Genomic DNA, 47,410 nt, shown 5'->3' on the forward strand with positions numbered 1-47,410 from the left:
TCCGCGACCAGGCGCATGACCTCGGAGTTGGCCGGGCGGATGCGCTGCTCGTCCTCCTTCACCAGGAGGTCGACGCCCATCAGCTTGCCGACCAGGGAGACCAGGTCGCCGACCGAGATCTCGCCGCCGGTGCCGGCGTTGAAGGTCCGGCCGACCACGGTCTCGGCGGGAGCGGTGCCGACCGTGCGGAACGCGTGCGCGGTGTCCTTGACGAACATGAAGTCGCGGGTCGGGCGCAGGTCGCCGAGGGTGATCTCGGTCTCGCCAGCGGCGACCTGGGCGATCACGGTCGGGATGACGGCGCGCATCGACTGGCGCGGGCCGAAGGTGTTGAACGGGCGCAGGGTGACGACCGGGGTCCCGAAGCTGGCGTGGTAGCTGTCGGCCAGCCGGTCCCCGCCGGCCTTGGAGGCGGCGTACGGGGACTGGGTGTTGATCGGGTGGTCCTCGGTGATCGGCACGGTCTGCGCGGTGCCGTACGTCTCGCTGGTGGAGGTGTGCACCAGGCGCGGGATCTCCTGGTGGCGCACCGCCTCCAGCACGTTCAGGGTGCCGGTGACGTTGGTGTCGACGTACGAGTGCGGGGCCAGGTAGGAGTACGGGATCGCTATCAGGGCGGCCAGGTGGTAGACCGCCTCGGTGCCCTTGACCAGGCCGTTGACCGAGCCCGGGTCCCGGACGTCGCCGAGGACGATCTCGACCGAGTCCAGCACCTCCTTGGACAGGGTCTCCAGCCAGCCGAAGGAGGAGAAGGAGTTGTACTGGACCATGGCCCGGACCTGGTGCCCGTCGGCAACCAGGGACTCGACGAGGTGGGAGCCGATGAAGCCCTCGGCTCCGGTGACCGCGACGCTGCTCATGCGTGATTCGCTCTCTCGATTTTGGGAACGGCCGGACTCCCGGTGGCGACCGGCCGGTGGTGGTTCAGTTGTGCCGTGAAGCGCGTTCAGGTGGAGCGTGTTCGGGTGAAGCGCGTTCAGGTGGAGCGGGTCGAGCGGTGCACGCGAATTGGGCGTGCGTGATTTCGGTGTTCAGCGGTGCTGGGTGGTGCGGCCGAGCGCAGGCCCGGCGATGGCGGTGAGGAGCAAGGCGGCCGCCCCGCAGCCGATCAGCTGCAGGACGATCGGATCCGCACCGGTCAGCAGCCCGGCGCTCTCGGCACCCGCGGCGGCCAGACAGATGAGGGCGGTGCTCCAGCTGAACCCGAAGGCGTTCAGCAGCAGCGCCAGCCAGAGCGAGCCGCCGAGGAGCAGCATCGCGCCGAGCTGCGGCACACCGAGCGCGGGGGCGCCGGGCCACAGCACGGTCGTGGCGGCGTCCAGCGCGGCCACGGTGGTGAGGTAGATGAACAGGCAGCCGAGCAGGATCCCGCCGGTGCGGCGGGTGAACTGCCCGCTGGTGTGACTGGTGCGCAGCGCGGCCACGGCCATCGCCCGGTAGCGGAAGAGCAGCCACTCGGCGAGTCCGAGGCTGAGCGTCAGCGCGATCATGGCCGGTCCGGTCGGGGTGGCCTTCGCGCCGTGCGCGGCGCCGGTCTGCACCGCCTGGTGGATGGTCTCGCCGAGGCCGGCGATCAGCGTGAGGGTGCCGCAGGCCAGGCCGAACAGCAGGTGCGGGACCTCCTGGCGGATCGGCAGCTTCAGCTCGACGGACTCCTTCTCGCCGCCGCGGATGCAGAACAGCAGCTCCCGGGCGGCCAGGCCGACCGCCAGCACCAGCGAGACGAGCAGCACGACCGTCCGCACGACCTGCGGGACGTCCACGGCCAGCACCACGCCCGCGCCCACCGAGGCCGGTACCAGGGCCAGCAGCAGGAACTTCTCCCGCCCCAGCACCAGCAGGACGGTGGCCGCGCCCAGGTACATCGACTGCCCGGCGGCGAAGAGGAGCGCGCCCAGCGGCCCGCCGACCACGTACGCCGCGGCGGACGCGACCAGTGCGCCCAGCGGCGCCCCGAGGGCCAGGCAGACCGCGGCCTCGCGGCGCCGCAGCCGGCCGAGCCAGCGGTACGAGCGGTGTGCCAGCGCCTGGTTGAAGCCCCAGCTGACCAGCGTCGCGACGGACAGCGCGAGCATGCCGGAGGGCAGGCCGAACCGCATCCGGGTGGCCGCGAACAGGTTGGCGCCGAGCAGGTAGCCGAGCCCGGGCAGGGCGAACACCAGGCCGCGCACGACGCAGCGCCAGGGGTCGGCCCGCCACGGGTTGGCGAACTCGGAGCTCGGGCCGGGGTAGCGGCGCTCGACCTTCTCGAACAGCTCCTCGGCGAGGGTGAACGAGTCGGGGCGGCCGTACAGCAGGGCGGCCTGCTCGTCGGAGAGGCCGTCGGACTCCAGGAACGCGGCGATCTCGTACGGGTGGACGGCATCGGCGCAGATGTCGTGCAGCCGCTCGGCGAGCTCGTCCAGCGGGTCAGCGGAGAGGTCGAGCTGCTCCTCGGGCTCGGGCTGGGCCGACGGGGCGGGGCGGCGGCGCTTGAGCGGCAGGGTGCGCAGCTGCATCGTCCGCTCGGAGCCGCCCTCGTCCTCCACGAGCCGCAGGGGCCCACTCATGCTTCCACCCCGCACACGTACCCGTTGATGGTTCTCTCGCTCAGCTCGTTCACGCGCCCACCTCGCTGTGCTGCGGCTGGGCGGCGGCGAGCTGCTGGTCCCAGTCGGTGGTGGGGGTCTGGTCGGTGACGGCCACCACGCCGTCCGGCATCCAGCGCGCGGTGCCGAGGAGTTCGGTGTAGATGCCCCGGAAGCCGTCGATGTTCTGGCGGAGCGTGAACTGTTCGATGACCCGCAGCCGGGCCTGTTCGCCCAGGCGGGCGCGCCGCTCGGCGTCGCGCAGCAGCTCGATCGCGGCGGCCGCCATCGGTTCGGGCTCGCGGGGAGGGACGACGAGTCCGGTGTCGCCGACGGCTTCGCGGACGCCGCCGACGTCGGTCGAGACGGTCGCCCGGCCGCAGGACATCGCCTCGATCAGGGTGAACGGGAAGCCCTCGCTGATGCTGGAGAGCATGACCACGTTGCCCGCCGCGTACGCGTCGGTGATGTCGGCGACGCGGCCCTCGAAGGCCACCGAGTCGGCGATGCCGAGTTCGGCGGCCAGGGCTATGCAGCCGTCCCGGTAGGCCTCGCCGCCCTTGGGAGTTCCGCCGAAGAGCCGCAGCCGCGCCTCGGGGATCTCACGGTGGACGATGGCGAAGGCCCGGATCAGCGTCTCCAGGTCCTTGATCGGGTCGACCCGGCCGGCCCAGCTGAGGGTCGGCGTCTCGGGTTCGGGCCCGGCGGGCGGGAAGGCCGCCGGGTCCACGCCGTTGTAGACGGTGCGGATGTGGGCGGACGGCGTGCCGCCGCGCTCCTCCCAGCGCCGGTTGTACCGGTTTCCGGGGGTGACCAGCGCGGCCTGCCGGTAGCTCTCCTCGGCGAGCATCCGGTAGAAGCCGAGCAGCAGCGCCTTGACCGGCCAGCGGTACGGGCCGGTGCGGTAGCCGAGGTAGCGCTCGCGCAGGTAGATGCCGTGCTCGGTGAGCAGAAACGGTACGCCGTACTGCTGGGCGGCGATCAGCCCCGGCAGGGTGGCCAGCCCGCCGCTGGCGGCGTGCGCGACGCCGCCGGTGGGCGGTTCGACCGAGAGCGGCCGCAGGGCGTGCTCCAGCAGGTCGGTGGCGTTCAGGGCGTCGTGCATGGTGGGCCGGGAGACGGCCGTGGGCAGGTAGTCACGGGTCCAGACGTGCTGGAGGGTGCGCAGGGCGCGCTCGCTGCGCAGCGCGGGGCTGAGCAGCCCGCGCCGGGCGAGGTCGGCGAAGCCGTACAGCTCGGTGCCGAAGTGGGTGGTGTAGACCGGATCGAGGATGGAGTGGAGGAAGCGCTCGTACGCGTTGAGGAAGCGCCGCATCTCCTTGCCGCGGGGCGGTCCGGCCTCGGAGGCCGGGCCCCACAGCGGTGCGGTCGTGACCGACCGCACGTTGGCGGGCAGTTCCCAGGCCAGCGGTTCCTGGCCGGTACCAGTGACGGCGATGACGTCGAAGTCGACGTCCGGCATGCCTTGAACGAGCTGGTCGCACCAGACACTCACACCGCCGTGCTGGTGCGGATACGTCCCCTCGGTGAGCAGGGTGACGCGCATCTCCTGTCCCCCCTCCTGTTCCTTGCTTCGGTGTCCGGTCTGGGTGGCCGGAACGGGACCCGAGGCAGGGCCGGACCGGGCGACCGGCCCGGCCCCGCCATCGGGTGCTGCGGGCTACCGGTTGCCGGAGCGTCCGGTGGTGCTGGTGCCGAGCGAGGCCGTCCCCCCGGTGGCCTTACCGCTCTCGGCGGCAGCGGCGGTGCCGCCGTTGCCGCCGGTGGCGACGTCCTTGCCGGGCACCGGGTTTCCGCTACCGGGGACCAGGGTCGGGGCGCTGGTACGACCGGTGTCGCTCGGGCCCACCGGGACGGGAGTGGCGACGCCCTGCGGGACGACCTTCTTGTCCGCCGGGGCCGGGGCCGGGACGGACTTGGCCGCGACGCCGGGTGCGACGGCGGCCGGGGCGGCCGGGGTGCCGGCCGAGGGGAGCTGCAGGGAGACGCTGCTCTGCAGGGTGCCCGGGGACACCCAACCGGAGATCGTACCGGCGTAGGACGAACCGAAGGCGGTCGATCCGATGACCAGCTTCTGAGAAGTTCCGGTCGGCATGGTGGCCTGGACCTGAACACCGGCCGGAGCGTTGACCGTGACGGTGTTGCCGACCCGGTAGCCGGTGACCTGGCCGGCCGCGACGGCCGAGTTCCAGGCGGCACGGCGCTGGAACTCCTGGCCGATCTCGCGCTCGCCGAGGTTCACGATCGGGGTGTTGTCGGCGTGCAGCGACCGGTAGGTGCCGAGGATCTTCTCCAGCACCGGGTAGAGGATCCGGTCCTCGGACAGGTTCGACTGGTGGATGAAGTGCGGCCGCGGGTCGTTGCTCAGCACGTGCCCGAGGTCGATCCGGGCCTCCAGCGGCACGATGTACGACTGGAATCCGGTGTTGACGTCCAGCGGCTGCGTCAGGCAGGTGGAGTTGGCGTTGTTCTCACAGACGCCGCTGCCGCCGTTGGCCTTGCTGGTGTAGATCCAGTTGTACTCGTCGGCCTCCTCCTTCGCCGTGCCGGCGTTGTAGAAGACGTTCATCGGGTAGCGCGGCACGGTCAGCGTGGACGAGCCGACGGCCCGCTGGGCGGGCTCGCGGGAGGCGTCGCTGCCGGTGAACTTGATGCCGTTGGCGGCCAGCGCCGGCGCCAGGTTCGGGTTGTCGCTGGTCTCCTGCGGGGCGGTCAGCAGGCCGGAGTGCTCGCCGGTGACCAGGGCCTGCGGGTCGACCTTCAGGCCGTTCTTGGCGGCCCAGTCGAAGTTGTCCTTGATCTGGCCCGAGATGGTGTTCTGGTCGGTCCAGACGGTCTTGCCCGAGGAGTCCTTGGAGCAGCGCCACGGCACCACGGTGACGTCCTGGACGCAGCCCAGGTACGGGTGGGTGTAGGTGTGGTTGACCCAGCGGTAGCTGTTCTGGTCGGCGATCATCTGGTTGGCCGTTGGGTCCACCGTGGTCTGGTGGTCGGCCTTCCAGTCCTCGCTGCCGCCACCGTTGAACACCATGTCCAGGGTGAAGTTGTTGGCGGTCTGCCACTGCTTGAGGTGCTGGGCGTCGTCCGGCGTCATCCGGATCGGGTTGGCCGTGTCCGGGGTGCCGGGCGGGCAGGTGACGTCGCCGGGGGTGCACTTGAGCACGGTGTCCCAGCGGTCGTCGGCCAGGAAGACGTCGTCCACGTGGGCCGCGAAGTAGTTGCGGTCGTAGCCGAGGTGGACGCCCTGGGTGATCCAGTCGACCATGCCGCGGGCCAGCAGGCGGTACTGCTGCTGGTACTGGTTGTAGACGAACGTGACGACCAGTTCCTTGCGGCCGTCGTGGGTGTACTCGCCGACCAGCGAACCGCGCGAGGTGGTGCTCGGTATCGCGGCGTCGACCAGCGGGACGAACGAGGCGCCGGCCGGCAGGTTGGCCAGTGGCGTGGCCAGGTAGCCGTAACTCTCGCTGACGGTCGGGTCGTTGTCCTCGAACGGCACGCTGCCCTTGAGGTACCCGAACGGGCCCGAAGTGCCGGCGGTGGTGGTGGCGCCCTGGAATCCGTCCAGCGTGCCGTAGTAACCGGGATTCACCGCGTAGTTCAGCCCCACCGCAGGACTGGCGAACGTGTACGCGTCGATCTGCCGGATTCCGAATGCGGCTTCGTAGCCCGCGATGGCCGTCATCTCGGCCGCACTGTTGGGGAAGGGGTTTTCGTTGGGAAGGACGATGCCCTGGTACTTCCCGCGGGGCTGGCCGTTCACCGTGTCGCTGAGGAAAGCCGAGTTGATGATGGGACGGTTGGTGTCGTTGAGGTTGACGACCTTGTACGGGGTGCCCTGGTTCTTGAGCTCGGCGGCGATCGCCGCGACCGACGGGCCTCCGTCGTCGATGACCAGGATGGTGAGGTCGATCCTGGGCGGCGTGTCGCCGTGGGCCAGGGTGGTCTGCAGGCCGCTGGCCAGCAGAACTGCCGCCGCGCACGCGGCAACTCTTCGGGTCGCTCGACCCATGGTGATCCTCCCCTTGGGTAGGCGCCTCGCTGCTCAGCGCTCGCCTGCCCTGTAGCTGTTCGCGGGCAGCAGGCTGCCCGGCGCCCATCCTGGTCGAGGGGGGCCTCTGCGAGGGACCAATTGGGCGAGAGTGCAGCGAACCTGTTACCAACGTTCATGGCGAAGCCATGAAGGCGCCGATTGTGACCGGAACCGGACCGGCCATGCAAATAATGAATTGAGAATGAAAAAGCGGAAGCTGAGAGCTACACCTGGTTACCGCCCGTGCGGCTTGGGCGGACCACCGGACACCTACACTGTCGTCGTCGCGCATGACACTCTTGCACATCTTGCCGACGCCTTGGGCAGGTTCATGCAATATCGGGCACCGCTGTGCCATGTGACAGTCCGAATATGCAATGGAGGTGCTCGCACGGTCGATCGGCGGACCGAGTCCGGTGCAATCGGGGCCGGGCGGAAAGCGGCGCCGGAGCCGGTCGAACGGCGCTGGTCGGGCCCAGTCCCGGACCGCGCGGTGCGCTCAACGCCCGTGATCCCGGCGGCTATTGAGCGGTCGACGGGCGGTCGACGGGCGGGCGCCGCGGCACGCCGTGGCCCTGTGCAGCGATGGCCTGAACCGTGTCATTACCAACGAGTTCGGCCCGCTGCGCGCACGCCGTCGGCGCCGACCGCGGAACCGTCCTCGCGGATTTCCTGCGCACCGACGAACGAGCCGTCGAGCGCACCGACGAACGCGCCGTCGAGCGCACCGACGAACGCGCCACCGCAGTGGCCGACCGGGCGATGGACGACGCCGTCCCGGCAGGCTGACGATCGGCCTGCCAGGACGGCGACGGGTGTGGCTTCCCCGGGCCTGTCAGCCCTCGCTGATCAGGCCCTCGCGGAGCTGGGTCAGCGTCCTGGTGAGCAGTCGGGAGACGTGCATCTGGGAGATGCCGATCTCCTCGCCGATCTGCGACTGGGTGAGGTTGCCGAAGAACCGCAGCATGATGATCCGGCGCTCGCGCGGCGGCAGCTTGGCCAGCAGCGGCTTCAGCGACTCCCGGTACTCGACGCCTTCCAGCGCGAGGTCCTCGTAGCCGAGCCGCTCGGCCAGCGGTCCGTCGCCGTCCTCCTCGCTGGGGCTGGAGTCGAGCGAGCTGGCGGTGTACGCGTTGCCCACCGCGAGGCCCTCGACCACGTCCTCCTCGCTGACCCCCAGGCAGGCGGCCAGCTCGGCGACGGTGGGGGAGCGGTCCAGCCGCTGGGACAGGTCGTCACCGGCCTTGGTGAGCGCCAGCCGCAGCTCCTGGAGCCGCCGGGGCACCCGGACCGACCAGCTGGTGTCCCGGAAGAAGCGCTTGATCTCGCCCACCACGGTGGGCATCGCGAAGGTGGGGAACTCCACCCCGCGCTCGGGGTCGAACCGGTCGATCGCCTTGATCAGGCCGATGGTGCCGACCTGGACGATGTCCTCCATCGGCTCGTTACGGCTGCGGAAGCGCGCCGAGGCGTACCGGACCAGCGGCAGGTTGAGCTCGATCAGGGTGTCGCGGACGTACGTGTGCTCCGCGCTGCCCGGTTCCAGGGCGGCCAGCCGCAGGAACAGCGAGCGCGACAGCGTCCGGGTGTCCAGCCCGGAGCCGGGCGGCGTCTCGGGCCCGGGCGGCGCGGCGGCCGGGACCCGCTGGAGCGGGATCCGGTCCTCGGCGACAGCCGTACCGTTGGCCTGACCAGCGTGGATCTCCGCAGTGCCCAGCTCTCCGGACATGCGCCCACCCCCTTGTGACTGACAGTTGAACGGGGGCCGTCGCACGGAGGTTCCCGGCGGGGGCCCTCCCCCTCCATACCGGAACACGGTCCACGGCAAACCCGAACGTCGCAAGATGTCACGCGAGGGTAACGCGCTGCAATCTCAGTCTTCCCAGGAGTTGCCGGTCCGAAGCCTCGTCAGGATGCGGGAGAGCAGCCGCGAGACGTGCATCTGGGACATCCCCAGCTCGGTGCTGATCTGCGACTGGGTCAGGTTGGCGAAGAACCGCAGCATCACGATCCGCCGCTCCCGCTCGGGCAGCTGGACCAGCAGGTGGCGGACCATGTCCCGGTGCTCGACCTCGGCCAGCGCCGAGTCCTCGTAGCCGAGCCGGTCCAGCAGGGCGAGCCCGCCCTCGTGCTCCTGCGCCGCCTCCAGCGAGGCCGCGTTGTAGGCCCGCCCGGCGTCCAGGCAGGCCCGGACGTCCTCCTCGGGGATCCGCAGGCTGGCGGCGATCTCCGGCACCTTGGGGGCCCGGCCGTGCAGCACCGTCAGCTCCTCCATCGCGCCGCTGACCTGGACCCACAGCTCCTGGAGCCGGCGCGGGACGTGCATGGTGCGGACGTTGTCCCGGAAGTAGCGCTTGATCTCGCCGAGGATGGTCGGCAGTGCGTAGGTGGGGAACTGGACGCCGCGGGTGGGGTCGAAGCGGTCGATCGCGTTGATCAGGCCGATGGTGCCGACCTGGACGACGTCCTCCATCGGCTCGCTGCGGCTGCGGAAGCGGGTGGCCGCGTAGCGGACCAGGGGGATGTTCACCTCGATCAGGGCGGCCCGGACCCGCTCCCGCTCGGGGGAGCCCGGGGGCAGCTCCGCGAGCCGCTCGAACAGCACCCGGGTCAGCGTCCGGACGTCCACCGCGGGGCGGCCGCCGGGGCCGCGCAGACCGTCCGGGCGGAGCTCGCCAGCCGGGCTGATGATCGACGCCAGTACCTCGTCGGACACGTCACCCCTCCCTCAGTCGATAACGAAGGGCCCTGCGGATCGGGTGTCGCGGCTGCTTCACCACCTCGCCATGTCCGGCAAAACCGGTCATAGCATCACAAGGCGGGCGCAGGTCGGGCAAGCACCCGGCGGAGGTGTGTTGGTGCGGGGTCGGGGCTCCACCGGGCTTCCCGCCCAGGCGCCGCACGGATCGTTCCGGGGCGGAGCAAGGCGCCCCGTCCGGTGGCCGGACGGGGCGCGGCGGGCCGTCCGGGGGACGGGCCGGGTGCCTCGGGTGTCAGACCTCGATGTCGGCGATCACCCAGGTGGCGAATTCGCGCCACTGACCGGCCGCGGCCTGATGGGCCGGGTGGGTCAGGTACGCGTGCAGGGCGTCGCGGTCCTCGACCAGGCTGTTGATCGCGTAGTCGTGGGCGATGTCCCGCTCGGTGGTGTTCCAGCCGCACTCCCACTCGCGCAGCTCGGGGATCAGCGAACCCAGCTCGGCGAACGCCTTGGCGCCGGCGAGGGCGCGCTCGTCGTCCTTGCGGACGCCTTCGTTGAGCTTGAACAGGACCAGGTGCCGGATCACGATTGCCGCTCCTCGCGGACGGGGACAGAGGGTCCCGCACACCGTAGCCGGTGCGCCGGGGCGGGACGACGGGCCCTACGCGACCGGACGGCTCACTTGATCAGTCCGGTCATGAAGGTGCCGACCGCCTTGGCCGCGTTCGAGATGCCCTCGAAGCCGAGCTGGACGAGCTGGGCGGAGCGGGCCGGCGAGCTGATGATCGAGTAGAGGACGAAGATGAGCAGGAGGGCCATGCCGATCTTCTTCGCCTGCGCCATCGGGTGTCGTCCTCTCCTGCTGTGGGCCGCCGCCATCCGGGTCCCCGAGCGGCCCTGCGGAAGCAGCTTATCCATCGGACGGGCTATCAAGTGTGCGACGCGTTCGCCCGGCGGGACGAAGGTCCCCGTGAGTGGGGCCTTTCTCCGGATGCCCGGAAGCGGCCCGGGCGGCAGGATGGGAGACGTGCCGAGGATCTGGCAGGAATCCCCGGTGCGTGGATCCGGAGCTCCCCGCTGTGGGACCGGGCGCCGCGGCTTCCCCCCGACGCGGTGCCGGTTGTGGGACTCCGCCGGGGGAGCGGTCGTCCCCCCGAGCCGCTCCCCCTTTCCAGGCTCCGTACTCTCCGGGCGTTGGTGGTCATCAGCCCGGAGTACGGAGCCCTTTTCGCGTTCGAGGGTGCGCGGAAACGCCGAGGGCCCGTCCGGATCGGACGGGCCCTCGGGCTCTACGGCGGTAGCGGTGGGATTCGAACCCACGGTGGAGTTGCCCCCACACACGCTTTCGAGGCGTGCTCCTTTGGCCGCTCGGACACGCTACCGAGGGGAACTCTACCGGACGGGTGGCGCGGTCACGAAATCCGTATGGCCGGGCGGCCGGCGGGGGAGCCGCCGGCGGAAGTCGGCGCCGGACGTCAGCGGTGGGACTCGAAGAACTCGCGCAGCTGCTCGCCGCACTCGTCGGCGAGGACGCCCCAGACCACCTCGGGGCGGTGGTTGAGCCGGCGGTCGCGCATCACGTCGAAGAGCGAGCCGGCCGCGCCGGCCTTCTCGTCGAGGGCGCCGTAGACCACCCGGTCGATCCGGGACAGCACGATGGCGCCGGCGCACATCGTGCAGGGCTCCAGGGTGACGACCAGGGTGCAGCCGCTGAGCCGCCACTCCCCGATCCGTTCGGCCGCCTGCCGGATCGCGACCACCTCGGCGTGCGCGGTCGGGTCGCCGACCGCCTCGCGCTCGTTGTGGCCGCGTCCGATCACCTCGCCGTCCGGGCCCAGGACGAGCGCCCCGACCGGGACGTCGCCGGTGGCCGGCGCCAGGGCGGCCTCGGCGATGGCGAGGCGCATCGGCGCCGCCCAGCGGTCACGGACCGGGTCGGGGCGGACGGGGGCGGGCAGGGGGGCGATGCGGGGAACGGCCTGCGGGGCGGATGCGGACTGCATGGCATCCAGTGTCGGGTATCCGGCGGTGGGCACCGGCCTGGTCACCGGGCTGGTCACCGCCCGCTACCGGACCGCCTCCAGGACCTCGCCGCAGCCGAGGGCCTCGGCGATCTCCTCCAGGGCGTCGCCCGGGACGGCGCCCTCGCCGCTGAGGGCGAGCAGCTCCTCGGCGGCCAGGCCGAACTCGGTGAGCAGGTGGGCGTCGCCGAGCGGGCCGACCGGGACGCCGCTGCGGGCGTCCTCGTCCTGCTCCTGCGTCTCCTCGTCCTCCTCCAGCTCGACGACCAGGTGGTCCAGGTCGCCGAACTCGCTCTCGCCGGCCTGGTCGACCAGCTCGTCGGTGAGGACGGAGCCGTAGGAGCTGCGGGCGGCGGCGGCGCCGTCGGACACGAAGATCCGTGGGTCCTCCTCGCCGTCCACCCGGACGATGGCGAACCAGGCGTCCTCCTGTTCGATGAAGATCAGGACGCTGTCGTCGTCCTGCGTGGAGTCGCGGGCCAGTTCGGTCAGGTCGGCGAGGGTTTCGACGTCGTCGAGCTCCGTCTCGCTCACATCCCACCCGTCCTCGGTGCGAGCAAGCACTGCAGCGAAGTACGCCACCAGGGACACTCCCAAGATCTCGGTCTCGGCTGTCGGCGCGCTCGGGCAACGCGAAAATCTGGCCGCCCCCGCGCCAGAGGCGGTCCGCTCGTTCGGACCGTCCCATCGGAATCGTGACAGAAAGCCCGCCCTTGCGGGGGGTGTTCGGCAGCGCGTCTTTGCAGGTCGTGTCGGAAGGGCCGGCCGGCGGCCGGTGTGGCGCCGGCGCCACCGCCCGGGGCCTGCCGGATCAGGACCAGCCGGTCGGCGGAGCCGCGGGGGGAGCCGCGGGGGGAGCCGCGCCGGAACCGCTTCGGATCCTCGTCAGATCCGGAAGGTTCGCATCCGCATGGCTTCGCGCATCCGCCGTTCCTTGGTCCGCCGGGGCTGGACCCGCTCCCGGAGCTCGCGGGCCTCGGTGAGCTCGCGCAGGAAGACGGCCCGCCGCCTGCGGCGGTCCGCCTCGGTCTCCGGGGGGTCCTGTGGCGGGCCGGGGCGATTGCCCGACCGGCCTGCGGGCTCGTCCGCCGAGCCGTCCCCGGCGTTCGGGTTGCTCGTCATAAGACGTGACATTCCCAGATCAGCCCGGTTGATACCACAGGAGGCGCTTCCGTCCGGACATTCGCGGGGCGCCACGGCGCGGCACGGCCGGGTGAACCCCCGGCGACGGGGCGGTCGGCACGCGGCGAGTCGTACAGGCGTCCAGACCCGGGCTAACCTCGATACATGCGTCTCCACGTCGTCGACCACCCCCTGGTGGCCCACAAGCTCTCCACCCTGCGCGACGAGCGCACCGACTCGCCGACCTTCCGTCGCCTGACCGACGAGCTGGTGACCCTCCTCGCCTACGAGGCCACCCGGGACGTCCGCACCGACGAGGTGGAGATCACCACCCCCGTGGCGGTCACGCTCGGTACCCGCCTCAGCTACCCCCGCCCCCTGGTCGTGCCGATCCTGCGCGCCGGTCTCGGCATGCTGGACGGGATGACCCGACTGCTGCCGACCGCCGAGGTGGGCTTCCTCGGCATGGTGCGCAACGAGGAGACCCTGGAGGCCTCCACCTACGCCACCCGGATGCCGGACGACCTCTCCGGCCGCCAGGTCTACGTGCTCGACCCCATGCTGGCCACCGGCGGCACCCTCGTCGCGGCGATCAAGATGCTGATCGAGCGCGGCGCCACCGACGTCACCGCCGTGGTGCTGCTGGCCGCCCCCGAGGGCGTCGAGGTGATGAAGCGCGAGCTGGCCGGCCTGCCGGTCACCGTCGTCACCGCCGCCCTGGACGAGCGGCTCAACGAGAACGGCTACATCGTGCCCGGCCTCGGCGACGCGGGCGACCGCCTGTACGGCACCGCCGGCTGAGCGAATCCCCCGAACGGACGAGAGCCCCCCGGCGCGGTGCCGGGGGGCTCTCCTGTTGCGCGGGGCGACCGGCCTCAGCAGCTGCCGGTGGCGGTCGGGGTGGGGGACGGCTTGGTCGCGAGGGCGAGGGCGGCGGCCGCCTGGGTCTCGTCCAGCAGGGCGTTGTAGCTGTCGCCGACCACGAAGTCCACGGTGCCGTCGGTGCGGGCGTCGGCGGTGGTGGTGGCCCCGGCGATCTGCGAGCCGAGCAGGGTGGCGGCGCCGGCGCCGGCCGGGCCGGCGATCACCTGGGCGGTGCCGGGCACCTTCTTGTCCAGTTCGGCCGGGGCGTTGCCGACCTTGCCGATGGTGAAGCCGCGCTTCTTGAGCTCCTCGGCGGTCCGGCCGGCCAGGCCGCCCTTGGTGGTGGCGTTGTAGACGTTCACCGTGATGGCGGCCGGCTGCGGGATCGCGTGCGGGTCGCCCGGGGCGGCGGGGGCACCGGAGTCGGTGGGAGCACCGGGCGTGGCGCCCGCGGAGGGGGCGGCCAGCGGCTTGCCCGACGGGGTCACGCAGGCCTGGGCGGAGGAGTTCTTGTTCTTCCCGCTGAAGATGTCGTAGAGCTGGACGCCGCCGAGGCCGATCAGGGCCAGGGCGAGCAGGCTCGCGAGCCCGGAGATCACCTTGCGGCTCTTTTTCGGGGGCCGGCCGAGTCGTGGATAGGCGTTGCCGGTGACGCGGTACTGCTTCCCCTTGAGGCCTTGGGGAGTCAACATGCTCACGGTTTGTCTCCCCCTCGTGCCAGGGCGGGGTCGGGATGACGGATCGGCTGGTGCGGGTGGATCCCGTGGTGCGGGCGGATCCCCTGGTCGCGGCCGTAGTCAGCAGCGTAGTGCCGTCAGGCAGCGAAGGTACTAAATGATCATCATCTGGAGTACGCCGGTACCCGAAAGGAGGTACCCGGGTACGCGCGGACCGCCCTCCGCCGGATGGCGAGGGGGCGGTCCAGGAGCCCGTGCAGAGGGTCCGTCATTCCATTTCGAGGACCCGGGCGTGCAGCACCTGGCGCTGCTGCAGGGCGGCCCGCACCGCCCGGTGCAGTCCGTCCTCCAGGTACAGGTCGCCGCGCCACTTCACCACGTGCGCGAAGAGGTCCCCGTAGAAGGTCGAGTCCTCGGCGAGCAGGGTTTCGAGGTCGAGTTGCCCCTTGGTGGTCACCAGCTGGTCGAGCCGCACCGGGCGTGGGGCGACGTCAGCCCACTGGCGGGTGCTCGTCCGGCCGTGATCCGGGTACGGCCGCCCATTGCCGATGCGCTTGAAGATCACACGGAAAGCCTACCGTTTGGGCGGCGGATGGCGCAGCCGCCGCGACGCCGCCACGCGCTCGGGTGTGAGCTGCGGGAGGACGATTGCGACTGTTTGATGGGAAATGTCGCGAACATCGCCCGGTTCCGATCGGGACACGGCCCGTCCGGGACCGGGTTCCGGGCCCGCCCCGCCTCCCCGCACCGCCCAGGAGAGTGCCCCGATGTCCTCCGCCCCCACCCCGCCGGCCGTCCGGGAGATCGCCGACGGGTACGCCTTCACCGGGCCCGCCCTCGACCTCGGCGCGGTGCTGCTGGACGGCACCGCCTACCCGGACGCCCAGGTGCGCATCCCGCTCGGGGTGCTCAACCGGCACGGGCTGGTCGCCGGCGCCACCGGCACCGGCAAGACCAAGACCCTCCAGCTGATCGCCGAACAGCTCTCCGCCCAGGGCGTGCCGGTGTTCCTCGCCGACGTCAAGGGGGACGTCTCCGGCATCGCCGAGCCCGGCGCGCCGAGCGATCGCACCGCCGCCCGCGCGGCCGAGGTCGGGCAGCAGTGGACCCCGCAGGGCTGCCCGGTCGAGTTCTACTCGCTCGGCGGCCAGGGCGCCGGGATCCCGATCCGCGCCACCGTCACCAGCTTCGGGCCGCTGCTGCTCGCCAAGGTGCTCGACCTGAACGAGACCCAGGAGTCCTCGCTCAGCCTGGTGTTCCACTACGCCGACACCAAGGGCCTGGAGCTGTACGACCTCAAGGACCTCACCGCCGTCATCGCCTTCCTCGCCTCGCCCGAGGGCAAGGAGGAGCTGAGGACCATCGGCGGCCTCTCGTCGGCCACCGCCGGGGTGATCCTGCGCGCGCTCACCGTGCTGGAGAACGAGGGCGCCGGGGCGTTCTTCGGCGAGCCCGAGTTCGACACCGCCGAACTGCTACGGACCGCCCCGGACGGCCGGGGTGTCGTGTCGGTGCTGGAACTGCCCGCCGTCCAGGACCGGCCGCGGCTGTTCTCCACCTTCCTGATGTGGCTGCTCGCCGACCTCTACCAGGAACTGCCCGAGATCGGCGACCTGGACAAGCCCAAGCTGGTGTTCTTCTTCGACGAGGCGCACCTGCTGTTCAAGGGCGCCTCCAAGGCCTTCCTGGAGGCCATCACCCAGACCGTCCGGCTGATCCGTTCGAAGGCCGTGGGCATCTTCTTCGTCACCCAGTCCCCGCGCGACGTCCCCTCCGACGTGCTCGCGCAGTTGGGCAACCGGGTGCAGCACGCGCTGCGCGCCTTCACCCCGGACGACGCCAAGGCGCTCAAGGCCACCGTCTCGACCTTCCCGCGCTCCTCCTACGACCTCGGCGCGGTGCTCACCTCGCTCGGTACCGGCGAGGCCGTGGTGACCGTGCTCTCCGAGAAGGGCGCGCCGACGCCGGTCGCGGCCACCCGGCTGCGGGCACCGCAGTCCCTGATGGGGCCGATCGAGGCGGGCGCGCTGCGGGCCGTCGTCGACGCCTCGCCGCTGACGGCGCGCTACCGGGACGCGATCGACCGGGAGTCGGCGTACGAGAAGCTGGCGGCGCGGGCGGCGCGGGCGCCCGCGCCGGAGGCCGCCGCACCGGCGAGGGCGCCGAAGGAGCGGGAGCCCGCCCCGCGGCGGGAGGAGCCGAAGGGGGCGGGCGGGCTGCTCGACTCGCTGTTCAGCAACCCGACGGTGAAGTCCCTGGCGCGTTCGGCCGGGAAGCAGCTCGGGCAGGAGATCTCGCGCAGCCTGTTCGGGACGTCCAAGCGGCGGCGGTAGCGGTCGGGCCCCGTGGTGCCTAGGTCCTGTCCGGTCGATCTTGCCGGGCCAAGATCGACCGGACAGGACCTAGCCGGCCAGGGCGGCGCCGATCCGGTCGAGCGAGGACAGCCGCATCAGGCCGTAGTTGTAGAACTCGACCTCGGGGACGCCCAGTTCGCGCAGGGTGGCGATCTTGGCGGCGAGGTTCGCCGGACCGTCGCAGTCCGAGGCCATCGGCCGCAGGATCACCGCCATGTCCTGCGGGCGGACGCCGTGCAGGGCGAACGCGGCGATCTTCTCCCGGACGGCCTCCGGGGTCTTCGCGTAGCCGAGCGTCTCGATCTGGTCGGTCGCCCCGGCGAGGGCGGGCAGGTCGATGCCGGACAGCCAGCCCTTGCCCGGGCCGGCGCCGTCCATGAAGCTCAGCCGCATGCCGTGGCGCCGGGCCTCCTCGGTCAGTTCGGCGGCCAGCGTGGTGACGGTGGTGGTGGCGGCGTCCAGGTAGGCGGCCAGGGCGCCGTCCGCGAGCGCGCTCAGGTCGGCGGGTTCGGCGGCGGCCGCCTCGTCGGCCAGCCGGCGGCGCAGCTCGGTGCGGACGGCCTCCGCGACCTCCTCCGCCGGGACGCCCGCGCGGGTGGCGGCGGCGCGGCAGTGCGGGCAGAAGCAGATGCCGAGCAGCGCCTCGGCGCCCGCGCCCAGCTCCTCGAAGTAGCGCTCGTGGTGGTAGCCGTGGCGCAGCCCGTGGAAGTGCAGGGACTCGGCCCGGATCGCGTCCACGCCGTACCGGGCCAGCTCGGTGACCAGGGTCCGTGCGTACTCCCGGACCTCCGGGTGGGCCGGGCAGAGCTCGGTGAGGTGGCGGTCGCCGAAGGCGTTGGCCGGGGCGCAGTCCGGGTGGGCGAAGCCGAGCCGGTCGTTGTGGCAGAACACCGTCCAGGCGTGCAGCTTCAGCCCCCGGCGGCGGGTCTCGGCGGCGGCCTCGGCGAAGGGGTCGCGGTCGCCGATCGCGGTGGACGGGGCGGGCGCCAGCCGACGGCCCTGCCAGCGGGCCGGATCGGGGCGGAAGTAGGCCGCGCCGGGCTCCAGGTAGCGGATCACCCGGTGGGGGTTGTGCGGGAAGACGTCCCGGGCCTCGTGGTAGACGGAGGCGAGGGTGACGCCGCCGACCCCGGCGCGGTCGGTGAGGTTGCCGAAGAAGGTGTCGGCGCCCTCGTCGAGCAGGTCGGTGGCGAAGGCGAGGACGGACGACTCCACGGTGCGGCTCCGGAGCTGGGGGCAGGGGTGCTGTCCACGCTAGTCGCAGGCGCCGGATTGGTCTATACCTGGCAATTCGAGCGGCCCGGGCCCGAACGAGGGGCCGCCGGACCGGACGGGCACCCCTATTACAGTGAGCCGTGTCCTTCAGCGTCCTTCAGCCCGAGGCCGTCCACGGCCCGTTGAGAGGTGACCACCCCATGAGCGTTCGCCCGCCGCTGCCGTACGACTTCCTGCCGCAGGTGCCGTCCTTTCCGCTGACCAGCCAGGACGTCACCGACGGCGGCACACTGGCCGGGGAGTTCAGCCACGCCGGCGGCAACCTGTCGCCGCAGCTGGCCTGGTCGGGCCTGCCCGAGGGCACCCGGAGCATCGCCGTCACCTGCTACGACCCGGACGCGCCCACCGGCTCCGGCTGGTGGCACTGGCTCGCCCTCGGCCTGCCCGCCGACACGGTCGAACTGCCGCGCGGCGCCGGCTCCTCGGACGACGACCTGCCCGGCGCGGCCTCCTTCCACGGCCGCAACGACTTCCCCGGCCACCAGTACGACGGCGCCGCCCCGCCGCCCGGCGCCCCGCACCGGTACGTGTTCGCGGTGCACGCCCTGGACGTCGAGAAGCTGGACGTCTCCGCCGACACCCCGGCGGCCCAGATCGGCTTCCACCTGACCTTCCACACGCTGGGGCGGGCGCTGCTCACCGCCGAGTACGGGGTCTGAGCACGATGGGCCACGATCCGGTCGAGGTCTGGCGGCTGCCCGAGGAGGACCGGTCGGCCGGTCGCAGGGCCGTGGCCTGGACGGTCGGGCCGGCCGGGGAACTGGCCGTCCTGGTGGTGCCGGAGCAGCGCCTGGCGCCGGCCGGATCCTGGCCGCCGGTCCGGCTGCCGTTCGACGGCGAGGTGGTCGTGGTCTCCCCGCGGGGGGAGTGGCGGGTGCCGCTGTCCGGCGTCCCCTGCTCGCCCGACCACCTCGGGCTGCTGCCGGGCGGCCGGGTGCTGCTGGCCGGGTACCGGGCCGATCAGGACGGGGAGGAATGGCTGCCCAACACGGCCGTGTACGGCGCGGACGGGGCGCTCGAACGGGAGCTCGCCCTCGGTGACGACGTCCGGGTGCTGGTGACCGACCGGGACGGCCGGATCTGGATGGCCTACGGGGACGAGGGCATCTACGGCGACCACCCGATGGCGGCCGCCGGGCTGCGGGCCGCCGACACCCACGGCCGGGTGGTGTGGAGCCCGGACAAGCTGCCGTCCCACCCGTTGGAGGGCCTGGCCGGCGCGACCGACGGCCGGAGCGCCTGGCTGGCCTGGTACCCGAGCTCGTCGGCCAGCCACCTCACCCGGATCGACGCGGTCGACCGGCCGTCCACCACCCTGCCGTGCCCGGTCCGGCTGCCGGTCGGCTTCGCGGTCCACGGCGGGCAGGGCGTCTTCCTGTCCAGCGGCGGCGAGTTGACCTGGTACCAGCTGATCGGCAAGGAGCGGAAGCAGACCCGGCGCCGGCAGCTGAGCGTGCCCGGCGCGCTCGACCGGGTGCGGGCGCACGGCCGGGACGGCGTGCTGTGGTTCCGCGCGGGGGACTGCTGGTACCGGATCGAGGCCTAGGGACTGCCCGGCGGATCCTGCCGGACGGTCCCTAGCCGCCCGCGCGGGTGGCCCGGTCGGCGCGGGCGGCCAGGGTGCGCAGGTGGGTGATCAGCTCCGGCGGCTCGTGCACCTCGAACTCGCAGTCCAGCGTCAGCAGCCGCACCGCCGTCCACTCCAGGGAGTCCGTGCGGGAGCGCAGCCGGCAGCGGTGCTCGTCGATCGGCTCGATCTCGGAGTCCCCCCGGGCGAAGTGCCGCCGGACGTCCGCGGCCGGGGCGTGCACGGTGGCGACCACGGCGCGGGCCGGTGACTGGCGGCGCAGCTTGCCCGCCACGTACGCGGCGGCGTCCTCGGCCGGGAGCGGGCGCGGGGTGAAGTGGGCGCCGGTGGCGCGGGGTTCGCTGAGCCGGTCGACGCGGAAGAGCCGCCAGTCGTCCCGGTCCAGGTCGTAGCCGACCAGGTACCAGCGGCGGCCGGCCGAGACCAGCCGCTCGGGTTCGACGTTGCGCCTGGTCTCGGCGCCGTCGCCGGCCCGGTAGGCGAAGCGCAGCCGTTCCCGGTTGGTGACGGCGCCGGCGAGCACGGTGAGGTCGTCCGGGTCGACGGTCGGGCCGTCGCCGGTGAGCAGCGGCATGGTGGCGGTGTTGAGCGCGCCCACCCGGTGCCGCAGGCGGCCCGGCAGCACCTGGAGCAGTTTGGCGAGGGCGCGGACCGAGGCCTCCTCTATGCCGACCACCGCGTGCCCGGCGGCCGCCCGCAGTCCGACCGCGATGGCGACGGCCTCCTCGTCGTCCAGCAGCAGCGGCGGCATCGCCGTCCCCGCGACCAGCCGGTAGCCGCCGACCGCGCCCATGGTGGCCTGCACCGGGTAGCCGAGGTCGCGCAGCCGGTCGATGTCGCGCCGGATCGTCCGGGGGCTGACGCCGAGCCGTTCGGCGAGTTCGCTGCCGGGCCACTCGCGCGGTGTCTGCAGCAGGGACAGCAGGTTCAGCAGCCGTGCGGGGGTGTCCGTCATGCCGTCCAGGATGCCGGACAACTGGGACAGGATCTGACCTATATGCCCCGTACCCTCGCGGACGTGCCGACGAGCAGGACGAGCAGTGCGAGCAGGACGAGCAGGACGAGCAGGACGAATGAGGAGTACCGAATGAAGACCGCGGACGCGGACCGACGGAGGTGGATCGCGCTGGCGATCGTGATGGTCGCCTCCTTCATGGACCTGGTGGACGTCACCATCGTCAACATCGCCATCCCCAGCATCCAGGAGGACACCGGCGCCTCCTTCAGCGCCATCCAGTGGGTCACCGGCGGCTACGCGCTGGCCTTCGCGATCGGGCTGATCACCGGCGGCCGGCTGGGTGACATCTACGGCCGCAAGCGGCTGTTCCTGATCGGCATCGGCGGGTTCACCGTGGCGTCCGCGCTGTGCGGCCTGGCCTCCGGCCCCGAGATGCTGGTCGGGATGCGGGTGCTCCAGGGCGGTACGGCGGCCATGATGGTGCCGCAGGTGCTGTCGATCATCCACGCGACCTTCCCGGCGGAGGAGCGCGGCAAGGTGTTCGGCATGTTCGGCGCGGTGGTCGGGCTGGGCGCCGTCTCCGGGCCGCTGATCGGCGCGCTGCTCACCGAGTGGGACCTGTTCGGCCTGGCCTGGCGCCCGATCTTCCTGATCAACCTGCCGGTCGGCATCGCCGGGCTGCTGCTCGGGCGCCGCTTCATCGACGAGTCGAAGGCCGAGCGGGCGCTCAAGCTGGACCTGGTCGGGGTGGCGCTGGCGAGCGTCGGCCTGCTGATGCTGATCTACCCGCTGACGCACGGGCGGGAGGCCGGCTGGCCGCTCTGGGGCTACCTGTCGATGGCCGGCAGCCTGGTGGTGTTCGCGCTGTTCGTGGCGTACGAGAAGGCCAAGACGCGGCGGGACGGCTCGCCGCTGGTCGAGCTGTCGCTGTTCCGGGTGAAGAGCTTCGCGGCCGGCATCGGCGTGCAGCTGGCCTTCGGCGTGGTCTGCGGGATCTTCTTCCTGGTCTGGACGCTGTACATGCAGCTGGGCCTCGGCTGGAGCCCGCTCAAGGCCGGTTCCACCGGCATCCCGTTCTCGCTCGCCGTCTCGGCGGCGGCCGGGCTGTCCGTGCAGAAGCTGGTGCCCCGCTTCGGGCGCCGGGTGCTCCAGACCGGCGCGCTGGTGATGGCGGCGGGCGTGCTGACGTACATCTGGGAGGCGGACCGGTACGGGACGGCGATCGCGCCCTGGCAGATGGCGCTGCCGCTGGTGGTGATGGGCCTGGGGATGGGCCTGATCGTCGCGCCGATCACCGACGCGATCCTGGCGGAGGTGCCGCGCGCGCACGCCGGTTCGGCGTCGGGGCTGATCAACACCGTCCAGCAGATGGGGAACGCGCTGGGGCTCGCGCTGGTGTCGGTGGCCTTCTTCGGGGCGATGGACGACGTGGTCGCGCCGGAGGCGATGGGCACCGCGTTCGGCGGGGCGTTCGTCCACGCGATGTGGTGGGTCGCGGGGGCGCTGCTGGTGGTGTTCCTGCTGATGTTCGCGCTGCCGCGGCGCAAGGCGGTCGCGCCGGCCGACGCGGCTGCGGCGGGCGCGGTGGACGCGCCGGCGACGGCGGGTGAGGCGGACCCGACGGACGAGCGGGAGCCCGTCCTGGCCTGACGGGCACTGCTGAGGGCCCCGGTCGCGCGGTGCGACCGGGGCCCTCGGCGCATCCTGGGAGGGCCATGGACCGTACGGAGGTGGACTCCTCGGCGGCTCGGCAGCGGCTCCCGGCGGGACCGGCCGGGCGATCGGAATTTCAGCGCGCCCCGGCCGTGCTCACCGCCGTCGTCCGGGTCGTGGTCTTCGCCGCGGACTTGGCCTCCTTCGCGGCGCGCTTCATCTCCTGCTTGAACTCCCGGACCAGGTCGAGGGATTCGGGCCCGGTGATGTCGGCGACCGAGCGGTGAGCGCCCTCCTCGCCGTACACGCCGGCCGCCTCGCGCCAGCCCTCCGGGCGCACGCCGTACTGCTTGCCGAGCAGGGCCAGGAAGATCTGCGACTTCTGCTTGCCGAAGCCGGGCAGGGCGTTGAGGCGGCTGAGCAGCTCCTTGCCGGTGCGGGTGTCCTTCCAGAGTGCGGCGGCGTCGGCGTCGTACTGCGCCACCAGGAACTGGCAGAGCTGCTGGACCCGTTTGGCCATCGCGGCCGGGTAGCGGTGCACGGCGGGCTTCGCGGACAGCAGGGCGACGAACTCCTCCGGGTTGTACACGGCGATCTCCCGGGCGTCCAGGTCGTTGCGTCCGAGCCGCTGGGCGATGGTCAGCGGACCGGTGAACGCCCATTCCATCGGCACCTGTTGGTCGAGCAGCATGCCGACGAGCGCGGCCAGCGCACTCCGTCCGAGCAGTTCGTCGGCCTCGGGCTGCTGTGCGAGCCGGACGGTGACGTTCATGGGCTTGCCCTCCTCGGAGTTGACGTCGGGTCGGCGCCCAGTCTGGTGGACGGGGTGGGGGCGGAGGCGGTCAACACGCCCGTAGCAGGGGAAGTCTTGGAGTTCCAGGGCCTTGGCGTGGCTGGCTTGTTCGTTGGCGGAGCGACCGCCTGGGACACCCGATCCGGCGGTCGGGAGAGCCCGCGGAATACTTTTTGCCCGCGTCGGGTGGCGAGGAGGCGGGTGGCGCGGGCGGGTTGGGGGGAGGTAGGTCATTTTGTATGACTGTTTCTGTTGCGCCGGTGCTGCTACCCGCCGACGGGCCATTCTTGGTGCAATCGACGCGTCCAGAAAGGCTCGCCCGCCGTGACCCAGCCGTTCGAACTGCCGTCCTTCTACGTGCCGCACCCGGCACGCCTCAACCCCCACCTGGACGAGGCCCGGGCCCATTCCTCCGTCTGGGCACGGGAGATGGGCATGCTGGAGGGCTCCGGCATCTGGGACCAGGCCGACCTGGACGCCCATGACTACGGCCTGCTCTGCGCCTACACCCACCCCGACGCCTCCGCCGAGGCGCTCTCGCTGGTCACCGACTGGTACGTGTGGGTCTTCTTCTTCGACGACCACTTCCTCGACATGTTCAAGCGCACCAACGACCGCGAGGCCGGCAAGGCGCACCTCGACCGGCTGCCGCTGTTCATGCTGGCCGACCCGGCCACCCCGATGCCGGAGCCGGAGAACCCGGTCGAGGCGGGCCTGGCCGACCTGTGGCGGCGCACCGTGCCGGTGATGGGCGAGGACTGGCGGATCCGCTTCGCCGAGAGCACCCGCAACCTGCTCAACGAGTCGCTCTGGGAGCTCGCCAACATCAACGCCGGCCGGATCTCCAACCCGGTCGAGTACATCGAGATGCGCCGCAAGGTGGGCGGTGCGCCCTGGTCCGCCCAACTGGTCGAGTACGCGGCCGGCGCCGAGGTCCCGAAGGAGGTCTCCGGCTCGCGCGCGCTCCGGGTGCTGATGGACGCCTTCTCGGACGGTGTGCACCTGCGCAACGACATCTTCTCCTACCAGCGGGAGGTGGAGGACGAGGGCGAGCTGAGCAACGGCATCCTGGTGCTGGAGAAGTTCCTGGAGTGCTCCACCCAGGAGGCCGCCGAGGCGGTCAACGACCTGCTCACCTCACGGCTCCAGCAGTTCGAGAACACCGTGTTCACCGAACTGCCCGTGCTGTTCGCCGAGACCGGGCTCGCCCCCGAGGGCCGCGCCCGGGTGCTGGCGTACGTCAAGGGCCTCCAGGACTGGCAGTCCGGCGGCCACGAGTGGCACATGCGTTCCAGCCGGTACATGAACGGCGGTGGTGCGGCGGCCGGTTCGGGCACCGGCGTCGCGGCGGGGACGGGCGGCGCGCTGCCCGGCACCGGCAACTGGTGGGACCCGTTCGCGATCGCCGGGGTGGGCACCTCGGCGCTGGACATCCTGCGCAGTGGGGCGATGGGCGGCGGTGGACCGGCGGCCGGCCCGGCCGGTCCGGGCGGTGTCGGACCGGCCGTCCGGCGGGCCCGGTCGCACGGCCACGTGCCGTACCAGCCCGTCGGACCGTCCCGACTGCCCGAGTTCAAGCTGCCGTTCGAGGCCACACTGAACCCGCACCTGGACGGCGCGCGGGAGCGGGTGATCGAGTGGGCCGAGCGGATGGGCCTGCTGGCGGAGCAGCCCGGCATCCCCGGATCCGGCATCTGGGACGCCGCGTCCATGCGGGACTACGACCTCCCGCTCTGCGCGGCCGGAATCCACCCGAACGCCACCGCCGACCAACTCGACATCTCCTCGGCCTGGTTGGCCTGGGGGACCTGGGCCGACGACTACTACCCGGTGGTCTTCGGACGCACCCGCGACCTGGCGGGCGCCAAGCTCGCCAACGAGCGGCTCCCGCTGTTCATGCCGGTGGACGGCAGCCCCGCCCCCGAGCCCGCCAACGCGCTGGAACGCGGCCTCGCCGACATCTGGGAGCGCACCGCCGGCCCGATGGCGGCGGACGCCCGGCGGAAGTTCCGCCGGACCGTCGAGGACATGACCGCGAGCTGGATCTGGGAGCTCAACAACCAGGTGCAGAACCGGATTCCGGACCCGGTGGACTACCTGGAGATGCGCCGCGCCACCTTCGGCTCCGACCTCACCATGAGCCTGTGCCGGCTCGCCCACGGGAAGGCCGTGCCGCCCGGGGTGCACGAGCACGGCTCGATGCGCTCGCTGGAGAACTCGGCCGCGGACTACGCGTGCATGATGAACGACCTGTTCTCGTACCAGAAGGAGGTCGAGTACGAGGGCGAGGTGCACAACGCCGTCCTGGTGGTGCAGAACTTCTTCAACTGCGACTACCCGTCGGCGGTCCGGATCGTCGACGACCTGATGCACTCCCGGCTGGACCAGTTCCAGCACGTCGCGGAGAAGGAACTCCCCGTCCTGTACGACGACTTCGCGCTGGAGCCGGAGGCGCGGGAGCTGCTGGACGGGTACGTGGAGGAGCTGGAGAACTGGCTCGCGGGCATCCTGGTCTGGCACCGGGGCTGCCGCCGGTACCGCGAGGAGGACCTGGTGCGGCACTTCGGCGCGGAGCGGGTGCTCAGCGCGGGGGCGACGGTCGGGGACCTGCCCGGGCCCGCCGCCGTGCCCGCCTCCAGGCCCGCCGCCGTGCCGGTCGGCCCGACCGGGCTGGGCACGGCCTCGCTGCGCCCGCCGCTGGCCGGCGCGGCTCCGGCCGGCGGCGGGGTGGCGGCCCTGGGCTGACCGGTGGGCCGGCCGGTGGACGGGTGGACGGGTGGGCGGACCGGTGGACGGGTGGGCCGGCCGGTGGGCGGAGTGCTCAGAGTTCGACGCCGAGCAGCTCGCGCAGTGCGCGGCCGCCGTCCGGGGTGATCCGCAGGGCCCGGCCGGAGCCGATCCGCTCCACCCAGGAGCGCTCCAGCGCCGTCCGGCAGAGCGCCGCGCCCAACGCCCCGCCGAGGTGGCTGCGGCGCTCCGTCCAGTCCAGGCAGCTGCGCACCACCGGCCGCCCGCCCCGGCGGCCCGCCCGCTCGGGCAGCTCGATCGCCTGCGCGGCCAGCCAGGCCCGGCCGCGCCCGGTGACGGCGAGCCCGGCGTCGTCGGTGAGCAGGCCGCGGGCGAGCAGCGCGTCCGCGACGGCCACGCCGAGCCGGCCGGCCAGGTGGTCGTAGCAGGTGCGGGCGCGGGCCTCGGCGCTCTGCCGGGTGGCCTCGCGCAGGCCGTGCGGGGCGGGCCGGTCGCCCTGGCCGGCGAAGGCGGCGAGGTCCTCGATCAGGGCGGCGACCTCCGGGGTGGCCAGCCGGACGTACCGGTGCCGCCCCTGCCGCTCCTCGGCCAGCAGCCCGCCCGCGATCAGCCGCGACAGGTGCTCGCTGGCCGTCGACGGCGCGACGCCCGCGTGCCGGGCCAGCTCGCCGGCCGTCCAGGCGCGGCCGTCGAGCAGCGCGGTGCAGAACGCGGCGCGGGTCGGGTCGGCGAGCAGGGCGGCGAAGGCGGCGAGCGACATACCTCCATGGTCGCGCCGGCACGGTTCGGCGCGGGCCGAACCGTCGGCGGCGGTCGGTGGCGCGGTCGGCGGGGCGGCCGGCGGCGCGGTTGGCGCGCTTGGTCCGGGGTCGGGTTGCGCCGGGGTCCGGGCGTCGAGCTGGAAGTGATGCCCCGTCAACTGGCGTGACGAGCCCGCTGGTTGGCCTCGATGCCGTCCAGGATCAGTCGGACGCCGTTGGCGAAGCCGCTGTCGCGGGTTCCCTCGGTCGCCTCGTCGACCTCGGTGGCGTACAGGCGGTGCAGGCGTGGGAAGTCCCGGGTGGCCTCGATGACGGCGGGCAGGAATTCGTCCATCCAGCCCTGCTCGTTCCGGCCGTGCCGGGCCAGTGTGCTCAGCCAGGCGGACTCCACGCTGGCCGTCCCGATGACGTAGCCGAGCAGGACCCCCATCGCGTCGTTGGCCTCCGTCGCGGTGAAGCCGGCCGCTTCCAGGAAGGTGAGCAGGGCCTCGGAGAGGCGCATCCAGTTGGGCCCGAAGTAGACGAGGCCGAGGTCGCCGAGCACCGACACCATCCACGGGTGGCGCAGGACGGTCTCGCGGACGCTGTCCGCGCACTCGGCGAGGGTGAGGCGCCAGTCCGTCGGGTCCGTGTCGGCGACCGACGGGATCAGGACCTTGCCGAACACCTCGTCGACGATCAGGGCGAGCAGTTCGTCCTTGTTGGCGACGTGGGTGTACATCGAGGTGGCGCCGGCGTTGAGGCGGGCGCCGAGCTTGCGCATGCTCAGGGCTTCGATGCCGTCGCTGTCCAGGATGGCCAGGGCCTCCGCGACGATCTGGGCCCGGCTGAGCGCCGGCTGCTCGCGCCGGGGGCGCTCGGGGCGGCTCCACGGTGTCCCGGGCGCGTCCTTCGACCTGGCCGGCATCCGGCCCTCCTCTCGGTCTTCGCCCGCCTGTGCTCGGCTCGGCTGCTCCGTTCAGCATAAGCCGCGCCGCACACCGTACGGCGTTGCGAACACTGTGCGGTCTCCGTACAGTGTGCGGTGTCCGCACGGTGTGCGGAGCGAGGCGCGCCGCGGCCGTGGGGACGGACCGCGGCGCGCCCGCGCAGACTTTCGTCCGGCTGCGGCCGGCGCGCTCACTTCGAAGGGGGACCGCGGTGGACCGTCAGCCGCGCCGCTGGCTCATCCTGGTCGTGCTCTGTCTCAGCAGCCTGGTGCTGGTGGTCGACAACATGGTGCTCACGGTGTCCATCCCGCAGATCGCGGCGGACCTCGGGGCCGGGGCCCAGGACATCCAGTGGATCATCGACTCGTACATCCTGGTCTTCGCGGGGCTGCTGCTCACCTCGGGCAGCCTCTCCGACCGGTTCGGCCGGCGGAAGGTGATGATCATCGGGCTGGTGGTGTTCGGCGCCGCCTCCCTGGTCGCCGCCGTCGCCGACAGCCCCGGCCAGCTCATCGCCGGACGCGTGCTGATGGGCGTGGGCGGAGCCCTGGTCATGCCGAGCACGCTCTCCATCCTGATCACCGTCTTCGACGCCGAGGAACGGCCCAAGGCGATCGCCGTGTGGAGCGCGGTGGCCATGATCGGCATGGTCGGCGGGCCGGTGCTCGGCGGCGCGCTGATCGCGCACTTCTGGTGGGGCGCGGTCTTCCTGCTCAACGTGCCGGTCACGGTGGTCGCCGTCATCGCGGCGGTCGTGCTGATGCCGGAGTCGAAGGGGCCGTGGCGCCGGCCCGACCTGCCCGGCATGGTGCTCTCGATGACCGGGATGACCGCGCTGGTCTGGTCGATCACCGTGCTGCCCCGGGACGGCCTCACCAGCCCCGGCACGCTCGGCCCGCTCGTCGTCGGGGTGCTCGCGCTGACCGGGTTCGTCGTTCGCCAGATCCGGACCGACTCGCCGATGGTCCCGCTCAAGCTGTTCCGCAACCGGGTGTTCACCGGGGCCAGCTTCTCGCTCGTCCTGCTGACCTTCGCCACCGGCGGCCTGATGCTGGTCCTCACCCAGTACCTGCAGTTCGTGCTGAAGTTCTCGCCCACCGACACCGGCCTGGCGTTCCTCCCGCTGGCCGTCGCCTCGCTGGTGTTCAACGCCCTCGGCGCCGTGCTCAGCAAGAAGGCCGCCCCGCGGGTGACGACCTCGGTCGGAATGCTGGTCATCGCGGCCGGGTTCGGGCTGCTGGCCACGCTCTCGGTCGGCGACGGCTTCGCCAAGGTCGCCCTGGCCATGCTGGTGCTGGGCGCCGGCTCCGGCCTCGCGATGCCGGCCGCGTCCAACGCGCTGATGGGTGCGATCCCCGGCGAGCACGCCGGCGTCGGCTCCGCGCTCAACGACACCATCCAGCAGTCCGGTTCCGCACTGGGCGTGGCCATCCTCGGCGCCGTCCTGTCCAGCACCTTCACCGGTTCGATGCCCGCCGACGCGCCCGCCGCCGGGAAGCACGCGATCACGGACGCGCTCGCCCTCGCCGCGAGCACCGGGGACGGCGGACTGGCCGCCGCCGCGCGGGACGCGTTCAACACCGCGGCCTCCGTCACCTTCACGGCGGGCGGGATCTCCGTCCTGGCGGCCGCGGGGCTGACCCTGGTGCTGATGCGGGACGGCCGGAAGACCGCTCCGGCGGCGGGCCCGGTCGAGGACGTGGCGGAGGCGGGGGTCGTCCAGCGGGTGGGCTGAGCCTGCTCGGTCTGCCCTGCCCTGCCCTGCCCTGCTTGCCCTGCCTGGCCCGGCCCCGCCTCGGCCCCGCCCGCCTCGCGCGGCCGGGGCCGTCGGCGTGCCGTGGGCGTGCTGCCGGTGTGTCGCAGGCCCCAGGCGACACACCGGCGGCGGCGCGTAGCCTGGGCCCCATGTCCCCCGAGTACGCGGAGTGGGCGTCGAGGCTGCCGGGAGCGGTCGTGTGGAGGCGCCGGGCCGTCGGGAGCACGGGCGGCGGCGCGGCCGGGCTCGTCCTGCCCGACGGCTGCATGGACCTGCTCTGGACCGAGGGCCGGCTCCTCGTCGCCGGGCCGGACACCCGCGCCTTCCAGCTCGGACCGGGGCTGCGCGGCCCGTGGGCGGGCGTCCGCCTCCCGCCCGGCGCCGCCCCCGCGCTGCTGGGCGTGCCCGCGTACGAACTGCGTGACCGGCGGGTCGACCTGGCCGACCTCCGGCCCGGCGCCGAGGTGCGCCGCCGTACCGGGCGCATCGACGCGGCGGCCGACCCGGCCGTGGCCCTGGAGGAGCTGGTGCTGCGCCTGGCGGCCGACGCGCGGCCGGTGGACCCGCTCGTCCGGGCGGTCGCCGATGCCCTGGCGGCCGGCCGTTCGGTCGCGGCGACCGCCGACTCGGTCGGCCTCGGCGCGCGGCAACTGCACCGCCGCTCACTGACCGCCTTCGGTTACGGCCCCAAGACCCTGGCCCGGATCCTCCGCCTGCAGCGCGCCCTCGCGCTGGCCCGCTCCGGCGTGCCCCTCGCCGAGACGGCGGCCCGGACGGGTTACGCCGACCAGGCCCATCTGGCGCGTGACGTACGGGAGTTGGCGGGAGTGTCGGCGACCGCCCTGCTGCCGCGTTGACTCAGTCCGCAGCGCCCGGCAGCGGCGCGAACAGGTCGACGCCGTTGCCGTCCGGGTCGTGCACCACGGCGTACCGCTGGCCCCAGAAGGCGTCCCACGGCTTCAACTCGCCGTGGTGTCCGGCGCCGACCAGGTCCTCGTAGACCGCGTCCACCTGGGCGGGGTCGGCGCACCGGAACGCCAGCGCCGTCCGGCCGCCGCCCGTCGGCGGACGCCAGTCCGGGTGGAACGAGCGGATGGTGGACTCGGGGTCGAGCGCCAGGCGCAGCCCGCCCGGCAGCACGGCCTCGACGTGCGGCTCCTGCTCGGCCCCGTCGGGGAACACGAGTCCGAGCCGCCGGTAGAAGGCGATCGAGGCGGCCAGGTCCGAGACGGCGAGGCCCACGACGGCGAACTGCGGTGCTGGTGTGCTGTTCATGCCCGCCACGGTAGGAGGAGCCCGGACGCCCCGTCTTGAACGAATCGGACGCCGGTGCGGCCCGCCCCGGGCGTCCGCTGTCGTACGTCGCGCGGCGGCCGGAGCTGCTGCTGCTGGTGTATTGCCCACTGCTCGGCTGCGCGTACTGCCGGCCCGACCGGCCGCTGGCCGAGAAGTACCAGCGGCCGGTGGCGCAGGCCCAGTTGGCCGCCCTGGACCTGGTGCTCGACGAGGACCGGCGCCGGCGGCTGGACACCGCGGCCTGACCGCGGTGTCCGCCTCGAACCCGAACCGGCTGCGCGCCGTCAGTCCTGCGCGCCGTCAGCCCTGGACGCCGTCAGCCCTCGGCGCGGACCGCCCGCCACCGGTTGGCGGTGGTCTCGCTCACCGTGTAGAAGAACTCCGACTTGAACTCGGCCCCGTCACTGAGCGCCTCCACCCAGCTCATCGGCCAGTTCCGCCGGCCGTAGTGCTTGTGCACGACCCGGGTGAACGCGGACAGCACCCCGCGCAGCCGCTTCCGGTCCACGTCGAGCGCCTCGACCAGGGACGTGTAACTCACCCGCTCGCCGGGCTGCTTCGCCAGGATGTCGAGCACCCCGGTCACCGCCTGCACCGAGTCCAGCGGGTCGGCCGTCAGCCGCCGCAGATCCTGCACGGTCCACTCGACGAACGGCCACTCGCCGTCCTCCTGCGGACCCCCCTCGGCCGACGCCGCCGCCGCGGCCCCCGCAGCGGCCCCCGAGAGCTCCGCGAGGAACGCGTACACCTGCGTGACGTACTGAGCCGGCACCGGCACCGAGATGAACTGCTGGTTGTCCTGCGTCATGTTTCTTCCCCTCCGACGTGTCGCCTGTCTGGCGGCAGGACAGATACTTGCATGCCACATGTCCAGGTGTCCAGGTATTAACCTGGACTAGCTCCGAGACTAAATCCTGGTTAGTCTCTCTCGTGGCCCGCTCGTGTGGGCCGCGAGAGGGCCGCCCTCGCCCCGGGCTACGCGGGCATCACCCCGTGGATGCGGGAGAGGGTGAAGACGCGCTCGTCGTCCCGCAGGTGGCACCAGGCGTTGAGGTAGGGGGCGTCCAGTGCGAGCCGGCTGAGGGTGCGGACGGTCGCGTTGCCCGAGGTGGCGACCCGGTCGTGCCACTTGACGATCGGGCGCAGGCTCTTTTCGTGACGGTGCGTGACATGAAGACCTTGGGCTTGCTTGGCGGTGCGCCCACGGGTCCCCCGTCGAGCGGGAAGGTCTGGGATCTGTGAAGTTCACAAAAATTTCCAGGACGGCCTGCCTGTGGTCGCTTGAAGCTGGCGAAGCCAAAAACATCACTGGTGAAAGGGCATAGGTGAGTCAAGCTGGTGGCTTGCCAGCTGATGCGATTCGGGCTGACAGAGTGGTGCGCACTTCAGTGCGCAGTTGACGCTCATCGGCCTGCTCCATAACTTCGCTTCATCAGCGCATCCGACTCAGAACAGAGAAGGCGATCACGATGAGTGCGCAAAGCAGGGGTGGGCGGCTCGTCTCCCGAGCCGAGATTGCGGAGCTGGCCGGCGTCCGGCCGTCTGCGGTCACCAACTGGGAGCGCCGTCATGGAAGCTTCCCACAGGAGCTGCGAGAAGGCGGGAGAGAGCTGTTCCGGCTGGCCGACATCGTGCGATGGCTTGACGTTCGGAGGGTGCCGAGTCCGTCGCGCCACCCGGAGGAGCCTGCAGATATCACCTTCGGAGACAGGGTTCGCGCCTCGTTGGGGCAGTACGAGGGGGCATCCGCGCCCGACCAGGCAGCGCAGTCGGCCGTTCCTGCTCGAAACTCCGAGCAGGAGCGGTCGCGGTCTCGGCAAGCGCTGTCCGAGCTGTTGGAGCGGGAGATGCAGGAGGCGTGGGGCGCGCGATCGCCGGCAGCCTACCTCCCCCTGCTCATGTGCCTGACGTTTCTGAGGTGGGGAGCGGAGGAGGAGTGGGCGGCCCTGAAGGAACTGGCTGAGGGACATCCTTCGGTGGTTCCCAAGAGCTTCATCGACGAAGTGGGGCAACGAACAGGCCAGTGGTTGCAGAAGAGTGGCGTGGCGTCGGCCGGGTGGCCTGCGCTGCAGGGCTTGGAGCCAGGGCCGGCGGCCGACGCGCCACGATTGTTGGCCCTCGTCGCAGAACTCGGGCGAGAGGCCTTCCGGGATCTGCTCGATTCCTTCGCGAATGTCGTGGCTGTGGGAAGCCGTGAGGCCTTCACTCCCAAAGCGGTTGTGACTCTGCTGAGCGAACTGGTGGCAACCGAGGGTGTGTCGGGGCGGATCAGCGATCCCTATCCGAGAGGCGGCGAGCTTCTAGCGGCCATGGTGGCTGCCAGCAGCGATGCCGAAGCGCTGACAGTATCGATGGGAGTGACGAACCCGAGCATGGCGCGGATGGCAGCCATGAACCTGGCGATCCATGGTGTCTCGCCGCAGCTGGAGGACCATGGCGGTGCTCTGCAACCGGCCGATGGAAGCCTGCAACAGCCGGGGGCGAACTTCGTTCTGGCCAACCCGCCCTTCAACGCCGATACGGGCCGGATCGATTCCGGGAATTGGCGCTACGGACCTCCGCCTGCCTCCAATGACAACTTCGCCTGGCTCCAGCATGTCCTGTCCACGCTTGGGCCCGGCGGTCGAGCTGGGGTGATCATGGCGGATAACGCTGCTGTGTCCGACCAGCCCCGTGAACGTGCGATCAGGCGAGCCATGGTCGAGGACGGTGTCGTTGAATGTGTCCTCGCACTTCCCCCGCAACTCTTCAGTGGGACAGCGGTTTCGGCCTGCGCTTGGTTCCTCACGACGCCGTCCGATCGCGCTGAGGTTCACTTCATCAACGCACGAGAGTTGGGCGAGATGGTCTCCCGGACACGCCGGGAGCTGAGCCCCGATGACGTGCGGCTCCTGGGGGAGATCCACCGCTCGCTTCGGGACGGGACCGCGCTCCCCGATGATGCGAGGCGGATCGGCCGATCCGTTGCTGTGGAGGAGATCAAGGAACGAGGCCACTCCCTCAGCCCGGTTGACTATGTCAGTGTCGGAACTTACGTCGAGGCGACGCCCGAGAAGACGGAGGCCGCCCGCCGCGAGCTCGACCTGGCGCAGGGGGACGCGGTAACCCGTGACGAGGAGGTGCGCTCGCTCTGGGCGCGGGCTGAAGCGCTTGGTTACGGCGAGAACCGTCGGCCGGGCGATTGGCGGAGCGTCCTTCTGGGAGAGCTGTGTTCGGTGACAGCGGGCCCGTCACCCTCCTTGCTGAATCCCAAGATGTACTCCGAGACCGGAGATGTTCCGGTGCTGCTCCCCAAACACCTTCGCAACCGGCGACTTCACGGCGGCGAGGACAGCAAGGTGTCGAAGCGGGTTGCCCTGAGGCTAGAGCGATTCCGGGTGAGCGAAGGGGACATTCTCTGTTCACGCACGGGGACGGTGGGGCCCGTTGCCCTGGTCGGATCAGAAGAAGGAGGGCACCTCTACTCGGGCAATCTCCTCAGGTTGCACAACTTCAAGTTGGGAGTGGACTCGCGATTCGTCCTGGCCCACCTCTCCCTGCCGGAGGTACAGGCATGGATCAAGGACCGGGCGGCGATGACGACCGTCGATTCGATCAAGACCAGCGCGATGAAGCAGGTCCCGGTGTCTCTTCCGCCGCTCGAGGTGCAGCGGCGGATCGGTGATCTCTTGCACACCCTCGACCGTCAGATCGAAGCCCATCACCGAGTGGCCTCCGCGGCCGAAGTCGCTCGCGAAGAGCTGGCAATGCTCCTGGTCGGTGGCGTGGCTTCACGGAACACCCGCCGACCAACCCCAGACGGCCCCTCCAACCTTGACCGGTCCACAGCAAAGGAAATCGCTGGTGAGTAACCTGCCCGTCGTGATGCGAGTCCTGTGGCTCTCGGTGGCCATGCTCACCTCCGTGATCGTCGCGCTGTTGGCCTTCATGCTGAAGCGAGGCGCCAGCGCGAGCCGGAGCGAGGCCGTCTTCGCGGGCGGCGCAGCGTTTGCCGGATCCATGGTGCTCTGCCTCGGAGTGCTGACGGCCGTCCTGGGCTGAACCCAACCGCCCGTACAACGACGAAGGCCCGGACCGTTGAAACGGTCCGGGCCTTCTGCCGGCGGAGGATACGAGATTCGAACTCGTGAGGGGTTGCCCCCAACACGCTTTCCAAGCGTGCGCCCTAGGCCTCTAGGCGAATCCTCCGTGGGAGAGCTTAGTACATGTTCGGGGGTGCTCGCGACCAGCGATCCCGTAGGCCGGAGGGTGGGGTTGCCTGTGGATCGTCGGGGCCCGGATCCGGTAGTGTGGGGGTCAGCCCCTCGTGTGGCGTCATCTCTCTGAACCCCCCCAGGGCCGGAAGGCAGCAAGGGTAAGAGGGCTCTGGCGGGTGCACGGGGGGTCTTTGCGTTCCCGGGCGGTTCGCCCGGGGGGCGGTGGGGGACGGCGGCGAGGCGAGGGGCGACGCGTTTGTCGGTGCGTCCCGATATCGTCGGGGGTGTGTCCCTAGCCCTGTACCGCCGCTACCGCCCCGAGACCTTCGCGGAGGTCATCGGGCAGGAGCACGTGACCGCTCCGCTCCAGCAGGCCCTGCGTAACAACAGGGTCAACCACGCGTACCTGTTCAGCGGGCCGCGCGGCTGCGGGAAGACGACGAGTGCGCGCATCCTGGCCCGCTGTCTGAACTGTGAACAGGGGCCGACGCCGACGCCCTGCGGGGAGTGCCAGTCCTGTCGCGACCTCGCGACCGGCGGGCCCGGCTCGATCGACGTGATCGAGATCGACGCGGCCTCGCACGGTGGTGTGGACGACGCGCGCGAGCTGCGGGAGCGGGCGTTCTTCGCGCCGGTCCACAGCCGCTACAAGATCTTCATCCTGGACGAGGCGCACATGGTGACCTCGGCCGGGTTCAACGCGCTGCTCAAGGTGGTCGAGGAGCCTCCGGAGCACCTCAAGTTCATCTTCGCGACCACGGAGCCGGAGAAGGTGATCGGGACGATCCGGTCCCGGACGCACCACTACCCGTTCCGGCTGGTCCCGCCGGGCACGCTGCGCGACTACCTGGCGGAGGTCTGCGGCCGGGAGGGCATCCAGGTCGAGGACTCGGTGTTCCCGCTGGTGGTCCGGGCCGGGGCCGGGTCGGTGCGTGACTCGATGTCGGTCATGGACCAGCTGCTGGCCGGCGCCGCCGAGGGCGGCGTGACGTACCAGATGGCGACCTCGCTGCTCGGGTACACCGACTCGGCGCTGCTGGACGAGGTGGTGGACGCCTTCGGCGCGCACGACGGGGCGACGGTGTTCCAGGTGATCGACCGGGTGGTCGAGGGCGGGCACGACCCGCGCCGCTTCGTCGCCGACCTGCTGGAGCGGCTGCGCGACCTGGTGATCCTGGCCACCGTGCCGGAGGCGGGGGAGAAGGGGCTGATCGACGCCCCGGCGGACCGGGTCGCGATCATGCAGGCGCAGGCGGACGCGTTCGGCTCGGCGGAGCTGAGCCGGGCGGCGGACATCGTCAACACCGGGCTGACCGAGATGCGCGGCAACGCGGCGCCGAGGCTGCAGCTGGAGCTGATCTGCGCCCGGGTGATGCTGCCGGGCGCGTACAGCGACGAGCTGTCGTTGCAGGCGCGGCTGGACAAGCTGGAGCGCCGGGCGGCGGCGGGCGGGTTCGCCGCGCCGATGCCTATGGCGGCTGGGGTGCCGGTGGCGGCGCCCATGGCCGCGCCTGTGCCTGCGCCGGTGGCGGAGGCCGCCCCGGTGCAGACCGCGCCGGTGCAGGCCGCGCCGGTCGTGGCGGCTCCTGCGGCTGCCCCCGCACCGGCAGCCCCCGCGGCCCCCGCCGCACCCGCAGCCCCCGCGCCGGGTGCCTGGCCGATCCCGCGCAGCTTCCCGCCGGCGGGCGGAGTCCCGGCCGCGGCCCCCGCGCCGCAGGCCCAGGCCCAGGCCCAGGCCGCCGAGGTTGTCGAGGCCGCCCCGGCCCCGGCGTCCGCCCCCGCCCCCGCCCCCGCCCCTGCCCCCACTCCCGCGGCGCCCGCGCCCGCCCCGGCCGGGCAGCCCGCCGAGCCGGCGTCGGCCGCCGCGCAGCAGGGCGCGGCGCAGGTCCGGCAGCTGTGGCCGCAGATCCTGGAGGCGGTGAAGAACCGCCGCCGCTTCACCTGGATCCTGCTCAGCCAGAACGGCCAGGTGGCCGGGTTCGACGGCAGCGTGCTCCAGGTGTCCTTCATCAACGCGGGCGCCCGGGACAGCTTCGTCGGCAGCAACAGCGACGACGTGCTGCGCCAGGCGCTGACCGACGCGCTGGGTGTGGACTGGCGGATCGAGTGCATCGTCGACCCGTCCGGGGGCGGTTCCCTCGGCGGCGGTACGGCCATCGGCGGCGGTACGGCCATCGGCGGCGGTGGCCTGGGCGGCGCCGCTCCGAGCGGTGGCGGCTGGGGGGCCCCGGCCCGTCCGGCGGCCGCCGCGCCGCCGATGTCGGCTCCGGCTCCGGTGCCCGCGCCGGTCCGGTCGCAGCCGTCCCCGCAGGTGCAGGCCGCCCCGGCGCCCGCGCCGGTCCAGGCCCCGCCGCCGGTGGCCGCGCCGCCGGCCCGTCCGGTGCGCGCGGTGGCGCCGGAGGACGACATCCCGGAGGAGGACGACCCGGACCTCAACGAGGAGGCGTTCTCCGGTCAGGAGCTGATCATCCGGGAGCTGGGCGCGACGGTTCTGGAGGAGATCCACCACCGCGGCAACTGAGCGACGGCCCGCCCCGGCAGCACGTAGGCTCGGCCGTGACGACGCGAGCGGGACTGCAAGCGGACGCGACCGCGGGCAGGACGGCGACGCAGGACAGCAAGCACGAAGCGAGGAGTGAGCCGTGTTCCCCGGTGGTGGCCAGCCCAACATGCAGCAGCTGCTGAAGCAGGCGCAGAAGATGCAGCAGGATCTCGCGCAGGCGCAGCAGGAGCTGGCGGAGACGAAGGTGAGCGGTTCGGCGGGCGGTGGCCTGGTCGAGGCCACGGTGACCGGTGCCGGCGAGCTGGTGGCGCTGACCATCGCTCCGGCGGCCGTCGACCCGGAGGACACCGAGACCCTGGCCGACCTGGTCCTGGCGGCCGTGCGGGACGCCAACCAGTCGGCGCAGAAGATGCAGGCCGAGCGCATGGGCCCGCTGACCCAGGGCCTGGGCGGGGGCATCCCCGGTCTGCCGTTCTGACCTGGGGGAGCTCCCGGACGGGGGCTCCGGCCAGACAGGTCTGAGGTCCTGAAGTTCTGAAGTTCAGACAACGGACCCATGTGATTTATGTGGGAGTCGGGCGTCGGGCGGTGTGTCCGGCGCCCGATTCGTTGGATGATGGCACCGGAGCACCACCGACCATCCGAGGGAAGGCGCGACGTTGTACGAGGGCGTGGTTCAGGACCTGATCGACGAACTGGGCAGGCTGCCCGGCGTCGGGCCCAAGAGCGCCCAGCGGATCGCCTTCCACATCCTGCAGTCCGACCCGACCGACGTGCGCCGCCTCGCGCACGCGCTGCTGGAGGTCAAGGACAAGGTCCGGTTCTGCGCGGTCTGCGGCAACGTCGCGGAAGCCGAGCAGTGCCGGGTCTGCCTGGACCCGCGCCGCGACCTCGGCGTCATCTGCGTGGTCGAGGAGTCCAAGGACGTCGTCGCCATCGAGCGCACCCGCGAGTTCCGCGGCCGCTACCACGTGCTGGGCGGCGCGATCAGCCCCATCGAGGGCGTCGGCCCGGACGACCTGCGGATCCGCGAGCTGCTGGCGCGCCTCGCGGACGGCACGGTCACCGAGCTGATCCTGGCCACCGACCCCAACCTGGAGGGGGAGGCGACCGCCACCTATCTGGCCCGGCTCTGCAAGCCGATGGGCCTGAAGGTGACCCGGCTGGCGAGCGGCCTGCCCGTCGGCGGGGATCTGGAGTACGCGGACGAGGTCACCCTCGGTCGCGCCTTCGAAGGGAGACGACTTCTCGATGTCTGACCGGACGCTCGACCAGCAGCCCCACACGCCCCACCAGCCGTCCCACGGGCAGGCCCACCAGCCGGCCCCCGGACAGCCGCACGGGGAGCCGCAGAGCCACACCCCGCACATCCACGCGCACGGTTCGGAGCCGGACGACTTCGCCGTGCAGATCGCCGACTCGGTGGAGAGCTTCGTGCTCGCCGTCACCGAGGTCGCCAAGGGCGACGAGCCGGGCAGCGCGGTCTCGCTGCTGCTCCTGGAGGTCTCGCAGCTGCTGCTGGCCGGTGGCCGGCTGGGCGCCATCGAGGACGTCGTCCCGGAGGACCGCTTCGAGCCCGACGCCGGGCCGGAGCCGGACGGCGAGCAGCTGCGCGAGCGGCTGGCCGAGCTGCTCGCGCCGATCGACGTCTACCACGAGGTCTTCGACCCGTACGGCCCGCCGGAGAAGCCGAACGCCTTCCGGATCTCGGACGACCTGGCCGGCGTGGTCGGCGAGCTGCAGCACGGGCTGACCCACTACCGCGAGGGCCGGGTCAGCGAGGCGCTGTGGTGGTGGCAGTTCTCGTACCTCTCCAACTGGGGCACGACCTGCACGGCGGTGCTGCGGGCGCTGCAGTCGCTGATCGCGCACGTCCGGCTGGACAGTCCGATCGGCGCGGTGCCGGACGGCGCCGACACCGACGACGACGGGCTCACCGACGAGCAGCTGGAGCAGCAGGCCGGCGACCTGATGGCGGCGGAGCTGGGCCTCGGGCGGTAGCACCGCCCTCCGGTGCCCGTGCCGTTCCGGCACGCCTGTGCGATTCCGGTACGTCCGCGCGATTCCGGCACGCCCGAACGCCGCCCCGGCGCGCGCCGTTATTCGGTGCGCCCCCGGTGGTCGTCGACCGGGCATCGGCCCGGCATCGGCCGGTCGTCGGCTGATTGTGACGAATGCCTCAGCATTCCGCGCGGAAAAGAAATCCCGCCGGATCACCGTCCGTTGATCCGCCGATTCTTCGGGGCGGTGGCGAATTGCCCGCAGACCTGCCGGTGGTACCGACCGTTCCGCCGACCACCTGCTGAAACGGGCGTCTCATCATATGGAAAGCGCCGGTTGTGGCACCCCTGCTCGGTAGACTGGCGCCGACCGCACAGCCCCTTTTCCCCGGGGGTGCGGGGGCCTGGTGCCCCCGGAAGACGACACAAGTCGAGGAGCGCACGTGGGCCTTGTCGTGCAGAAGTACGGCGGCTCATCCGTTGCGGATGCCGAAGGCATCAAGCGCGTTGCCCGCCGAATCGTTGACGCCAAGAAGGCCGGCCATGAGGTCGTCGTCGTGGTGTCCGCAATGGGCGACACGACGGACGAGCTCATCGAACTCGCGGAGCAGGTGTCACCGCTTCCTGCCGGCCGTGAGTTCGACATGCTGCTGACCGCTGGAGAGCGCATCTCCATGGCGCTGCTGGCCATGGCGATCAAATCGCTGGGGCACGAGGCGCAGTCCTTCACGGGCAGCCAGGCCGGCGTCATCACCGACTCCGTCCACAACAAGGCGCGCATCATCGACGTGACGCCTGGTCGCATCCGCACCGCCCTGGACGAGGGCAACATCGCGATCGTGGCCGGCTTCCAGGGCGTGTCGCAGACCAGCAAGGACATCACCACGCTGGGCCGCGGCGGCTCGGACACCACCGCCGTCGCCCTCGCCGCCGCGCTCAAGGCCGAGGTCTGCGAGATCTACACCGACGTGGACGGCGTGTTCACCGCCGACCCGCGCGTGGTGGCGAAGGCCCGCAAGATCGACTGGATCGCATACGAGGACATGCTGGAGCTGGCGTCGTCCGGCTCCAAGGTGCTGCTCGACCGCTGCGTGGAGTACGCCCGGCGCTACAACATCCCGATTCACGTACGCTCGTCCTTCTCGGGTCTCCCCGGGACGATCGTCAGCAACGAGAACCCGCACAAGCCCGAAGGGGGCGAGATGGAGCAGGCCATCATCTCCGGAGTCGCCCACGACACGTCCGAGGCCAAGGTCACGGTCGTCGGCGTGCCCGACAAGCCGGGCGAGGCGGCCCGCATCTTCCGCGCCATCGCGGACGCCGAGGTCAACATCGACATGGTGGTGCAGAACGTCTCCGCCGCGTCGACCGGGCTGACCGACATCTCCTTCACCCTGCCCAAGGCGGAGGGCCAGAAGGCCATCGACGCGCTCGGCCGGGTCAAGGAGGGCATCGGCTACGAGTCGCTGCGCTACGACGACGCGATCGGCAAGATCTCCCTGGTCGGCGCGGGCATGCGCTCCAACCCGGGCGTCACGGCGGCCTTCTTCGAGGCGCTGTCCGCCGCGGGCGTCAACATCGAGCTGATCTCCACCTCGGAGATCCGCATCTCGGTCGTCACCCGCGCCGAGGACGTGCCGGAGGCCGTCCGCGCCGTGCACAGCGCCTTCGGACTGGACAGCGAGACGGACGAGGCCGTCGTCTACGGAGGCACCGGGCGATGACCCGGCGGCCGAACCTCGCCGTCGTCGGCGCCACCGGCGCGGTCGGCGAGGTGCTGCTCGGCCTGCTCTCCCTGCGCCAGGACGTCTGGGGCGAGATCCGACTCGTCGCCTCCCCGCGTTCGGCCGGCCGCAAGCCGGTCGTGCGCGGGGTGCCGGTCGAGGTCGTCCCGCTGACCGAGGAGGCCTTCGAGGGGATCGACGTCGCCGTGTTCGCCGTCCCCGACGAGGTCTCCGCCCAGTGGGCGCCGATCGCGGCCGCCAAGGGCGTCGTGGTGGTCGACGACTCGGCTGCCTTCCGCACCGCCGAGGACGTGCCGCTGGTCGTCCCCGAGGTCAACGCGGCCGCGCTGCGGCTGCGCACCCGCGGCATCGTCGCCAGCCCCGCCAGCACCACCCTCGCGATGATCGCGGCCGTCGGCGCCCTGCACGCCGAGTACGGGCTCGCCCAACTCGTCGTCGCCTCCTACCAGGCCGCCTCCGGCGAGGGCCGGATCGGCGAGGCGGCGCTGCGCGAGCAGACCGCCCTGGTGGCCGGCACCGAGGTCGGCAGGCAGGCCGGCGACCTGCGCGCGGTGATCGCCGACCACGGGCCGTTCGCCGCCCCGCTCGCGCTCAACGCGGTGCCCTGGACCGGCTCCCTGGTGGACGGCGGCTGGTCCTCCGAGGAGGTCGGCATCCGTGCCGAGGCCCGCAAGATCCTCGGCCTGCCCGCCCTCAAGGTCTCCGCGACCTGCGTGCGCATCCCGGTCGTCCGCACCCACGCGCTGGCCGTGCACGCGGTCTTCGAGCGCGAGGTCACCCAGGAGCACGCGCAGCAGATCCTCCGCGACGCCCCCGGGGTCGTGCTCTACGACGATCCGGCGGCCGGCGAGTTCCCCACGCCGAACGACGTGGTCGGGACGGACCCGGTCTGGGTCGGGCGGGTGCGCCGGGCCCTCGACGAGCCGGCCGCGCTCGACCTCTTCCTCTGTGGCGACAACCTGCGCAAAGGCGCGGCGCTCAACCTGCTGCAGATCGCGGAGCTGGTGGCGGGTGAGCTGACGGTGACGCAGGAAGGCGCGCCGGGAGCGGTGTAGGGGAAGGCGCAGGAAGAGGCCTGGCAGAAGCCCTGGCGGGAGGCCCGGGAAGAGACCCGGGAAGGCCCGGGGCCGCCCGCTCCCGGGCCCGCCCGGCCGCCGATCCGGGGAGGACGTGTCCGCTCCTCGACACAATCTGTCCGGAATCCCGATGGAATCCCCTGGAGGCCTCTTCCGCCGATGCGGAAGAATGGCCCCCGGGCTGGGCAACCATGACAGGGGATCGAGTGTCCAACGGGCGTGGCGAACGTGATGGTGGGAGCAGGGGCGGGCATCCCGGCGAGAGCCGTGGTGGCCTTCCCCTCGCGCGCCCCGTGGCCGGCGAGTAGGCCGGAAGACGACCAGATGACCGCGGTCGCACCCGGTGCGGCGGGCTCCGGTGCCGGTACCGACGCGGGTACCAGCGAGGACCTGCTCACCGAGACCTACCAGGCCCACTACGGCTCCCTGCTGCGGCTCGCCGCGCTGCTCCTGGACGACCTCTCGACCTGCGAGGACGTCGTCCAGGAGGCGTTCATCCGGGTGCACGCCGCCCGGCGCCGGGTCCGCGAGCCCGAGAAGACCCTGGCCTACCTGCGGCAGACCGTCGTCAACCTGTCCCGCTCGACCCTGCGCCGACGGATCCTCGGCCTGCGCCTGCTGCCCAAGCCCATGCCTGACATGGCCAGTGCAGAAGAAGGCGCTTACGATGCGCTGGAGCGCGACCAGTTGAAGGCCGCGCTGCGTGGTCTGCAACGCCGTCAGCGGGAGGTTCTGGTGCTGCGTTACTTCGTGGACATGACGGAGGCGCAGGTCGCCGAGACCCTCGGCATCTCGCTCGGGTCGGTGAAGGCCTACGGCTCGCGCGGACTCGCCGCCCTGCGCACCCAGATGGCGGCCGGGCATGGCTGACGGCGCCGGGCGGTGGCCCTCGGACGGTGAGGGCGACGGGCTCTCCGCCGAGGAACGAAGCGTCCGCGACCTGATGCGCAGCGCCGTCGCCGGCATCCAGCCCGAACCCGGCGGCCTGCCGCGGATCCGGTACGCCGTACCCCGCCGCCGGGCCGCCCGGCGCGGAGCCTGGACCGGCGCCGCCGCCCTCGCCCTCGCCGTCGCCGTCGCCCTGCCCGCCCTGCACGACGGGGAGCACCTCGGCCTGTCCGGCGGCCCCGGCTCGGCCGACGCCAGCAGCCAGGCCCCCGCCGCACCGACCGGCACCAGGACCGGCGGCACCCCCGGCACCGGCACGCCCTCGCGGCCCGGCCCCAGCGGCACCGGCGACACCGCGTCACCCTCCGGCACCCCCACCGCCTCACCCAGCCCCGGCGCCAGCACCACCCGCGCCGACGGCACCACCGCCCCGCCCGCCCCCGCCGCCAGCACCGGCGACAGCCCGATCACCCCGCTCTGCACCCGGGCCGACCTCGGCCAGGGCGGCGCACAGGTCGGCCCGGCCGACGCCGACGGACGGATCCACGGCTCGTTCAGCGTGTACAACGTCTCCGGCCGCAGCTGCCGGCTCGGCGGCCCCGGCGCCGTCGCCGTCACGGCGGTGAGCGGGACCGACCGCAGCCGCGTGCGCACCGCCGACCACGCCGTCGGCGACCCGGCCGGCGACCTGCCCGGGATGGACGCGGAGCCCCCCGTCCTCGCCCCGCAGGCCGGCTACCGGGTGTCGTTCGACTGGATCCCCGACCGGACCTGCTCCACCCCCGGCGGCAGCACCGCCACCACCGGGCCCACCAGCCAGGGCGGCGCCAACCAGGCCGCCGGGGCCTCCCAGGCACCCGCCGCCGCCACCGATGCCGCCCCGGCGGCCTCGGACGCCTCGGCGGTCCCCAGTGCCAACCCCCAGGCCAGCTCGTCCCCCAGCGCCGGGCCCACCAACGCCCCCAGCCCCACCGCCACCCCGACCGGCAAGCCCACCACCGCGCCGGCCACCGCCACCATCGCCTACACCCCCGCCCCCGGCAGCCCTGCCGTTGCCACCGCCACCTTCCCCGTGGCCTGCTCCGGCACGCTGTACCGCGGTGGCGTCCAGGCGGTGGGCGTAACGGCGCCGCAGCCGTCGGACACGCCGCCGGCGGGCTGACGGGCCTCGCGGTCCGGCGGTGGTCCGGCGGCGGTCCGGCGGGTTGGTGGTCGGCGGTCGGTCGGGGTCGGGCAGGGGCGGACGGGCCGGTTTGGGCGGGCGACCAGCCGGTCCGGCGCGGCCGATGGCGGACCCCTGCGGCCGGGACGGGTGTGAGGAGTGGTTACCGTGGGGGTGTGTACCGGTTCCTCCTGACTCCGCGCTGGCTCGGCGGCACCGCGCTGGCCGTCGCGGCCGTTGCGGTGTGCGTCTGGCTGGGCTCCTGGCAGCTCGGCCGGTTCGAGGACCGGTTCTCGTCGCACCAGGAGACCAAGCAGACCGTCACCGCTTCGAGTGATGTGCGGCCGATCGACGACCTGCTCAACCAGGCCACCCCGCAGGTGACCACCGAGACCGTCGGCAAGCCCGTCACCGTGACCGGCAGCTACGACGCGGAGCACCAGCTCCTCGTCCCGAACCGGGTGGTCGACGGCAAGCAGGGCTACTACGTGCTCACCCCGCTGCGCACCGCCGACGGCCGGTTCGCCGCCGTGGTCCGCGGCTGGGCGCCCGGTGCGCCCGCCGGGGGCGCGTCCGCGGCCGCGCCGCCGCCTCCCGGCCAGGTGACCGTCACCGGGCGGCTGCAGGCCGGTGAGTCCAGTGGCAGCAACGGCGCCGTGGCGGGCGGTCTGCCGGCCGGTCAGCTCGGCACCGTCAACCGGGCGGCGCTGCTCAACGCGCTCGCGTACGACGGCTGGTACGACGGCTGGGTGGCCGCCGACGCGGTGCCGGCCGGGCTGACCCCGGTGCCGACGGTCCAGCCGCAGGGCGGCGACGGGCTCACCCTGCGGGCGTTCCAGAACCTCGGCTACACCCTGGAGTGGTTCGTCTTCGGGGGCTTCGTCATCTTCATGTGGTTCCGCCTGGTGCGCCGCGAGGGGGAGGCGGAGCAGGACCGGGCCCTCGGACTGGACCCGGTCCTGGACTGACCTCCGCGGTTCGGCGCGCCTGCTCGGCCCGCCCCCGTTCGGCCGGCCCCTGCTCGGCCGGCCCCTGTTTTGCCGGTCCGCCTCAGCGGGTCGGCTTGCCGGGGGCGGGCGGAGCGGACGGCAGGGCCGGGACGACCGGTGCGGTCGTCGGCTTCCCGGGCGCCGCCGGGGAGGACGGCACCGGCGTCGGCGACCCGGTGAACGCCGGCTCGTCGTGGCACCGGCCGTGGCCGCCGCTCACGTCGTCGTTCGAGTCGTAGCGGTCGATGTGGTGGTGCACGGTGCGCCCGGTCTTCGTCCCCTTGGAACCGGAGCCCTTCGACCCCGAGCCCTTCGAACCGGACGAGCCCTTCGACCCGCTGGATCCCTTGGCGAGCTGGACCGCGTCCTCGCCCGCCGCAGGCGCGTACGCCGCCCGGGTGACGGTGGGCCCTGGCCCTGCCGCGTTCGGCCCCGGCGCGTTCACGCGGGTCGCGGTGGCGGCCGGTGCGGCCGGTGCGGTTGGCGCGGCCGTGGTCGGCGTGGGCCCGGCCGGGGGCGGGCAGGCGGCCTCGGCGCCGTGCCCGCCCGAGCAGCCGGTGAGCACCAGGGCTCCGGCCACCGCGACCCCCGCGAGCGTCAGCAGACGCCTCACACCGTCTCCCCGTCGCCGGCCCCGGTTCCGGCCTGGGCCTGCGACGCCGCGGGGAGGTGCCGCCGGACGAAGTCGATCTCCAGCCGCAGCTGCTTGATCCGCTCCTCCACCACCAGCGACCCGTGCCCGGCGTCGTACCGGTAGACCTCGTGCGGCTTGCCCAGCTGCTCCAGCCGTCCGACGTAGTTCTCGATCTGCCGGATCGGGCAGCGCGGGTCGTTGACCCCGGCGCTGATGTAGACCGGCACCCGCACCTGCTCGACGTAGCTGAGCGGCGAGGAGGCGGTGAAGCGCTCCGGGACCTCCTCCGGGGTGCCCCCGAAGAGGGTGCGGTCCAGCGACTTGAGCGCCTCCATCTCGTCGGCGTACGCGGTGTGGTAGTCCGCGACGGGCACGGCGGCGACGCCCAGCGTCCAGCTGTCCGGCTGGACGCCGATGCCCAGCAGGGTCAGGTAGCCGCCCCAGCTGCCGCCGGTGAGCACCAGCCGGCGCGGGTCGGCGAGGCCGCTGGCGACCGCCCACTCCCGGACGGCCGCGATGTCCTCCAGCTCGATCAGGCCGACCCGCTCGTGCAGGGCGTCCGTCCAGGCCTGGCCGTAGCCGGTGGAGCCGCGGTAGTTGACCCGGACCACCGCGAAGCCGTGGTCCAGCCAGGCGGCCGGGCCGGCGGCGAAGGAGTCGCTGTCGTGGTGGGTGGGGCCGCCGTGGATCTCGAACACGGTCGGGAAGGGGCCCTCGCCCGCCCCGGCCGGACGCTGCACCAGGGCGTGCACCCGCCCGCCGGGCCCGTCCACCCAGACGTCCTCGACCGGGACGGAGCCGGGCGGCACCGCGCCGGGCGCCCGCAGCACGACCGTCCCGGCGGTGGAGCGGACGGCGGAGGGCTCGGCGGCGGAGGACCACAGGTACTCGACGGTGCCGTCCGGGCGGGCGGTGGCGCCGCCGACGGTGCCGCGCGGGGTGTCCAGCCGGGTCAGCCGACCGTCGGCGAGCGTGTACGAGAACAGCTCGCTGCGCGCCTCGTACTCGTGCTCGACGAGCAGCGCCTCGGCGCCGGGGCACCACTGCGCGGAGACGTCGCCGGGCAGCTCGCGACCCTGCTCGTCGCGCAGCGGCAGCGCGGTCTCGGCGCCGGTGGCGACGTCCCAGATCATCGGCTCCCAGCGGCCGGTGCGCTGGTGGGCCACCAGCAGCCGGGTGTCGCCGTCGACCGGGGCGAAGCCGAGGCAGGCGACGCCGCGCGGCTCGTCCCGGCCGGTCACCTCGTCGAGTTCGGCGACGGTTTCAACGGTTTCGGCGGTTTCGGCGGGCTTGCTCGGCGTGCCGCTCGCGCCGTCCGTGCCGCTCGTGCCGTCCGAGAGGTGGACGATCCGGATCGCGGAGTGCATCGCGTCGCCGTGCTCGGTGTGGTCGATGGCGAGCAGCGTGCCGTCGTAGCTGAGGTCGCCGACGCCGCCGTACTCCGCGTGCCGGTAGATCTCGACGGCCTCGGCCGCTCCGGGGCGGCGCAGGTGCAGGGTGGTGCCGTCCTCGTCGGTGGAACGTCCGACGACCACCGTGCCGTCGCGGCCGAGCGCCAGGCCGGCCGAGTAGGAGGGGGCGAGGCCGGGCACGGCCTCCTCGTCGGGGGTGCCGGCGCTGCGGTCCGCGGGCCCGCCGGCGAAGGGCTGGCGGCGCCAGACGCCGAACTCGTCGCCGTCGTGGTCGTCGAACCACCACACCCAGGCGCCGTCGGGGGACAGCTCGGCGTCGGTGGTGCCGTTCGGCCGGTCGGTGACCTGCCGGTGGGTGCCGGTGACCCGGTCCCAGGCGTAGACCTCGTAGGTGCCGGTCGCGTTGGACACGTACAGCGCCCGGTCGGGGGCGTCCTCGGCCCAGTCGGGGAGTGACACCCGTGCTGCCCTGAACCGCTGCTCCCACGCCGGTACGGCGCTCTTCTCCTCGCTCATCCGACCATCCAACCTGATCGGGGGGACAGAACGGAACGGGCGGGGGACGGAACGGGGCGGGCGGGTGGCCGCCGCTCACCCCGGGCCCCCCCCCCCCCCCCCCCCCCCCCCCCCCCCCCCCGCGGGGCGCCCCCCCCCCCCCCCCCCCGCCCCCCCCCCGCCCCCCCCCCCCCCCCCCCCCCCCGCCCCCCCG

43 protein-coding genes, 2 tRNA genes and 1 other RNA gene (1 of these 46 running past the window's edge) are annotated in these 47,410 nt (G+C 72.6%); 22 read left to right on the top strand and 24 right to left on the bottom strand.

Annotation, left to right across the window (positions count from 1 at the left end; all coding sequences use genetic code 11):
• From ACFVTF_RS01970 to ACFVTF_RS01985, 4 genes are all read right to left on the bottom strand, one after another.
• On the bottom strand, nt 1–860 hold the 5' portion of the coding sequence (locus ACFVTF_RS01970; protein WP_371518022.1) for a GDP-mannose 4,6-dehydratase. It extends 133 nt beyond the left edge of the window; the window shows 860 of its 993 coding nt (coding positions 1–860); its start codon is at nt 858–860; the stop codon falls past the left edge of the window.
• 171 nt (nt 861–1,031) lie between these two features.
• The gene (locus ACFVTF_RS01975; RefSeq protein WP_371518023.1) at nt 1,032–2,549 is read right to left on the bottom strand and encodes a hypothetical protein; all 1,518 of its coding nucleotides are present in this window, start codon (nt 2,547–2,549) and stop codon (nt 1,032–1,034) included.
• Nucleotides 2,550–2,598: 49 nt separating this feature from the next.
• Nucleotides 2,599–4,113: a GT4 family glycosyltransferase PelF gene (pelF, locus tag ACFVTF_RS01980; RefSeq protein ID WP_350876425.1), complete on the bottom strand. Its 1,515-nt coding sequence runs from the start codon at nt 4,111–4,113 to the stop codon at nt 2,599–2,601.
• A 114-nt stretch (nt 4,114–4,227) separates the two neighbouring features.
• Nucleotides 4,228–6,579, bottom strand: coding sequence for a hypothetical protein (locus ACFVTF_RS01985; protein WP_387807820.1), 2,352 nt, complete (start codon nt 6,577–6,579; stop codon nt 4,228–4,230).
• Nucleotides 6,580–7,197: 618 nt separating this feature from the next.
• On the opposite strand from ACFVTF_RS01985, the gene ACFVTF_RS01990 reads away from it, so the two are divergent.
• Nucleotides 7,198–7,389, top strand: a complete 192-nt coding sequence (locus ACFVTF_RS01990) for a hypothetical protein (protein ID WP_387807823.1) — start codon at nt 7,198–7,200, stop codon at nt 7,387–7,389.
• A 46-nt stretch (nt 7,390–7,435) separates the two neighbouring features.
• Here ACFVTF_RS01990 and ACFVTF_RS01995 read toward each other — a convergent pair whose 3' ends face one another.
• The 8 genes from ACFVTF_RS01995 to ACFVTF_RS02030 all read right to left on the bottom strand — a co-directional run bounded on the left by ACFVTF_RS01995 (nt 7,436) and on the right by ACFVTF_RS02030 (nt 12,444).
• Entirely contained in the window at nt 7,436–8,329 is an 894-nt protein-coding gene (locus ACFVTF_RS01995) for an RNA polymerase sigma factor SigF (RefSeq protein WP_371518026.1), read from the bottom strand.
• A 144-nt stretch (nt 8,330–8,473) separates the two neighbouring features.
• A complete protein-coding gene (locus ACFVTF_RS02000; RefSeq protein ID WP_371522751.1) occupies nt 8,474–9,256 on the bottom strand; it encodes an RNA polymerase sigma factor SigF in 783 nt (260 codons plus the stop codon).
• 337 nt (nt 9,257–9,593) lie between these two features.
• Nucleotides 9,594–9,887 (bottom strand): Dabb family protein, encoded by a 294-nt coding sequence (locus ACFVTF_RS02005; RefSeq protein WP_063348630.1) that lies wholly within the window; start codon nt 9,885–9,887, stop codon nt 9,594–9,596.
• Between the two features lie 92 nt (nt 9,888–9,979).
• Nucleotides 9,980–10,144 (bottom strand): hypothetical protein, encoded by a 165-nt coding sequence (locus tag ACFVTF_RS02010; protein WP_167745863.1) that lies wholly within the window; start codon nt 10,142–10,144, stop codon nt 9,980–9,982.
• Nucleotides 10,145–10,596: 452 nt separating this feature from the next.
• A tRNA-Ser gene (locus ACFVTF_RS02015) sits at nt 10,597–10,683 on the bottom strand.
• A gap of 93 nt (nt 10,684–10,776) precedes the next feature.
• A complete protein-coding gene (gene tadA, locus ACFVTF_RS02020) occupies nt 10,777–11,304 on the bottom strand; it encodes a tRNA adenosine(34) deaminase TadA (protein ID WP_063348631.1) in 528 nt (175 codons plus the stop codon).
• A 63-nt stretch (nt 11,305–11,367) separates the two neighbouring features.
• Nucleotides 11,368–11,904: a tRNA adenosine deaminase-associated protein gene (locus ACFVTF_RS02025; protein ID WP_363579757.1), complete on the bottom strand. Its 537-nt coding sequence runs from the start codon at nt 11,902–11,904 to the stop codon at nt 11,368–11,370.
• A gap of 303 nt (nt 11,905–12,207) precedes the next feature.
• Complete coding sequence (locus ACFVTF_RS02030) at nt 12,208–12,444, bottom strand: hypothetical protein (protein ID WP_063348632.1); 237 nt, start codon at nt 12,442–12,444, stop codon at nt 12,208–12,210.
• A 165-nt stretch (nt 12,445–12,609) separates the two neighbouring features.
• On the opposite strand from ACFVTF_RS02030, the gene upp reads away from it, so the two are divergent.
• A complete protein-coding gene (gene upp / locus ACFVTF_RS02035) occupies nt 12,610–13,245 on the top strand; it encodes a uracil phosphoribosyltransferase (RefSeq protein ID WP_350876411.1) in 636 nt (211 codons plus the stop codon).
• Nucleotides 13,246–13,319: 74 nt separating this feature from the next.
• On the opposite strand, the gene ACFVTF_RS02040 is transcribed toward upp, so the two are convergent.
• On the bottom strand, nt 13,320–14,000 hold the full coding sequence (locus tag ACFVTF_RS02040; RefSeq protein ID WP_371522753.1) for a LytR C-terminal domain-containing protein: 681 nt from the start codon (nt 13,998–14,000) through the stop codon (nt 13,320–13,322).
• Nucleotides 14,001–14,253: 253 nt separating this feature from the next.
• Complete coding sequence (locus ACFVTF_RS02045) at nt 14,254–14,550, bottom strand: type II toxin-antitoxin system VapB family antitoxin (RefSeq protein WP_063348635.1); 297 nt, start codon at nt 14,548–14,550, stop codon at nt 14,254–14,256.
• A gap of 202 nt (nt 14,551–14,752) precedes the next feature.
• On the opposite strand from ACFVTF_RS02045, the gene ACFVTF_RS02050 reads away from it, so the two are divergent.
• Nucleotides 14,753–16,318 (top strand): helicase HerA-like domain-containing protein, encoded by a 1,566-nt coding sequence (locus ACFVTF_RS02050; RefSeq protein ID WP_387807829.1) that lies wholly within the window; start codon nt 14,753–14,755, stop codon nt 16,316–16,318.
• Nucleotides 16,319–16,387: 69 nt separating this feature from the next.
• Here ACFVTF_RS02050 and ACFVTF_RS02055 read toward each other — a convergent pair whose 3' ends face one another.
• Nucleotides 16,388–17,554: a hypothetical protein gene (locus ACFVTF_RS02055; RefSeq protein ID WP_387807832.1), complete on the bottom strand. Its 1,167-nt coding sequence runs from the start codon at nt 17,552–17,554 to the stop codon at nt 16,388–16,390.
• A gap of 200 nt (nt 17,555–17,754) precedes the next feature.
• On the opposite strand from ACFVTF_RS02055, the gene ACFVTF_RS02060 reads away from it, so the two are divergent.
• Together ACFVTF_RS02060 and ACFVTF_RS02065 are read left to right on the top strand one after the other, a co-directional pair.
• Entirely contained in the window at nt 17,755–18,273 is a 519-nt protein-coding gene (locus tag ACFVTF_RS02060) for a YbhB/YbcL family Raf kinase inhibitor-like protein (protein ID WP_371518030.1), read from the top strand.
• Nucleotides 18,274–18,278: 5 nt separating this feature from the next.
• Entirely contained in the window at nt 18,279–19,160 is an 882-nt protein-coding gene (locus ACFVTF_RS02065; RefSeq protein WP_387807835.1) for a hypothetical protein, read from the top strand.
• A 31-nt stretch (nt 19,161–19,191) separates the two neighbouring features.
• Here the strand turns inward: ACFVTF_RS02065 and ACFVTF_RS02070 are convergent, their stop codons facing one another.
• Complete coding sequence (locus ACFVTF_RS02070) at nt 19,192–20,157, bottom strand: helix-turn-helix transcriptional regulator (RefSeq protein WP_371518033.1); 966 nt, start codon at nt 20,155–20,157, stop codon at nt 19,192–19,194.
• A gap of 132 nt (nt 20,158–20,289) precedes the next feature.
• On the opposite strand from ACFVTF_RS02070, the gene ACFVTF_RS02075 reads away from it, so the two are divergent.
• Nucleotides 20,290–21,810 carry an MFS transporter gene (locus ACFVTF_RS02075; protein ID WP_371518034.1) on the top strand — a complete coding sequence of 507 codons (1,521 nt, stop codon included), beginning with the start codon at nt 20,290–20,292 and terminating at the stop codon, nt 21,808–21,810.
• 139 nt (nt 21,811–21,949) lie between these two features.
• Here the strand turns inward: ACFVTF_RS02075 and ACFVTF_RS02080 are convergent, their stop codons facing one another.
• Nucleotides 21,950–22,585, bottom strand: a complete 636-nt coding sequence (locus tag ACFVTF_RS02080; RefSeq protein ID WP_371518035.1) for an HhH-GPD-type base excision DNA repair protein — start codon at nt 22,583–22,585, stop codon at nt 21,950–21,952.
• A gap of 345 nt (nt 22,586–22,930) precedes the next feature.
• On the opposite strand from ACFVTF_RS02080, the gene ACFVTF_RS02085 reads away from it, so the two are divergent.
• On the top strand, nt 22,931–25,351 hold the full coding sequence (locus ACFVTF_RS02085) for a germacradienol/geosmin synthase (RefSeq protein WP_387807839.1): 2,421 nt from the start codon (nt 22,931–22,933) through the stop codon (nt 25,349–25,351).
• 76 nt (nt 25,352–25,427) lie between these two features.
• Here ACFVTF_RS02085 and ACFVTF_RS02090 read toward each other — a convergent pair whose 3' ends face one another.
• Both ACFVTF_RS02090 and ACFVTF_RS02095 read right to left on the bottom strand, forming a co-directional pair.
• The gene (locus ACFVTF_RS02090) at nt 25,428–26,114 is read right to left on the bottom strand and encodes an ArsR/SmtB family transcription factor (RefSeq protein ID WP_371518037.1); all 687 of its coding nucleotides are present in this window, start codon (nt 26,112–26,114) and stop codon (nt 25,428–25,430) included.
• Between the two features lie 155 nt (nt 26,115–26,269).
• Nucleotides 26,270–27,022, bottom strand: a complete 753-nt coding sequence (locus ACFVTF_RS02095; protein ID WP_387807842.1) for a TetR/AcrR family transcriptional regulator — start codon at nt 27,020–27,022, stop codon at nt 26,270–26,272.
• A gap of 233 nt (nt 27,023–27,255) precedes the next feature.
• Here ACFVTF_RS02095 and ACFVTF_RS02100 point away from each other — a divergent pair, with 233 nt between their 5' ends.
• A complete protein-coding gene (locus ACFVTF_RS02100; RefSeq protein WP_387807845.1) occupies nt 27,256–28,779 on the top strand; it encodes an MFS transporter in 1,524 nt (507 codons plus the stop codon).
• Between the two features lie 170 nt (nt 28,780–28,949).
• Nucleotides 28,950–29,657, top strand: a complete 708-nt coding sequence (locus tag ACFVTF_RS02105) for a helix-turn-helix domain-containing protein (protein ID WP_387807847.1) — start codon at nt 28,950–28,952, stop codon at nt 29,655–29,657.
• A gap of 1 nt (nt 29,658) precedes the next feature.
• On the opposite strand, the gene ACFVTF_RS02110 is transcribed toward ACFVTF_RS02105, so the two are convergent.
• Nucleotides 29,659–30,075: a VOC family protein gene (locus tag ACFVTF_RS02110; protein ID WP_371518041.1), complete on the bottom strand. Its 417-nt coding sequence runs from the start codon at nt 30,073–30,075 to the stop codon at nt 29,659–29,661.
• 35 nt (nt 30,076–30,110) lie between these two features.
• Here ACFVTF_RS02110 and ACFVTF_RS02115 point away from each other — a divergent pair, with 35 nt between their 5' ends.
• Nucleotides 30,111–30,341 carry a hypothetical protein gene (locus ACFVTF_RS02115; protein ID WP_387807851.1) on the top strand — a complete coding sequence of 77 codons (231 nt, stop codon included), beginning with the start codon at nt 30,111–30,113 and terminating at the stop codon, nt 30,339–30,341.
• A gap of 71 nt (nt 30,342–30,412) precedes the next feature.
• Here the strand turns inward: ACFVTF_RS02115 and ACFVTF_RS02120 are convergent, their stop codons facing one another.
• Nucleotides 30,413–30,904, bottom strand: a complete 492-nt coding sequence (locus ACFVTF_RS02120; protein WP_387807854.1) for a hypothetical protein — start codon at nt 30,902–30,904, stop codon at nt 30,413–30,415.
• A gap of 661 nt (nt 30,905–31,565) precedes the next feature.
• Here ACFVTF_RS02120 and ACFVTF_RS02125 point away from each other — a divergent pair.
• Together ACFVTF_RS02125 and ACFVTF_RS02130 are read left to right on the top strand one after the other, a co-directional pair.
• On the top strand, nt 31,566–33,947 hold the full coding sequence (locus ACFVTF_RS02125) for an N-6 DNA methylase (protein WP_387807857.1): 2,382 nt from the start codon (nt 31,566–31,568) through the stop codon (nt 33,945–33,947).
• Nucleotides 33,940–34,137 (top strand): hypothetical protein, encoded by a 198-nt coding sequence (locus ACFVTF_RS02130; protein WP_387807860.1) that lies wholly within the window; start codon nt 33,940–33,942, stop codon nt 34,135–34,137. Before ACFVTF_RS02125 ends, ACFVTF_RS02130 begins: the two co-directional genes overlap by 8 nt.
• A gap of 62 nt (nt 34,138–34,199) precedes the next feature.
• Here ACFVTF_RS02130 and ACFVTF_RS02135 read toward each other — a convergent pair.
• Nucleotides 34,200–34,284, bottom strand: a tRNA-Ser gene (locus ACFVTF_RS02135).
• Nucleotides 34,285–34,394: 110 nt separating this feature from the next.
• Between ACFVTF_RS02135 and ffs the strand changes: the two genes are divergently transcribed.
• The 10 genes from ffs to ACFVTF_RS02185 all read left to right on the top strand — a co-directional run bounded on the left by ffs (nt 34,395) and on the right by ACFVTF_RS02185 (nt 44,634).
• Nucleotides 34,395–34,485: signal recognition particle sRNA small type (gene ffs / locus ACFVTF_RS02140), an RNA gene on the top strand.
• A gap of 93 nt (nt 34,486–34,578) precedes the next feature.
• Entirely contained in the window at nt 34,579–36,813 is a 2,235-nt protein-coding gene (locus tag ACFVTF_RS02145; RefSeq protein WP_387807862.1) for a DNA polymerase III subunit gamma and tau, read from the top strand.
• 121 nt (nt 36,814–36,934) lie between these two features.
• Nucleotides 36,935–37,273 carry a YbaB/EbfC family nucleoid-associated protein gene (locus ACFVTF_RS02150; protein WP_063348649.1) on the top strand — a complete coding sequence of 113 codons (339 nt, stop codon included), beginning with the start codon at nt 36,935–36,937 and terminating at the stop codon, nt 37,271–37,273.
• 181 nt (nt 37,274–37,454) lie between these two features.
• Nucleotides 37,455–38,054, top strand: coding sequence for a recombination mediator RecR (recR, locus tag ACFVTF_RS02155; protein WP_350876365.1), 600 nt, complete (start codon nt 37,455–37,457; stop codon nt 38,052–38,054).
• Nucleotides 38,047–38,796, top strand: a complete 750-nt coding sequence (locus tag ACFVTF_RS02160; protein WP_363623020.1) for a DUF5063 domain-containing protein — start codon at nt 38,047–38,049, stop codon at nt 38,794–38,796. The genes recR and ACFVTF_RS02160 overlap by 8 nt, the downstream gene beginning before the upstream one ends.
• Nucleotides 38,797–39,238: 442 nt before the next feature.
• Nucleotides 39,239–40,519, top strand: coding sequence for an aspartate kinase (locus tag ACFVTF_RS02165; protein ID WP_063348651.1), 1,281 nt, complete (start codon nt 39,239–39,241; stop codon nt 40,517–40,519).
• Nucleotides 40,516–41,595 (top strand): aspartate-semialdehyde dehydrogenase, encoded by a 1,080-nt coding sequence (locus ACFVTF_RS02170; protein ID WP_387807868.1) that lies wholly within the window; start codon nt 40,516–40,518, stop codon nt 41,593–41,595. The genes ACFVTF_RS02165 and ACFVTF_RS02170 overlap by 4 nt, the downstream gene beginning before the upstream one ends.
• 252 nt (nt 41,596–41,847) lie before the next feature.
• Entirely contained in the window at nt 41,848–42,486 is a 639-nt protein-coding gene (locus ACFVTF_RS02175) for a SigE family RNA polymerase sigma factor (protein WP_371518046.1), read from the top strand.
• Complete coding sequence (locus ACFVTF_RS02180; protein ID WP_387807871.1) at nt 42,479–43,666, top strand: hypothetical protein; 1,188 nt, start codon at nt 42,479–42,481, stop codon at nt 43,664–43,666. Before ACFVTF_RS02175 ends, ACFVTF_RS02180 begins: the two co-directional genes overlap by 8 nt.
• Before the next feature lie 176 nt (nt 43,667–43,842).
• A complete protein-coding gene (locus ACFVTF_RS02185) occupies nt 43,843–44,634 on the top strand; it encodes an SURF1 family protein (protein ID WP_387807874.1) in 792 nt (263 codons plus the stop codon).
• Nucleotides 44,635–44,716: 82 nt separating this feature from the next.
• Here the strand turns inward: ACFVTF_RS02185 and ACFVTF_RS02190 are convergent, their stop codons facing one another.
• Both ACFVTF_RS02190 and ACFVTF_RS02195 read right to left on the bottom strand, forming a co-directional pair.
• Complete coding sequence (locus ACFVTF_RS02190) at nt 44,717–45,268, bottom strand: hypothetical protein (RefSeq protein WP_387807877.1); 552 nt, start codon at nt 45,266–45,268, stop codon at nt 44,717–44,719.
• Complete coding sequence (locus tag ACFVTF_RS02195; protein ID WP_387807880.1) at nt 45,265–47,217, bottom strand: S9 family peptidase; 1,953 nt, start codon at nt 47,215–47,217, stop codon at nt 45,265–45,267. The genes ACFVTF_RS02190 and ACFVTF_RS02195 overlap by 4 nt, the downstream gene beginning before the upstream one ends.
• Nucleotides 47,218–47,410: the final 193 nt, after the last annotated feature.

The sequence above is a fragment of the Kitasatospora sp. NPDC057940 genome (assembly GCF_042887425.1).
In the GTDB taxonomy this organism is placed as follows: Bacteria; Actinomycetota; Actinomycetes; order Streptomycetales; family Streptomycetaceae; genus Kitasatospora.

What these genes read in the sequence shown, in the direction of transcription:
- ACFVTF_RS02120 (WP_387807854.1), bottom strand. Translation starts at nt 30,904, where the DNA reads ATGACGCAGGACAACCAGCAGTTCATCTCGGTGCCGGTGCCGGCTCAG.
- ACFVTF_RS02125 (WP_387807857.1), top strand. Translation starts at nt 31,566, where the DNA reads ATGAGTGCGCAAAGCAGGGGTGGGCGGCTCGTCTCCCGAGCCGAGATT.
- pelF (WP_350876425.1), bottom strand. Translation starts at nt 4,113, where the DNA reads ATGCGCGTCACCCTGCTCACCGAGGGGACGTATCCGCACCAGCACGGC.
- ACFVTF_RS02180 (WP_387807871.1), top strand. Translation starts at nt 42,479, where the DNA reads ATGGCTGACGGCGCCGGGCGGTGGCCCTCGGACGGTGAGGGCGACGGG.
- ACFVTF_RS02195 (WP_387807880.1), bottom strand. Translation starts at nt 47,217, where the DNA reads ATGAGCGAGGAGAAGAGCGCCGTACCGGCGTGGGAGCAGCGGTTCAGG.
- ACFVTF_RS02010 (WP_167745863.1), bottom strand. Translation starts at nt 10,144, where the DNA reads ATGGCGCAGGCGAAGAAGATCGGCATGGCCCTCCTGCTCATCTTCGTC.
- ACFVTF_RS02160 (WP_363623020.1), top strand. Translation starts at nt 38,047, where the DNA reads ATGTCTGACCGGACGCTCGACCAGCAGCCCCACACGCCCCACCAGCCG.
- ACFVTF_RS02040 (WP_371522753.1), bottom strand. Translation starts at nt 14,000, where the DNA reads ATGTTGACTCCCCAAGGCCTCAAGGGGAAGCAGTACCGCGTCACCGGC.
- ACFVTF_RS02175 (WP_371518046.1), top strand. Translation starts at nt 41,848, where the DNA reads ATGGTGGGAGCAGGGGCGGGCATCCCGGCGAGAGCCGTGGTGGCCTTC.
- ACFVTF_RS02075 (WP_371518034.1), top strand. Translation starts at nt 20,290, where the DNA reads ATGAAGACCGCGGACGCGGACCGACGGAGGTGGATCGCGCTGGCGATC.
- ACFVTF_RS01995 (WP_371518026.1), bottom strand. Translation starts at nt 8,329, where the DNA reads ATGTCCGGAGAGCTGGGCACTGCGGAGATCCACGCTGGTCAGGCCAAC.
- ACFVTF_RS02090 (WP_371518037.1), bottom strand. Translation starts at nt 26,114, where the DNA reads ATGTCGCTCGCCGCCTTCGCCGCCCTGCTCGCCGACCCGACCCGCGCC.
- ACFVTF_RS02060 (WP_371518030.1), top strand. Translation starts at nt 17,755, where the DNA reads ATGAGCGTTCGCCCGCCGCTGCCGTACGACTTCCTGCCGCAGGTGCCG.
- ACFVTF_RS02170 (WP_387807868.1), top strand. Translation starts at nt 40,516, where the DNA reads ATGACCCGGCGGCCGAACCTCGCCGTCGTCGGCGCCACCGGCGCGGTC.
- tadA (WP_063348631.1), bottom strand. Translation starts at nt 11,304, where the DNA reads ATGCAGTCCGCATCCGCCCCGCAGGCCGTTCCCCGCATCGCCCCCCTG.
- ACFVTF_RS01985 (WP_387807820.1), bottom strand. Translation starts at nt 6,579, where the DNA reads ATGGGTCGAGCGACCCGAAGAGTTGCCGCGTGCGCGGCGGCAGTTCTG.
- ACFVTF_RS01975 (WP_371518023.1), bottom strand. Translation starts at nt 2,549, where the DNA reads ATGAGTGGGCCCCTGCGGCTCGTGGAGGACGAGGGCGGCTCCGAGCGG.
- ACFVTF_RS02030 (WP_063348632.1), bottom strand. Translation starts at nt 12,444, where the DNA reads ATGACGAGCAACCCGAACGCCGGGGACGGCTCGGCGGACGAGCCCGCA.
- ACFVTF_RS02105 (WP_387807847.1), top strand. Translation starts at nt 28,950, where the DNA reads ATGTCCCCCGAGTACGCGGAGTGGGCGTCGAGGCTGCCGGGAGCGGTC.
- ACFVTF_RS02110 (WP_371518041.1), bottom strand. Translation starts at nt 30,075, where the DNA reads ATGAACAGCACACCAGCACCGCAGTTCGCCGTCGTGGGCCTCGCCGTC.
- ACFVTF_RS02070 (WP_371518033.1), bottom strand. Translation starts at nt 20,157, where the DNA reads ATGACGGACACCCCCGCACGGCTGCTGAACCTGCTGTCCCTGCTGCAG.
- ACFVTF_RS02050 (WP_387807829.1), top strand. Translation starts at nt 14,753, where the DNA reads ATGTCCTCCGCCCCCACCCCGCCGGCCGTCCGGGAGATCGCCGACGGG.
- ACFVTF_RS02095 (WP_387807842.1), bottom strand. Translation starts at nt 27,022, where the DNA reads ATGCCGGCCAGGTCGAAGGACGCGCCCGGGACACCGTGGAGCCGCCCC.
- ACFVTF_RS02080 (WP_371518035.1), bottom strand. Translation starts at nt 22,585, where the DNA reads ATGAACGTCACCGTCCGGCTCGCACAGCAGCCCGAGGCCGACGAACTG.
- ACFVTF_RS02065 (WP_387807835.1), top strand. Translation starts at nt 18,279, where the DNA reads ATGGGCCACGATCCGGTCGAGGTCTGGCGGCTGCCCGAGGAGGACCGG.
- upp (WP_350876411.1), top strand. Translation starts at nt 12,610, where the DNA reads ATGCGTCTCCACGTCGTCGACCACCCCCTGGTGGCCCACAAGCTCTCC.